This window comes from Reyranella humidisoli (genome assembly GCF_019039055.1).
Classification (GTDB): Bacteria; Pseudomonadota; Alphaproteobacteria; order Reyranellales; family Reyranellaceae; genus Reyranella; species Reyranella humidisoli.
Map to the genome: position 1 here is coordinate 837,600 of NZ_JAHOPB010000001.1, position 55,998 is coordinate 893,597.

The following is a 55,998-nucleotide window of genomic DNA, read 5'->3' on the forward strand; positions in this document are numbered from 1 at the left end:
CACGCAGCTGCTGTCCACGCGGCTGGAGGTGCTGCGCATCAGCAGCGAGATCGGCAACAAGACCAAGAACTCGCTCGACGCGCGCCAGCGCGAGATGGTGCTGCGCGAGCAGATGGCCGCGATCCAGCGCGAGCTGGGCGAGGACGATTCGAACAAGCAGGCGATCGCCGATCTCGACAAGGCGATCACCGAGGCGAAGATGCCGCCGGAGGCCGAGACCGCCGCCCGCAAGGAGCTGCGGCGCCTGCAGCGCACGCCCGAGGCGTCGGCCGAGCACGGCATGATCCGCACCTACCTCGACACCTTGGTCGAGCTGCCTTGGGCATTGCCCGAGACGCAGCCGATCGACATCGCCGAGGCGCGGCGCGTGCTCGACGCCGATCATTTCGGCCTGGAGAAGATCAAGAAGCGCATCGTCGAGTATCTCGCCGTGCGCAAGCTGGCGCCCGAAGGCAAGGCGCCGATCCTGTGCTTCGCGGGGCCGCCGGGCGTCGGCAAGACGTCGCTCGGCCAGTCGATCGCCCGGGCGATGGGCCGCAAGTTCGCGCGCGTGAGCTTGGGCGGCGTGCATGACGAGGCCGAGATCCGCGGCCATCGGCGGACCTATATCGGCGCCCTGCCGGGCACCATCATCCAGGCGATCCGCAAGGCGGGCTCGCGCGACTGCGTGATGATGCTCGACGAGATCGACAAGATGGGCAGCGGCGTACACGGCGACCCGTCGGCGGCGATGCTCGAAGTGCTCGACCCAGAGCAGAACGGGACGTTCCGCGACAACTATCTCGACGTGCCGTTCGACCTCAGCCGCGTGGTGTTCATCGCCACGGCCAATATGCTCGACACGATCCCGGGCCCGTTGCGCGACCGCATGGAGATCATCTCGCTCACCGGCTACACCGCCGGCGAGAAGCTGCAGATCGCCCGGCGCTACCTGGTGCGCCGCCAGCTCGAGGCCAACGGCCTCACGGCGGACCAGGCGGGCATCGACGACGCGGCGCTGAAGCTGATCATCGAAGGCTACACGCGCGAGGCCGGCGTCCGCTGGCTCGAACGCGAGATCGGCCGCGCGCTGCGCCATGTCGCCGTGCAGGTGGCCGAGGGCTCGGCAACCAAGGTGCAGATCGGCACCGCCGACATCGAGGAGCTGCTGGGGCCGGTCCGCTTCGAGAACGACGTGGCGATGCGCACCAGCGTGCCCGGCGTGGCCACGGGCCTCGCCTGGACGCCGGTGGGCGGCGACATCCTGTTCATCGAGGCGACGCGCTCGCCGGGCAACGGACGGCTGATCCTCACCGGTCAGCTCGGCGACGTGATGAAAGAGAGCGCGCAGGCGGCGCTCAGCGTCATCAAGAACAAGGCGAAGTCGATCGGCATCGACGCCGCCCTGTTCGAGAAGAACGACATCCATGTGCACGTGCCGGCCGGCGCCACGCCCAAGGACGGGCCGAGCGCGGGCGTGGCGATGTTCATGGCGCTGGCCTCGCTGATGACCGGCCGCACGATCCGCAGCGACACCGCCATGACGGGCGAGATCAGCCTGCGCGGGCTGGTGCTGCCGGTCGGCGGGATCAAGGAGAAGGTCGTGGCCGCCGCCGCCGCGGGCATCACGCGGGTCATGCTGCCAGCGCGCAACAAGCGCGACTTTGACGACATCCCGGAAGAAGTGCGCAACACGCTCGAGTTCATCTGGCTCGAGAAGGTCGACGACGCCGTCGCTCAGGCGCTGACGCCGGATGCCACGGACGAGAACGAAGAGGGCTGAACCTCTTCATGTTCCTCTCCCCCGTTAGGGGGAGAGGCTAGGTGAGGGGGTTACAGAGGTGCGTCGCCCCCTCACCCAACCTCTCCCCCTGACGGGGGAGAGGAGTATGACTATGTAATCCGCAGCGACAGCGGTGAGATCTCGTCGCCGGGACGGTTCGCGTAGTCGAGCTTGACCGAATCGCGCAGCATGCGGGCCTGCGCCTCGGCGACGCGTTCCATGGCGGCGACCGGATCGAGATGGACCGGATTTCCGTCCTTCAGTACCACTTCGCCGTCGACCAGCACGGTCTTCACTGCGCGATCGGCGGCGTGGAAGACGAAGGAGCGCAGCGGGTCGCGGGCCGGCTGCATGAGCGGATGGTTGAGGTCGACCAGCACGATGTCGGCCGACATGCCCGGCGCCAGCGCGCCGATATCGTCACGCCCCAGCGCGGCCGCGCCGCCGAAGGTCGCGGCCTCGAAGGCGCCGGCGGTGTCGAGGCTGCGGATATCCTCGCTCATCAGGCGGCCGGCGACGATGGCCAGCCGCATCTCCTCGATCAGATTGTGCGGTGCGCAATCGGTGCCAAGGCCGACATTCACGCCCTTTTCGCGATAGCGGCCGACATGATCCATCGCCAGGCCGTAGCGCGCGAAAGGCTGCGGACAATGCGCCACCGAGGCGCCGGCCTCGGCGATCAGGTCGAGGTCCTTGCGCGTGTGCCAGTTTATCTGCGGGTGATCGTCGAGCAGGATGCAGTGGGCCATGATCGTGTCGGATTTCATCAAGCCGTTCTGCGCCGCCCACTGGATGGGCGTCATGTTGTGGCGGCGGATCATCTCGCGCACCTCGACGACCGACTGGCCGACATGGGTCGAGAAACGACGGCCCGTGTCGTCGGCATGCTTGCGGCCGGCCGCGAACAGCTCCGGGGTCACCGTGTCGATCTGGGCGGGGAAGACCACGGCCGAGAGACGACCCGAATTGTGCGCCTCCGCTTCGTCCATGACGCGCTTGGCCTTCTCGAACTGGGCGAAGCCCGCCGCCTCGTCCCATTTCCACGTCACGGTCTGCGGCGAGGCCATGCCCCAGCGCGCCGATGCGAAGGTGGGCGCCGCATGGAAGCGCATGCCGCTCCGCGCCATCGTCTCCAGCCAGCCTTCGAACGGCACGGTGACGTCGCAGGCGGTCGTCGTTCCGGCGCGCAGCATCTCCGAATAGGCCATCGTCGCGGCACCCTGGCGGCCGTCGTCGCTCAGGCGAAACGCCTGCAGCCGCTCCATCAGGCCCGTCATCTGCTGTTCGGGCACGCCATGATCCTCGCGGACGCCGCGATAGCCCGGCTCGGTCGAGGGATGGGAATGGATGTTGACCAGGCCCGGCAGCGCCAGCATCCCGCGACCGTCGATCACGATCTCCGCCGGTCCCGTGGGACGGGCGCCAGCGGGCGTGACCTCGACGATGCGGCCGTCCTTCAGATGAAGATCGACTTCGCGGCGATAGACGTGGCGTTTCTCGGCGCCGTCCCGGACGACGGCCCAGGAGACGTTTCTGATCGAATCAGGCCGGTTATCCATGATTTTGCACTCCCGCAAGGCATGCCTGTTGCATAGGCACCGCAACAGGACGATAGAATCGGGATAACGAGAGAACAAGGAGGCAGGTCATGCGAAAGATGAAGTGGGCGGCCCTCGCGGCTGCGACGGCGGCGCTGGTCTCAGGGGCGGCAGAGGCACAGACGCTGAAGGTGGTGATGCATTCGGACGTCAAGATCGTCGACCCGATCTGGACCACCGCCTACATCGTCCGCAATCACGGCTACATGGTCTACGACACGCTGCTGGCGGTCGACGACAAGCTCGAGGTCAAGCCGCAGATGCTGGAAGGCTGGAAGGTGAGCGACGACAAACTCACCTACACCTTCACGCTGCGCGACGGACTCAAGTTCCACGACGGGGCGCCCGTGACCGCCGAGGACTGCATCGCCTCCATCAAGCGCTGGGCCTCGCGCGACGCGATGGGCCAGAAGCTCATGAGCTTCACCAAGGGACTGGCCGCGGTCGACGACAAGACCTTCACCCTCACCCTCAACGAGCCCTACGGGCTGGTGATCGATTCGCTGGGCAAGCCCAGCTCGAACGTGCCGTTCATCATGCCCAAGCGGGTCGCGGAAACGCCGGGCAACACGCAGATCAAGGAGTTCATCGGCTCCGGCCCGTTCGTGTTCCGCGCCGACCTGTGGCGGCCGGGCGAGAAGGCGATCTACGACAAGTTCAAGGACTACAAGCCGCGCGCCGAGCCGCCCTCGGCCCTGTCCGGCGGCAAGGTCGTCCATGTCGATCGGGTGGAGTGGGTGAACATTCCCGACCCGCAGACCGCGGCCAACGCGCTGATGACCGGCGAGATCGACATCCTCGAGCAGCCGCTGATCGAGATGCTGCCGCTGATCGAGAAGGACAAGAACATCGAGGTCAAGGACCTCAACCCCCTCGGCAGCCAGTACAGCCTGCGCTTCAACGTACTGCACAAGCCGTTCGACAACGCGAAGATCCGCCAGGCCGCGCTCTATGCGCTGAACCAGAAGGACTTCCTGCTGGCCGGCATCAACGACCCGCGATACTTCAAGGAGTGCAAGGCGCTCTTCATCTGCGGCACGCCCTACGCGACCGACGCGGGCTTCGAGGACAAGCTCGAATCGAACTTCGCCAAATCGAAGGAGATCCTGAAGCAGGAAGGCTATGACGGCACTCCCGTCGTGCTGCTGTTCGCCACCGACACCAACACCGGCCGCCTGACGCCGATCGCCAAGTCGCTGCTGGAACGCGGCGGGTTCGTCGTCGACATGCAGGCGATGGATTGGCAGACGGTGCTGTCGCGCCGCTCGCGCAAGGAGCCGCTGAACGCCGGCGGCTGGAGCGGCTTCATGACGTCCTGGGTGTCGGCCGACCTGCTCAACCCGATCGTGTCGGCCTTCGTCGGCGCCGCCTGCGACAAGGCCGCGATCGGCTGGCCGTGCGATGCCAAGATCGAGGAACTGCGCGACGCCTTTGCCAAGACGACCGATCCGGCCAAGCGCAAGGAGCTGGCAACCGCCGTCCAGGTGCGCGAATCGGAGTATCCGACCTTCGCGCAACTCGGCCAGTTCAACATCCCGATGGCGATCCGCAAGAACATCACGGGCAGCCTGACCTCGCCGGCGCCGGTCTTCTGGAACATCAAGAAGGCGCAGTAACTAGCGAAAACATGACCCCTCCGCCCCTGCGGGGCACCTCCCCATTTGAATGGGGAGGAACGAAGATTCATTTGCCTCCCCATTCAGATGGGGAGGTGTCGGCGTCTTACGCCGACGGAGGGGTCATGTCGTTGGCAAGAGAAGTTCAGCCAAGCTCCAGGCTGGTCACGCCGAACAGGCCGGCATAGTCCACGTCGGGATCCGCGCCCGTGTACATGCGCGCGGTCTCGAAGGAGGGCTTGAGGCCGATCTGCTGGGCGAGCGTCACGGCCGGCTTGTTGCGATCGGGCACGTCGATAGCAACGGCGCTTGCCCCGAGCTTCGTTGCGAGGGCGCCGACCAGCGCGGAGGCTATTTCCGGCGTCTCACCATAGAGAGGTCCGACGCGCGAGGCCGCCGCGCAGGCGCGCATCACCGCAAAGCCCACGATCTCGCCATTCCGCAACGCCACCAGCGCCGCGCGTTCGGGCAGGGAGATCCACGTCGCGAGGAAGGAATCCCGCGCCTCGGGGAAGAAGCGGCGATCGTAGGCGGCGAGCCGGTCGAAGCCGATGCGACGCGCATCGACCAGGGTGACGCCGGCCGGCGGCTTGGGCGACGGCGGCGCGCCTTCGTGGCGGATGTTGTTCCAGGCGAGCCGGAAGCCCGACTTCTTGTAGTTGCCCTGCTGCGCCACGACGCCGTCGAGCCCGACATTGCGTCCCTGCAGCCGCGCCATGCCGGCGCGCCAGACCTGGATGCCGTAGCCCTTTCCGCGCACCGGCGGGCGCGCGATGTAGAAGCCCAGGAAGCCGAAGCCCGCACCGTATTTCACGACGGAGATGCAGGCCTGCGGCTCGCCGTCGAGACGGCCGATCAGGAAGGCGGACGGATCGGCGGCGAAGAAGGCATGGGCATCCGTATTGCCCGGGTTCCAGCCTTCATCGTTGGCCCAGGCGGCCATCCGTTGGACGTCGTCGGCGCTGCCGACCGTGATTTCGAAGCTCATGGGCGCGGAGTTTACTCCGCAGCCGTCGCCTTTTCCGCGAAAAAGCGGTTCTCGGGACGCGGCAGGCCGAGATTCTCGCGCAAGGTCGTGCCCTCGTACTCTGTGCGGAAGAGGCCGCGCCGCTGCAATTCCGGCACGACCTTGTCGACGAAGTCGTCGAGGCCGCCCGGCAGGTAGGGGAACATGACGTTGAAACCGTCGCAGGCTTCCGTCACCAGCCACTCCTCCATCTGGTCGGCGATCATCGACGGCGTGCCCAGCATGCCGAGCCCGCCATAGCCGCCCAGGCGCCCGGCGATCTGGCGCACCGTCAGGTTCTCGCGTTTGCCGAGCTCGATGACCCGGTCGCGGCCGCTCTTGCTGGCTTCGGTCTCGGGAATGTCGTCGGGCAGCGGCTTGTCGGGATCGAACTGGCGGGCATCCACGCCCAGCGCCATCGAGACGGCGGCGATCGAGCTGTCGTAGTTCACGAGGCTGTCGAGCCGCGCCCGCTTCTCCTTCGCCTCGTCGAGCGAATCACCCACCACCACGAAGGCACCGGGCAGGATCTTTATGTGATCGGGGTTGCGACCGACCTTCGCCGCGCGGCCCTTCACATCGGCATAGAATTCGCGCGCGCCCTGGATTGGACCGCCCGCAGCGAACACCATCTCGGCGGTCTCGGCCGCGAGCTGGCGGCCGGCATCGGATGCGCCGGCCTGCACGATGACGGGCCAGCCCTGCACCGGCCGGGCGATGTTCAATGGTCCACGCACCTTCAGGTACTTGCCCTTGTGATCGAGCACATGCAGCCGCGACGGATCGAAGTAGAGGCCGTTCTCGACGTCGCGCACGAAGGCGTCGTCGGCCCACGAATCCCACAGCCCCGTCACCACGTCGAAGAACTCGCGGGCGCGCGCGTAGCGCTCGGCATGGGGCATCTGGTCGTCCATGCCGAAGTTCAGCGCGGCATCGGGATTGGACGTCGTCACGAGGTTCCAGCCGGCGCGGCCCTCGCTGATATGGTCGAGCGAGGCGAAGCGGCGGGCAATGGTATAGGCCGGCTCGAAGGTGCTGGAAGCCGTGGCGATCAGGCCGAGATGCTTCGTCGCCATGGCGAGCGCCGGCAGCAGGGTCAGCGGATCGAACGAGGTCACGGTGGCGCTGCGCTTCAGCGCGTCCATCGGCATGTTCAGCACGGCCAGGTGGTCGGCCATGAAAAAGGCGTCGAACTTGCCGCGCTCCAGCGTCTGCGCGTACTTCACCAGCGCCTTGAGATTGAAGTTCGCGTCCGGCGTGCCGCCGGGATAGCGCCACGCGGCGGTGTGGATGCTGACGGGGCGCATGAAGGCGCCGAGGCGAAGCTTCTTCTGGGTCATGGCGGATATGTTGCGCCCGCCGAGCGGACCGGCAAGGCCCGCTCGGACGACAAGAACTAATTCAACGAATTATTTCCCCGCTCACCCGATCGCGGGGTGCTTTTTGTCCGTGCCCGCCGCGCGTTCCCAGGCACGCGCGACCTGGAAGACGGTCGCCTCGTCGAAGTAGCGGCCGACGAACTGGACCGAGACCGGGAGGCCGCCCTTCGACAGGCCGGCCATCATCGCCAGCGCGGGATGGCCGGTGACGTTGAACGGCGTGCGGGCCTGGCGCGGATAGGTGCGCGCGACCTCCGCCGTATCCTCGATGCGGCAGGCCGGATCCATCGAGCTGGCGCAGAGCAGCACGTCGACCTCGCGCAACGCCGCCTCGACCTCGGCAATCATCTGCAGACGGCGGCGGCTTGCCAACATGTAGTCGCCCGCGCTCATGAAGGCGCCCGCCATCAGCCGCTGACGCGAAAGCTGGCCGTAGTCGCCGGGACGTTCGCTCAGCCATGGGCCGTGAATGGACCAGGCCTCGCTCTGCAGGATCACGCGATTCACCGCGCCGAACTCGACGAGCGTCGGCAACTTGATGTCGCGCAGGTCCGCGCCTTCGAGCTGAAGGCTGCGCGCGACATGCTCCAGCGCCGCGGTGACTTCCGGATCGGCCGGCGTGTCGATCTCGTGGAAGTGACGCACGAAGCCCACCCGCAAGCCGCGCAGGCTGCGGTCGAGCGCGGCGCCATAGTGGCCCTGCGACGCGGTCGCGCTGCCGGGATCGAGCGGATCGTGGCCGGCAATCGTCTCCAGCATCAGCGCATTGTCGGCGACGGTGCGCGTCATGGGCCCGACATGGTCGAGCGTGAAAGAGAGCGGAAAGACGCCGCGGCGCGAGACCAGCCCGTAGGTCGGCTTCAGGCCGACGATGCCGCAGCAGCTCGCGGGATTGCGCACGCTGCCACCGGTATCGGTGCCCAGCGCCATCGGGAACAGGCCGGCGGCGACGCCCGAGCCCGAGCCGGAGGAAGAGCCGCCGGGATGATGGTCGGGGTTCCAGGGATTGCGCGCCGGCGGCCACGGCAGGTCGAAGCTCGGCCCACCGATGGCGAATTCGTGCGTCGAGAGCTTGCCCAGCACGATGGCGCCCGCGCCGCGCAGCTTCTCGACGCAGACGGCGTCGGCGGTCGCCATGTTGTCCTGCAGCACTTTCGAATGGCAGGTCGTCGGCAGGCCCGCGACGTTGATGATGTCCTTGATGCCGACGGGCACGCCGTGCAGCGGACCGCGCAGCCGGCCCGACCGGGCCTCGGATTCGGCAGCCTTCGCCGCCGTCATCGCGGCCTCGCCGTCGACGCGAATGAAGGCGTTGAGCGTCGGGTCGAGCTTCTCGATGCGGTCGAGCAGCGCCTTGGTGAGATCGACGGGCGAAAGCTCCCGGGTCGCGATGGCGCGCGCGGCAGCCGCCGCCGTCATCCAGTGGAGGTCGCTCATAGCGTGGTCCCCGCCTTCATCGGCGGCCATGGTTCGGCCGTCGGATCGGCAGGGCGCTTGATCTTCTGCGCCACGTCGGCCGCCTGCTTCGCGGCAGCCGTCACGTCCTCGGGATAGTCCGCCAGCGCCCTGGCAAGCCCGGCGCGCTTCGCCAGGGCTTCAATCGTTTCCTTGTCCACGCGATCTCTCCTCAAGCCGAGGACAGGTCAGCACGAGTCGTGCCAGCCGTCCATCGGTCCGGAGTCAGCGCGCGGGCACGCCGGCGGGCGAGCCGAGGCCCGGCGGGTGCTTGTGCCAGGCGCGGCCCTCCACGATCTCGCGTACGCCGTATTCGTAGAGCGCGTTCATATAGGCCTGGTCGAACTCACCCTTCTTGGGCGCATCGAAGTCGCGTCCGATATAGGCAAGGTTGTAGTCGACCTTGTCGCGCTGCGAGACGAAGTAAGTCCTGAGCACGTCGTTGACGCCGCTGGCCGCCAGCATCGTGCTGATGGCCCGGCCGGCGATGGTGATGGTCCGGCGTTCCGCCATCGCATAGTCGGGATCGAGGCGGGCATTGCGGATGATGTAGGCGTAGCGCTCGCGTTTGACGTTGGCCGCGGACATGTCGATGGATGGAGGATAGAGGAAGAGCTGGGCAATGGCGCCGCCATCGACATGCAGCTCCTGGTATTTCTTGCCGTCGAGTTCGACGTCGATCAGGACCGGCTGGAAGGCGCCCGGAATGGCAGCCGAGGCGCGCAGGATCTTGCGGAAGAGATCGAGCGATCCCGGATGGCCGCTGGCGGCGATGGCGCCGATGTTCCAGATCACCGGCCGCTGGGCGTCGAGATCGGTCGTACCGATCATCAGCAGCCGGCCCTTGTTGTATTCCTCGGCGATCGCCTTCAGCAGCTTCTCGTCGGCATACCGGGCGATGATCTCGGCGAGAGGCCCGGTGTCGGCCATGGCGTCGTCGAACAGCGCCGCGGTGAGGCCGCGCACGCGATACACCTTATCCGGCGTCATGGTCGTGTAGACCTCGCGCAGCTGGGCATCGTAGTCGGAGCCCAGGAAGGCGAACGGGGCGATCAGCGCGCCGGTGCTGACACCGGTGACCATCTTGAACGTCGGCCGCGTACCCACCGCCGTCCATCCGTTCAGCAGGCCGGCGCCGAAGGCCCCGTTGTCGCCACCGCCGGATACGGCGAGGAAATAAGCGGGCGGCGCTTTCGTCGGCAGGGGTCCCTGCGCGCGCAGGGCGGCCGCCTCGCGCCGGCCGGACAGCAGGCCCTCCTCGACCATCGGCTTGGGATCGCCGTCGGCATAGAAGCGTGCATTGGGAATACCGAGCGGCAGGGCCCGCACCGTGTCGACGCGAGGCACCGCGTCTCCGCGGTCGGGAATTGAGCAGCCCGTGCCGACCAGGCACATCAAGGCCACCGCGAGCAGCAAGCGATTTATCGACATGTTCCCCTCCCCCGAGGTCTCCGATCAGTCGAGTTGAAGCACCATGGCTTTCAGATAGGCAGTTTCCGGCAGGCTCGGATGGACCGGATGGTCGAGCGCCGCACCGCTGCTCAGCAGGATGCGTCCGTTACGCTGCGCGTCGCGCAGGCCGCGGCGGACCTGCTCGGCGAACAGCGGCGGATCGACGAGATGCGAGCACGAGGCCACGAAGAAGAAGCCGCCGCGCGTGACGAGCGGCGCCGCCAGGCGCACCAGCTTGCGATAGCCCTGTGCGCCAGTCTTCAAGTCCTTGCGGCTCTTCACGAAGGCCGGCGGATCGCAGATCACGACCTCGTAGCTGCGCGGCTTCTCCTTCTCCAGCGTCTCGAATACCTCGCCCTTCTGGAAGGACACGATCTTGTCGACCTCGTTCAGGGCGGCCGCCCGCTGGGCCGCGTTGAGCGCGGGCTGCGAGCGGTCGAGACACACGACCGACTTCGCGCCGCGCTTCGCGGCCAGCACGCCGAAGCCGCCGCTGTAGCAGTAGGCATCGAGAACGCGCGCGTCCTTGGCCAGCCCCGCCATGAAGCGCCGGTTGTCGCGCTGGTCGTAGAACCAGCCGGTCTTCTGGCCTTCCGCCAGATCGGCCACGAAGCGCGCATCGTTCTCGATCAGCTCGATGCTGCCGGCCTCGCCCTTGGCCACCACCACCTCGCGCTTCAGCCCCTCGAGCTCGCGCACCGGCGAGTCGTTCTTGAGGATGATCGTGGTCGGCGAGAATTCCGCCTCCAGCGCCTCGAGCAGCACCGGCGTCAGCGCATCCATGCCGGCGGTATTTACCTGGACCACGAAGGCATCGCCGAACCGGTCGATGATCACGCCGGGGATTCCGTCGGCCTCGGCATGGATCAGCCGGTAATAGGGCACGCCGACCAGACGGTCGCGCAGCGCGGCCGCCCGGGTCAGAATCCGTCCGAAGAACAGGGCATCGGCCTGTGCTTCAGGGTTCGTGCTGAGAAGGCGCGCGGCAATCAGGGAATGCGGGTTGAACGTGCAGACACCCAGCGCCTCGCCGCCCGGCGCGCGCAGGGTGGCCAGGCTGCCGACCGGGATCGCCTTGGCGTCGGCATCCATCAGGATTTCATTGGAAAAGGCCCAGGGATGGCCGCCGCGGACGCGGCGATCCTCGCCGGCGCGCAGGATGACGGTGGGGAGTTTCTTCACGGCCACGTTCTACTCTCCTCGGGCGACGCCATCGCGTCGCGGGTCGGCGCCGCCTTCCCACCCGTCGCCCGTGCGCCGGATGGCCGTCAGGCCGCCTTCATGCCGGCGGACTTGTACTTCATGGCCCAGCTTGCGCAAGGCGTCCGCCTGATCGGCGATCGGCGTGCCCTCCTCCAGCTCCGTCGCGCCGTTGAGATTGGCCACCCGCGAAAGGTCGACCGCGGCCTGGGCCGAAAGGTCCCAGTCGAGCAGGCCGATCAGGGTCTGCAGCGTGTCGCCGATGATCCGGGCGCCGCCGGCCGAGCCCAGCGCCGCCACCAGCCTGCCGTCGCGGTCGAGGACGAAAGTCGGCGACATCGACGAGCGCGGTCGTTTGCCGGGCTGCACGCGGTTTGCGACCGGCTTGCCGTCCAGCTCAGGGCGCGGCGAGAAATCGGTCAGCTCGTTGTTCAGCAGGAAGCCGCGCACCATCATGTGAGCGCCGAACGGCGCCTCGATGGTGGTGGTGAAGCTGACTGCGTTGCCCCAGCGATCGACGATGCTGATATGGCTGGTGCCGCGCTCGACATAGCCCGGCGGCACGCCCGGCCCGACCTTGCCCATGCTGCGGTCCGGCGACATCAACTTCCGCCGCTCGTCGAGATAGCCGGGCGACAGAAGACCGGCCACCGGCACGTCGACGAAGGCCGGATCGGCGACGTAACGGTCGCGGTCGGCGAAAGCCAGCCGGCTCGCCTCGGCGATCAGGTGGACCGCCCGCAGGTCGTTGGGGGCGTCGCGCTGGATATCGAAGGGCTGGAGCAGTCCGAGCACCTGCAGGACCGCGATGCCGCCCGACGAGGGCGGCGGCATCCCGCACACGGTCCACACCCGGTAGGCCCCGCAGACGGCCTCGCGCTTGATCGGCTTGTAGTCCGCCAGATCGGCGGCGGAGAGCGTGCCCGGCCGGCGATGACCGCGCACGCGTCCGACGATCTCGGCCGCGATCGGGCCCTGGTAGAGGACGTTCGCGCCGCGCGAGGCGATCAGCCCCATCGTGTCGGCGAGCGCCCGATTGACGATGCGGTCGCCCCGCTCGCGCGGCGATCCATCGACATGGAAGTAGGTCTCGCGGATCGCCGCCTCATCGCGCAGCGCCGGCATCCGCTGCAGCCAGGCCGCGAGCCGAGGCGACACGGGAAAGCCATTGCGTGCAGCGGCGATAGCCGGCTGAAACAAGTCGCTCCACGCAAGCTTGCCCTGCTCCCGGTGAGCGAGTTCCAGCATGGCCATCAGGCCGGGCACGCCGACCGAAATGCCGGAGGCGACGGCCTCGCGATAGCCGAGCGGCCTGCCGTCGGGTGCGAGGAACATGCCGGGCGTCGCCCCGGCCGGCGCCGTCTCGCGGCCGTCATAGACGGTGATCGCGCGGCTTGTGCCATCGTAGTGCAGCAGGAAGCCGCCGCCGCCGATTCCCGAAGCGTGCGGCTCAACGACGCCCAGCACCATCTGCACGGCGATCGCCGCATCGACGGCAGTGCCGCCTCGACGCAGGATCTCCACCCCCGCTTCGACGGCCAGCGGATGAGCCGCGGCCACCATCGACTGAGGCGCCGCCTGCACGGCCGGCACGCGCGCGACCGCAACCAGCAGCAGCGCGACACCGAGCAGGCGGCGCAGTGTCATGCGCGGCGCGCCACAATGAAGAGGCGGCGGAAGGGAAACAGCGTGATGCCGTCGGCACGTGTCGGATAGGCCTTCGCCAGCAGCGCCGCATAGGCGTTGTAGAAATCCGTGCGCTCCGGCTCCTGCAGCAGTTCGAGATAGGGCCGCAGGCCGGTCGACGAGGTGTACTGCGCCACCGGATCCTTCCCGGTGAGCGGCTGCTGGTAGATCGTCTCCCAGACTTCGAGGTCCGAACAGAGCGGCTTCAGCGCATCGTAGTAGCGCGCCGGCTCCAGGACCGGCGCGATGGGGCGCACCCCGGCGAGCCTGTCGCGCCACGGACCGGCCTCGGCCGCCTGCTTCATCGATGCGTGCGAGGGCGCCTCATGGTTGCGCGGCATCTGGATCGCGAGCTGGCCGCCGGACGGCAGCAGCTTCAGGAGGCCCGGGAACATGTCGATATGGCCGTCGAGCCAATGATAGGCCGCGTTGCTGTAGAGGATGCCCGGCGGCAGGCTGGGCTTGAAATGCGCGAGGTCGCCCTTCTGGAACGTGACGCGCGCATCGACCGTCTGGCTGCGCGCCTTGGCCAGCATCTCTTCCGACGAGTCGATGCCGATCACCGGTGCCTCGGGGAAGCGCTCGGCGAGGATGCGCGAGATGTTACCGGCGCCGCAGCCCAGGTCGTAAACCGCGTGGCCCGGCCGCGCACCGTTCGCCGGATCGAGCCGGCCCATCAGGTCGAGCGCCGGCCGCATGCGATGATCGGCGAACTTCAGATAGAGATTGGCATCCCACGTCGTCGACTTGCCGTCACTCACGTCACTTCTCCTCGAACGCCGCGTCAACGGGAACACGATAGGCGGTCGCGATCTTGTTGCCCTTCTGCGCGGCCAGCACCACTGCCATGAACTCCCCGAACATCTCCTCGGTCATGCCCTTCTGGCGTGCCATGTATCCGTGGGAATTGATGCAGTAGTCGCACTGGTTGGCGACCGACACGGCGAGATAGATCAGCTCCTTGGTGAGGCCGTCGAGCGCGCCGGGGGCCATCACGGCCTTCATCTCGGCGGCGAACCGCTCCATCGTGTCGGGATGGCGGGCGAGCGCCTTCCACACGTTGTTGATGTTGGCCGGATCGCTGCCGCGTGCCTTGGCGATTCCCTCGACCACCGCCCTGGCCCGCGGGTTCATGTCCTTGTACTCGGTCAGCTTGGCCATGCTTGGTTTGCTCCAGGAATGAAAAGGGCCGGCAATCTGCCGGCCCCATCTTGGCGTTTTCGCGCCGTTTGGTCAGTACATATGCTGGCCGCCGTTGATCGACAGGGTCGAGCCAGTGATGAAGCCGGCATCGTCGGCGATCAGGAACATCACGCCACGGCCGATCTCCTCGGCCTTGCCGAGACGGCCGACCGGGATCTTGGCCACGATCTTCTCCAGCACGTTGGCCGGCACGGCCGCGACCATGTCGGTTTCGGTATAGCCCGGCGCGATGGCGTTCACGGTGATGCCCTTCGACGCGCCTTCCTGGGCCAGCGCCTTGGTGAAGCCGTGGATGCCCGACTTGGCGGCGGCATAGTTCACCTGGCCGTACTGGCCGCCCTGGCCGTTGATCGAGCCGATGTTGACGATGCGGCCGAAGCCGCGCGTGTTCATGCCTTCCCACACCGCCTTGCTCATGTTGAAGCAGGAGCCGAGGTTGGTGTCGATGACGGCATCCCACATGTCGCGCGTCAGGCGGCGCATCGTGGAGTCGCGGGTGATGCCGGCATTGTTCACCAGGACATCGACGGGGCCCATGTCCTTTTCGATCTGCGTGACCACCGCCTGGCAGGCGGCGAAGTCGCCCACGTCGAACTTGTAGACGTCGATGCCGGTCTCCGCCTTGAACTTGTTGGCCGCCTCGTCGTTGCCGGCATAGGTCGCGGCGACCTTGTAGCCCTTGTCCTTCAGCATCCGGGAGATGGCGGCACCGATGCCACGCGTTCCGCCCGTCACGACTGCTACCCGTCCGGCCATTTTTTCCTCCCTGATGATAACGCCCACACACTCTAGCCGGTTATCCCCCGCCCCCGGCAAGCGTCAGATGCGTGTCGGCACGATGACCGAATTGGTCGACGCCGCCGGATAGAGGCGACCGGCGGCGCGCGCCTAGAACGGCGGCATGAAACCTTTCACAGCCCTGCTCGGCGCCGCCGCCGGGACCCACGCCGCCGACCAGATGGCGCTCGCCACCCTGCCGCTGACGGCCACCCTCGTGCTGGGCGCCGGTCCGGACCTGCTCGGCCTTCTCGTCGCCGCGCAGAGTGCATCCTGGCTGCTGGTCTCGCTCCCCGCCGGCGCATGGATCGACCGGCTGCCGCGCCGCCGCATGCTGATCGTGGCCCTGACGCTGGGGCTCGCCGCATCGATCGTCGCCGTCGCGGCGGCAGCCACCGGCTACGTCTTCCTGCTGGGGCTCGCCGCCATCGCTGGCGCCTCGGGCACCGTGGTCTATGTCCTGACCTCGGTGTCGCTGCTGCCGAGCCTCGTGGCGGCGGGCGACCTGCCCCGCTCGAACGCGCGCCTCGAACTCGCACGCGCCGTCGTGAGCCTCGCCGCGCCATTCGTGGCCGGTCTCCTCGCACAGCATCTGTCACCGACCTGGGGCTATGCGCTGGCGGCCCTCGGCGCCTGCCTCGCGCTGGCCTGCGTGCTCGCCCTGCCGGAGGGAAACGCACCCGCCGTCGCGGGCGAGCGCGCATCGCTCGCCAACGCCATCCGCCTCGGCGCCTCGTTCGTGGTCCGCAACGACCTGCTGCGCGGCATCAGCCTGTGCGCGATCTTCTGGAACTTCGCCTTCTTCGCCCTGCTGGCAATCTGGGCACCTCTGGCATTGGGACCGCTCGGCCTCGACCCTGCGCAGATGGGCCTCGCCCAATCGGCCTATGGCGCCGGCCTGATCCTCGGCGCCGTGGTGGCGCCGGTCACGGCGCGCCGCCTGCCACCTCTCGTGACCCTGATCTTCGGGCCAGCCGTATCGATCGTTGCGGCGCTGATGTTCCTGGCCGCGCCCTCGGGCAAAGGCCTCGTCCTGGCAGCCGGCGGATACTTTCTGGTGGGCTTCGGGCCGATGCTCTGGCTGATCTGCCAGACGACGGTGCGCCAGCTCGTGACGCCGTCGCCGCTGATGGGCCGGGTCAACGCCACGGTCCAGACCGCGATCTACGGCATCCGGCCGCTCGGAGCGCTGGCGGGCGGGCTGGTGGCCGCGCACGCGGGCATGAACGCGGCCCTGCTGCTGATCGCCGTCTCGTTCGCGCTGTCGACCCTCGTCATTGTCCTGTCGCCGCTGGCGCGGCTGCGCGCCATGCCGGCGCCGGTGCAGATTCCCTCACGGGCTTGACCCGCACGCCCGTCCGTCGGACTTTGCCGGCGGAGGTCGTTGCATGATGAAGTTTCTGGGCGCCGCGTTGCTGGCGCTTTCCCTGTCCGCTTGCCAGAGTTCGCCTTCGCCCTGGTACCAGGCCTACGGCACGAACTCCTTCCCGGTCGCGAAGGACGGCATGGCCGCGCTCTACATCGTGCGCGACGCGGCGCCGGCCGACGCACCGAACATCCTCGTTTCCATGAGCCGCCATCCCGTCGGCGGGCTGACGGGGTCGACCTGGATGCGGCTGGACCTGCCGCCCAATCCCTACGACCTGCGCGCCTTCGGCAGCAGCGAGAGCACCCAGCTGATCATCACTGTCGTGCCGGGCGAGACGCGATTCCTGCTGGCACAGCCCAAGGGCACCACCGACGCCGAACTCACCTGGCTTTCGCAGGAAGAAGGGCGCGAACTCGTCCGCAAGGGCACGCAGGTCGGCACCTACTACAATCCCTGAACAGCAAAACGCCCGAAGGATCTCTCCCTCGGGCGTTTGAGTTTCGAAGCGCAGGCGCAGGCTCAGTCGCGCTGGACGCACATGGCGATGCCCATGCCGCCGCCGATGCACAGCGTGGCGAGACCCTTCTTGGCGTTGCGCTTCTGCATTTCATAGAGCAGCGTCGTCAGCACGCGCGCGCCCGAGGCGCCGATCGGATGGCCGAGCGCGATCGCGCCGCCGTTGACGTTGAGCTTGCTGTCGTCGAGGCCGAGCTGCTTGCCGACGGCCAGCGCCTGGGCGGCGAAGGCTTCGTTGGCTTCAACCAGGTCGAGATCCTTGACCGTCCAGCCGGCCTTCTTCAGCGCTGCCTGCGAGGCCGTGACCGGGCCGATGCCCATGATCGACGGATCGACGCCCGTGGTCGCCCACGACACGATCTTCGCGAGCGGCGTGACGCCGCGCTTCTTGGCTTCGTCGGCGCTCATCAGCACCAGCGCCGCGGCACCGTCGTTGATGCCCGAGGCGTTGCCGGCAGTGACCGAGCCGCCTTCCTTGGCGAAGGCCGGACGCAGCTTGCCCAGCGCCTCGACCGTCGTGCCATGACGCGGGAACTCGTCGGTGTCGACGACGACGTCGCCCTTGCGGGTCTTGATCGTGACCGGGACGATCTCGTCCTTGAAGCGACCGGACTTCTGCGCCGCCTCGGCCTTGTTCTGCGACGACGCCGCGAACGTGTCCTGCTCGGCGCGCGTGATCTGGAACTTCTGCGCGACGTTCTCGGCGGTGTTGCCCATGTGATAGCCGTGGAACGCATCCCACAGGCCGTCCTTCAGCATGGTGTCGACCATCTTGAGCTCGCCCATCTTGGTGCCGTCGCGCATGTGCGCGGCGTGCGGCGCCTGGCTCATGCTCTCCTGGCCGCCGACCACCATGATGCTGGCGTCGCCGTTGCGGATTGCCTGCCAGCCGAAGGCGACGGCGCGCAGGCCCGAGCCGCAGAGCTGGTTGATGCCGAGCGCGGTCTTCTCGACCGGGATGCCGGAATTGACGGCCGCCTGGCGCGCCGGGTTCTGGCCCTGACCGCCGGTCAGGATCTGGCCCATGATGACTTCGTCGACTTCCTCGGGCTTCACCTTAGCGCGCTCGAGCGCCCCCTTGATGGCGACCTTGCCGAGATCGTGCGCCGGCACCGAGCCGAACGCACCGTTGAACGAGCCGATTGGCGTGCGCGCAGCACTCGCGATAACGATGTCCGTCATTGAAATCCTCCTTGGCAGGCCGCCCTCGCGGATATTTATAGGCCTGCCGCGCGGCGGGGCAAGGACCGCCGAGCCGCCGTGCCGATCGCCTTCATTCCGAACAGTGGCCGGATCCAGGGCCACGGACGCACTAGCCCTGCGTAAATCGCCCAGGTCCCCGCGAAGGTCGCGACGACAGCCGCCATGAAACCGGGGAGCGGCGGCGCGCCGGCCTTCAGGAGCCAGTAGACCGTCACGACGGTAACCGTCTGGTGGATCAGGTAGAACGGATAGACCGCCTCGGTCGCCTTCGCGAGGAAGGCCGGCCTCCGTGTCAGATGGCGGTGCGCGAACCCCACGATGGCGAACAGCCAGGCCATGACATTGATGCCGGACAGCAAGGCAAAGACCGGCCGCGCCGACGGCTCGATCACCGCCCGCACCGTGCCCTCGAAATAGCCGAAGTAGAGGCATGCGTAGGCCGCGATCCCGACGAGCAGCGAAACGAAACGCTGCCGCTGCAGGGCGCTTAGAAGATCGGGCGATCCGAAGAGAAAGGCGCCGTAGACCAGCAGCGCACCGTAGGAAACGAGCCCGTTCCAGTCGCCCACCAGGCCGTTGATGTTCCACGAGACCGGCACCAGCCAGAGCGTCGAGGCGGCCAGCGGCAGAACCGTCAGCCACTGCAGGCCATAACGCGCCGCGATCGCGCCGGCCTTCGTCACGGCGGCGCTGCCCCGCGCGGACCGCGCCCACAGGAAGACCGGCAGCAGCACCAGCGTCAGCACGAGGACGTAGGCCACGAACCAGAGATGGTGCCAGCTCGTGTTGCCCTTGGGGTAGACGCCGTCGAAGGCGTGCGGCAGCCACTGCAGGAACGAGCCGGTGAACTGACCCGTGTAGAGCCGCTCGAGGTAGACCTGCGGCGGCACGATCACGACCATGCCGAAAGCCAGCGGCAGCAAGAGGCGCTTCAGCCGGTCGCGCACGAAGGCGCCCGGGGTCCGATCGCCCAGCGCCAGCATGATGGCTGCACCCGACACCAGGAAGATCAGCGGCATGCGCCAGCGGTTCAGGAACCGCATGGCCTCACGCAACCCTTCGAGACTGTCGGGATTGGTGACGTGCCAGCTCCAGCCCGACCAGGCCATGCCGGCGTGATAGAAGATCAGCAGGCCGAAGGCTATGACGCGAAGCCAGTCGAGATCGGCGCGGCGGTCGGCAAAGATGGCAGGCGGCATGGCAGGGCTCCAGGGATGGACGCCGCGACTTACCCTGCAAACCCTTGATTTCTCGTCGTTTTGTGACGACCGGCGCGACGGGTGGGACGACCGGCAGGCACTACGGGACGTCCGGTCGGCCTTTGGCTACCGAATATGATCAAGGATCCCTCGCTGCGCTCGGGACGACACTTTTGGTGGGATTTGCGATGTGCGCCGATGCAGAAAAAGGTGTCATCCCGAACGAAGTGAGGGATCCTTCACTGTTGTTCCGACGGCACCCGGCTGCCGAGCCCAGGCCATAGGCGATTGCCTGCGTCAGGCCCTCACGGGCGCCAGGGCCTCGAAGCGCTGGCGGTAACGGCGGCTGAGGTTCACCTCGGCGCCGCCCTGCAGGCGGATGCGCCAGTCGCCGTTCACCCAGGGCGTCACCTCGACCACGCGGGCGATGTTGACCAGATGAGATTTGTGCACGCGCACGAAGCGTTTCGGGTCGAGTTCGCCTTCCAGCCTGGTGAGCGAGGAGCGGATCTCGAAGGTCTCGTCGCCGACATGCAGCACGGCGTAGTTGCCCGAGGCCTCGATCCAGTCGATGTCGGCGACCTCGACCATGATCTCGCGGCCCTTGCGGCGCACGGCGAAGCGTTCGGGCAGAGGAGCCTGTGCCACCTCGGCGGCCGGAGGGGCCGGCACCGGGCGCGCCAGATAGTGGCGCAGCGCGACCGACCCGGCGCTGAGCAGGCCGTAGGCGACGATATCTTTCGCGAACTCGTAGAGCATCCGGTCGGCGGTGAGCGGAAAGCTGTGCGGTTCGCCGACGATGCCGCCGAACCACAGGAGCCGGAGCGCCGCCATGCCCAGCGTATGGGCGATGCTGAACGGTATGACCGCCGCAATATGGATCAGGAGGTTGCGCGGACGAGCGGGGATCGGAAAGCGGCGATGCAGCCAGTAGATCGCCGGCAGCAGGGCCGCGACCACCAGATGGCTGGACACCTGGATCGCGAGCGCCGTGCCATAGGACATGCGGACGCCGCGCGCCGTCTCGTTCGCGATCTCGACATGGGCGTGGGCGAATACCGAGACCGTGAGCAGCGCCGCCCAGATCGCCGGCACGCGCCCGTCGAACGACCTAGCCGGTGACGACACGGGACCGCCGGGTCGGAAGATTGCCCAGCCACTCGATCAGCGGCGTCCAGCAGAGATCCCGCGCGCGGCCGCTCACCACCATGCCGATATGGCCGAGCGGCAGGTCGATCCGCGTCGCGTTCTTCAGGCCCTTCTTCGGATCCGCGAGCGCCGCGGCCGAGAGCGGCGGCACGATGCGATCGCCCGAGGGGATCATGACCAGCGACGGCACCTTGATCTTCGACGGCACGATCCGGCGGCCGCCGACGACCCACTTGCCGTTTCCGGGAATGTTGTCGCCATACCAGCCGACCAGGCATTCGCGCGCCGTTGGACCAGCCAGCGGCGCGCCGCCGTTCAGCCAGTCCTCGAGCAGCACGAATTCCCGGGCGTGGTCGCCGTTCGGATCGAGGCCCAGGAACCGGCCGAATTTCTTCACGGAAAGCCAGGGATCGAGCGACCAGAAGAGTGTCTGCAGGATGTCGACCGGCAGTTCGCCGACCTTGTCGGCGACTTCGGCCAATAGCGGCCCTGTCGAGAGCAGGAACGCCTGGCCCGTGCGGTCGGCATGGAAGTCCCAAGGCGCCGCCATCAGCGCGAGGCCGGCGACACGGCGCGGCCGGCGCGCGGCCAGTGCGACCGTGAGCGTGCCGCCCATGCAGTAGCCCAGCACCGCCGGCGCCCGGCGCGCGCGTTTGGCAACGAACGCCAGGGCCCGTTCGAGGCGCGCGACGTAGGCCGTGGTGTCGAAGCCGCGCTCCTCTTCGTTGGGCGTGCCCCAGTCGACGAGATAGGGCCGCAGTCCCTGCGCCGCCATGGCGCGCAGCAGGCTCTTCTCGGCGGTGAGGTCGAGCACTTCCCAGCGGTTGATCAGCGACGGCACGACCAGCACGGCCCGCGCCCCGCGCCGGCGCGCCGCGCGATGGGTGGCACCGTAGTCGAGCAGGCGCGTGTTGCCTTCGCGCCAGACGGCGGGCGGCTCGTCCAGCGTGCGGTGGACCTCGTTGCGCTGATAGGCGAGGACGCCGTCGGCCAGGCGCCCCATGCGCCGCAGAATCTCGCGCGTCAGCGCCTCTTCGAATTTGCCGGCGCCAGCTTGCGCCTCGAGGGCGCCGATCTCCGGCAGCAGCGCCGCCAGCGATTCAGGAGGTGCGGCTGCGGGACTCGAGTTCTGCGAGCCGCGCTTCAAGAGCTTCCACGCGCTTTCGGAGCTCGCCCAGGTCATCAGCGCCGTTCCCAGATGGAGCGGCAGCGGGCGGGGGCCTAGTCGTGCCTGCATGAGAAGCTCCTTGGACAACCTGCATCGCCGAGGCGACCTGCGTGTTCGCAGCCGCGAACAGGCGGGCAATCTGCTCGGTCACGGCCTGGTCCGATGCGAGCCCGGCAAGCTGGGCCTGCCACAGATCGAGATAGCGGCGCGCCAACCTGTCGAAATCAGCGGTGGAATCGCCCGTCGTACCGCCCGTCGCGTTGTCGTTTTCGGAGGCCATGAGCACACTATAACGCATCGCCGCGGTTACGCTGCTTTCGCATGAGCAAAGCGTGCCTTGTCGCACTGCGGCATCGGCGCTAAGGTGACCGATCCCAGTAAACGAGCGTTCACCGCGCGCGGGAGCTAGAGGAGCGAAGCGTAATGGCCGATCAGGCAGTACCCGAAGGCGGACCGAAAGCGGCGCCTGTGGTGATCAAGAAGTACGCGAACCGGCGGCTCTACAATACCGCGACATCGGCCTATGTGACGCTCGATCATCTTTCCCAGATGGTGAAGGACAAGACCGACTTCGTGGTCTACGACGCCAAGACCGGCGACGAGATCACGCGTTCCGTCCTGACGCAGATCATTTTCGAGGAAGAGAGCAAGGGCGGCCAGACGCTGCTGCCGATCCCGTTCCTGCGCCAGCTCATCTCCTTCTACGGCGACAGCCTGCAGGGCGTGGTGCCGCAGTATCTCGAAATGTCGATGACGCAGTTCGCGCGCAATCAGGACCAGATGCGCCGCTACATGCAGAATGCCTTCGGCTTCAACCCGTTCCAGCAGTTCGAGTCGATGGGCAAGCAGAACATGGCGATGTTCGAGAACGCCATGCGCATGTTCAATCCGTTCGGCACGGCGCCCGGCGGGCAGGCCCCCGGCGGACCGGCATCGGGTGGACAGGCAACAGGTGGACAGGCAACGGGCGGGGCGCCGTCCGCGGCCAACGGCCACGAGCCGCCGAAGGGAGCCGAGCCGGGAGCGCCGGCCAACGACACCGCGATCGACGACCTGAAGCGCAAGCTCGACGAGTTGCAGAACCAGCTCGCGGAACTCGGCAAGAAGTCCTGAAGCCTCCATGACCACGTCGGCATCGTCGATGACCCGCCGGGTCATGTCGCCCTGCATCGGCATCTGCAAGCTCGACCAGAAGAGCGGCCTCTGCATCGGCTGCAAGCGCACGATCGAGGAGATCGGCCGCTGGGCCATGCTCGACGACCCCGCGCGTCAGGCGATCGTGGACCAGCTGCCGACGCGGAAGCTCTGAAGCCTGCCGACGAAGGCGGTCGCTCCTCAACTCAGCCATCCTGAGCGAAGCGAACGATCTCGCGTCAGCCATGTAGTACTTTGGTCGTTCCGCCAGGTCCTTCGCTGCGCTCAGGACGACAGACGATTAGCTACTTCCCCTTGAAGGACGGCTTGCGCTTCTCGCGGAAGGCCGAGGTGCCCTCCTTGTAGTCTTCGGTCAGGCCGGTCAGCACGTTCTGGTCGGCGTCCATGTGACTGCCGAGATCGTCGAGCGCATGGGTCAGGCGATTGACCGTGCTCTTGGTCATGCGCACGGGGATCGGCGGCTGGCGCGCGATGCGCTCGGCGAATGCCATCGACGCGGCCAGCGCCTGTCCATCGTCGACGACGTTCTCGACGAGACCCCAGTCCAGCGCTTCCGCCGCACCGATCCGGTCCGACGCCAGGATCACCGCCTGCTTGGTGCGTGCCGGGCCCATCAGCGCCAGCATGCGCGGGATCGAGCCCCAGCTCATGTTCATGCCGAGCTCGACCTCGGGAATGCGGAAATGCGCCGAGCGGCCACAGGTGCGGAAGTCGAGCGACACGACCAGCGCCGCACCGCCGCCGACGCAATGGCCCTCGATCGCCGCGATGGTGATCTGGTCCATGTCCTGCCAGGCCTTGCACATCTTCGGGCCCATGCGCTGCTTCTGGATGCGCTCGCCGACCGGCAGGGTCGCACGCGCCCATCCTTCCGGATCCTTCAGGTCGAAGCCGGCCGAAAAGGCCTTCGCCGAACCGGTCAGGATCACCACCGTCGTCTCGATGTCGTCCTCGAAATCGCGCGGCACGTCGCGCAGCTCGCGCATCGCCTGCTGGCTCAGCGCATTGATGTTGTCGCCGCGATCGAAGCGCACGACGGCGATGCGCCCCTGCGGACCCAGACCCTTCTCGACCTTCACGAACCGACGATCCATCGCGCGCTCCTCCGTCATTTTCTCGAAACTACCGGCTCGCCTTTACAAGCGCGAGCCGCTTCGATTGACTGGCCTGCATGTCGAAAGCCATTGAATCTGCCGTCTTCGAGCGTCGCGTCGCCGCGTTGTTCTCTCCCTACTCCAAGCCCGGTTCGCCGGGCGCCGTCGTCGGCGTCATGCGCGGTGGCGAGATCGCTTACTGCCGGGGCTTCGGGCTCGCCAGCATCGAACTCGGCGTGCCGATCCGGCCCGACACGCGCTTCCGCATCGCCTCGGTGAGCAAGCAGTTCACGGTGACGGCGGCGCTGATGCTGGCGGCCGAAGGCAAGCTCAAGCTCTCCGATCCGCCGCACAAGTACCTGCCCGAGCTGGCGCCGCTGCCGGTGACGATCGACCAGATGATGCGCAATTCGAGCGGGCTGCCCGACTTCCTCGAACTGCTGCGGCTGGGCGGACACGGTCTCGACAGGCCGGCCCGGCCCGAGGACCTGTTCGACGCCTGCACGCGCAACCGCCATCTCAACTTCTCAGCCGGCAGCCGCTTCCTCTACAGCAATACCAACTTCCTGCTGCTCGGCCTGATAATCGAGAAGCTGGCGAAGAAGAAGCTGGGCGACGTGCTCGCCGAGCGCATCTTCAAGCCGCTCGGCATGACGCACACCTCGCTGGTGGCCGAGATCGACGCGATGATCCCGAACCTCGCCACCGGCTATCTCGGCGACCGCGAGCAGGGCTTCCGCCGCGCCGCGCACGCCTACCCTCAGGGCGGCGAAGGCGGCCTCACCTCGACCGTCGAGGACCTGCTGATCTGGAGTCGGCATTTCGACAAGCCGACGCTCGGAAAGACGATCCCCGCGCAGCTCACCGCCATCGCACCGCTGACCGGCGGCAAGGCCAACAACTATCGCCGCGGTGTCGCCGTCGAGGAACTGCGCGGCTTGCAAACCGTCGGCCATGGCGGCCTGTGGCCGGGCTTCCGCACCGAGTTTCTGCGCGTGCCGAAGGCCGACCTCACCGTCGTGGTGATCGCCAACCTGGGCAGCATCGATCCGTGGCGGCGCGCCCGCGCCATTGCCGCGCTCGCTCTCGACGGAAACAGCAGGATGAAGCCTGCCCTGCCACCGGTTACGCAGGCCGAGATCAAGCCGATCGGCGGGACCTGGTTCAACGCGGCCGAGCCGTCTCTCTTTGACCTGGCCTGGCGCAACGGCGAGGCCATCGTAACGCAGAACGGCATGCCCTTCGCGCTGGGCCGCCGCGCGGGCGGCTGGCTGGCGGCCGAGCGCGGATCCTACGAGTTCGCGCTGAAGCCCGGCCCCAAGGGCACGCTGAAGGTCGATCTCGGCGCCGGTCGCATCCTCACCTTCTCCAGGCTGTCGAGGCGCGCCGCCGTGCCGGCCGACCTCGCCGGCACCTACGTCTCGTCCGACTGCGCCGCCGTCTGGCGCATCAGCCGCGACGGCAAGGACTGGAAGATGGAGGTCGGCGGCCCGTTGATCTCGGGCGGCGCACCATGGATCGTGCGCGGCATCGACGCCGACACGGTCGAGATCGAGTCGCCGGGCAGCTGGATCAAGGCGACCCAGCTCGCCCATCTCGTCCGCGACCGCGCGGGCAAAATCGTCGCGCTCGAAGTCTCGACCGGCCGCATCAAGAAGATGCGATTCGATCGCGAGGATTGAGCTTTCGGACTCTTCCCCTTTGCGGACTCCGCAAAGGGGAAGTGCCCTCGTCTTACGAGGGCGATGGGGTCATGCCCCCTCCGCCCCTTCGGGGCACCTCCCCATTTGAATGGGGAGGAAAAAACATCAGCGGAATGGGATCGCGTACATCAGGCCGCCGTTGGTCCACAGCGCGTTCTGGCCGCGCTCGAGCTTGAGCGGCGTGGCCGGGCCGACATGGCGGTCGTAGCTCTCGCCGTAGTTACCGACCTGCTTGATGACGTTGTACATCCACTTCTCGTCGACGCCGACGGCCTTGCCGAAGCCCGGCGTGACGCCGAGGAAGCGCTTCACGGCGGGATCCTCGCTCTTCAGCTTCTCGTCGACGTTCTTCGACGTGATGCCCATCTCCTCGGCCTCGATCATGCCCATCAGGGTCCACTTCACGAGGTCGAACCACTGGTCGTCGCCGTGGCGCACGATCGGGCCCAGCGGCTCCTTGGAGATGCGCTCGGGCAGGATCACATGCTCGCCCTTGCCGGCGAGCTGGCCGGCGCGCACCGCGGCGAGGCCGGACGCATCGGTCGTGTAGGCGTCGCAGCGACCGGCGGCATAGGCCTGCAGCAGCTCGTCGAGCTTCTCGATCAGCACCGGCTTGAAGGTCATCTTGTTGGCGCGGAAATAGTCCGCGAGGTTGAGCTCGGTCGTGGTGCCCGGCTGGACGCAGATCGTGGCGCCGTTCAGCTCCTTGGCGCCCTTGATGTTGCTCTTGGCCGGCACGATGAAGCCCTGGCCGTCGTAGAAGTTGACGCCGGCGATGTTGAAGCCAAGCGAGGTGTCGCGCAGCAGCGTCTGGGTGGCGTTGCGGGTGATGACGTCGACCTCGCCGGACTGCAGGGCGACGAAGCGCTGCTGGGCGGTGGTCGGGGTGAACTTCACCTTCTCGGCGTCGCCGAACATCGCGACGGCGATGGCCTTGCAGAGATCGACGTCGAGCCCGGTCCACTTGCCCTGGCTGTCGGCGAACGAGAAACCCGCCAGGCCGGTGTTCACGGCGCACTGGACGAAGCCCTTGGCCTTGACCGCGTCGAAGGTCTGGCCGGCCGAAGCCGGGCCAGCGGCCAGCGCCGCGCCCGACAATGCGGCGGCGGCGACGATTGATTTGAGTGTCATTGCTGAAGCCCCTGTTTGTCCCAGTAGGCCTCAGCATAGCAAATTACGAGCCGCTCAGATGGTGCGTTCGACCATCAGCTTCTTGATCTCGGCGATCGCCTTGGCCGGGTTCAGGCTCTTGGGGCAGGTCTTGGTGCAGTTCATGATCGTGTGGCAGCGATAGAGCCGGAACGGGTCCTCGAGATTGTCGAGGCGCTCGCCCTTGGCTTCGTCGCGGCTGTCGGCGATCCAGCGATAGGCCTGCAGCAGGATGGCCGGTCCCAGGTAGCGCTCGCCGTTCCACCAGTAGCTGGGGCACGAGGTCGAGCAGCAGAAGCACAGAATGCACTCCCACAGGCCGTCGAGCTTGGCGCGCTCCTCCGGCGACTGCAGGCGCTCGCGCGTCGGCGGCTGGGTCGAGGACTTCAGCCACGGCTCGATCGAGGTGAGCTGGGCGTAGGGCACGTTGAGGTCGGGCACCAGGTCGCGCACCACCGGCATGTGCGGCAGCGGGTAGATCTTGATGTCGCCCTTCACCTCGTCGATGAACTTGGTGCAGGCGAGCGTATTGGTGCCGTCGATGTTCATCGCGCACGAGCCGCACACGCCTTCGCGGCAGGACCGGCGGAAGGTCAGCGAACTGTCGATCTCGTTCTTGATCTTGATCAGCGCGTCGAGAACCATCGGACCGCAGGTGTCCATGTCGACTTCATAGGTGTCGACCGACGGGTTCTTCCCGTCTTCCGGGGTCCAGCGGTAGACCTTGAACTTCTTGATGTTCTTGGCGCCCGCGGGTGCCTTGTAGGTCTCGCCGACTCCGATCTTGGAATTGGCGGGGAGAGCGAACTCGGCCATGTCTTCCTCTCGAACTCAGTACACGCGGGCCTTGGGCGGGAACGACTGAACGTCGTTGCTCATCGGCTGCAGGTTGACCGGGCGGTAGTCGATCCTGGTCTTGCCGGTCTGCTCGTCGACCCAGACGACCGTGTGCTTCAGCCATTCCTTGTCGTTGCGGTCCGGGAAGTCCTCCTGCGCATGCGCGCCGCGGCTTTCCTTGCGGTTGGCGGCCGAGCGGATCGTGCCCTGCGCCTGGAGGATCAGGTTCTCGAACTCCAGCGTCTCCATGAGGTCGGAGTTCCAGATCATCGAGCGATCCTTGACCTTGATGTCGTCCTTGCCGGCGAACACCTTGTCCATGTTCTCGCAACCCTCGTTCAGGGTCTTGGTCGTGCGGAACACCGCGCAGTCGTTCTGCATGGTCTTCTGCATGGTGGCGCGAAGCTGCGCGGTCGGCGTGCCGCCGTTGGCGTGCCGCGCCTTGTCGAGGCGGGCGATCGCCTCCTCGCCGGCGCGCGGCATGTCCTTGTGCGGCTGGCCGGGCGTCATCTGCTCGGCGACGCGGTTGGCGGCGGAGCGGCCGAACACGACCAGTTCGAGCAGGGAGTTGGAGCCGAGACGGTTGGCGCCGTGGACGCCGATCGATGCGGCCTCGCCCAGCGCCATCAGGCCCGGAACGACGGTGTTGGGATCGCCGTTCTTCACCGTCATGACTTCGCAGTGATAGTTCGCCGGGATGCCGCCCATGTTGTAGTGGCAGGTCGGCAGGATGGGGATCGGCTGGCGGGTCACGTCGACGCCGGCGAAGATGCGCGCGGTCTCGGCGATGCCCGGCAGGCGCTCGTGGATGATCTTGGGATCGAGATGCTCGACGTGCAGCTCGATGTAATCCTTGTTCGGGCCGCAGCCGCGGCCTTCACGGATCTCGACGGTCATCGAACGGCTGACGACGTCGCGCGAGGCGAGGTCCTTGGCCGACGGGGCATAGCGCTCCATGAAGCGCTCGCCTTCCGAGTTGGTGACGTAGCCGCCTTCGCCGCGCACGCCCTCGGTGATGAGGCAACCCGCGCCGTAGACGCCGGTCGGATGGAACTGCACGAACTCGAGGTCCTGCAGCGGCAGGCCGGCGCGCAGCGCCATGGCGCCGCCGTCACCGGTGCAGGTGTGGGCCGAGGTCGCGGTCTGATAGACGCGGCCGTAACCGCCGGTCGCCAGCACCACCTTGTGGGCGCGGAAGCGATGGATGGTGCCGTCGTCGAGGTTCCAGGCCATGACGCCGCGGCAGACGCCTTCGTCCATGATCAGGTCGAGGGCGAAATACTCGATGAAGAACTCGGCGTGGTTCCGCAGCGACTGCTGGTAGAGCGTGTGCAGGATCGCGTGGCCGGTACGGTCGGCCGCCGCGCAGGTGCGCTGGGCGATGCCCTTGCCGTATTCCGTGGTCATGCCGCCGAACGGGCGCTGGTAGATCTTGCCCTCGGGCGTGCGGCTGAACGGCACGCCGTAATGCTCGAGCTCGATGATCGCGCCGATGCCGTCGCGGCACATGTATTCGATCGCGTCCTGATCGCCGAGCCAGTCGGAGCCCTTGACCGTGTCGTACATGTGCCAGCGCCAGTCGTCCGGACCCATGTTGCCCAGCGCCGCCGAGATGCCGCCCTGCGCCGCCACGGTGTGGCTGCGGGTCGGGAACACCTTGGTGATGCAGGCGGTCTTGAAGCCCTTGTTGGCCATGCCGAAGGTCGCGCGCAGGCCCGCGCCGCCGGCGCCGACGATGACCACGTCGTATTCGTGATCGATCACCTTGTAGGCGGTGTTGCCGATGTTGATGATTCCAGCGACGGGCGGGTTGCCCTTGCCGTTGCTCGCCTCGGCCATGACTTAGCCTCCGAATCCGATACGCAGGATGGCGACCGCTGCAGCCAACCCGAAGAACACTGCAATGAACTTGACCCCGACGATCATCGCCAGCTTGGCGCCGTCGCCGTGGACGTAGTCCTCGATCACGACCTGGATGCCGAGCTGTGCGTGATGAAGGCCGATGACGATGGTGAGGATCAGCAGCACCATCACGAACGGCGAGCCCATCCAGGCCCGGACCATGCTGTAGTCGGCGCCGCTCAGCATCACCAGCGAGACGGCGAACCAGACGACCAGCGGGATCAGCGCGACGGCGGTGAGGCGCTGCACCCAAAAGTGATGAACGCCGCTCTTGGCAGAGCCGAGCCCGCGCGCGCGGCTGAGATGACTTCTGAGATCGCTGTTCATGGGATGCTCCTCAGATCAGCCGCAGGCCGACGATCCACGAGGCGGCCGTCGCCACGAGGGACACCGCCACCACGATCCATCCGCTGCGATAGGCGTCCTTGATCTCGAAGCCGTAGCCCATGTCCCAGAAAAGATGCCGGATGCCGTTGAACAGGTGGAAGAACAGGCAGAACAGCCAACCTCCCAGCACGAAGCGGCCGACGATCGATCCGTTGAAGCTCTGGAACATCGCGTAGGTTGGAGCGCTCGCCGCAGCGAACACGACCCAGGTCGCGAGGTAGAGCGCGCCCACCGACAAAGCAATGCCGGTCGCGCGGTGCAGGATCGAAAGAACCGAGGTGAGCTGCGGGCGATAGACCTGCAGATGCGGAGAAAGCGGCCGATGCACCGGCCGGTTGGCAACGCTCATCCGTAAAGACCTCAAAATGCCGATATCGGCTGGTGCTGTATGTAGCGTGCAGCCGCATCAAGTCAACGAATGTCGGCGTCGCACGTCCGGTAAGCCCCGGATTTGCAAGCGGAAATCCGCCTGCCGAGCGGTATCTCTATGCAAGGCGCCTGGGCATGAGCACCCAGTAGTCGAGATCGAGCACGACCGCGGGATGATACTTGCCGTCCGCACCCTTGCCCGGCCACTCGCCGCACGGGCAGTCCTTCGCGGCAATGCTTCTCATTCGCAAAGCACCAACATCCCGGCGACCCGGCAGCGGCGCGGTCTCGAGCACCTCCGACCAGGCATAGATGGTGTCACCGCCGAAGGTCGGGCCGACATGGCTGCCGGCGTTGAAGGCGGCGACCCGGAAGCCGTTGGCCAACCCATTGAACGACAGCGCCCGCATCAGCGAAATCACGTGGCCGCCATAGGCCAGGCGCCGGCCGAAGCGCGTGTTCTTCCCGGCGAAGGCGTCGAAATGGACGCGCGCGGTATTCTGGTAGAGCCGCGTCGAGAACATGTGGTCGGAGTCTTCGAGCGTGATGCCGCTCACATGATCGATCCGCTCGCCCGGCGCATAGTCCTCCCAACGATGCGACGAACCGGCGGCGCCATCGTCGTAGCCGGCAATGGAGAGACCGGCCGGCACGACGAGATCCTCCGGCTTCACCGCCGGCGCGGTCGTCGGCACGACAGTGGGCTGGACCGGTGCCTGCGGATCGCGCTTGTGCACCATCACCCAGCGCACATAGTCGAGCACCATCTCGCCGCGTTGGTTGACGCCGGTGGAGCGCACCCAGACGACGCCGCTCGCCTTGTTGGAATTCTCGCGCAGGCCCAGCACCGTCGAATGCGCCGACAGCGTGTCGCCGGGATAGACCGGCACCCCCCAGCGGAATTCGGCATAGCCGAGATTGGCGACGGCGTTCAGCGAGATGTCCGGCACCGTCTTGCCGATGACGACATGGAAGACGAGAAGGTCGTCGAGCGGGGCGCGCGGCAGGCCGATCCCCTGCGCGAATACGTCCGACGAATTGATGGCGAAGCGCGATCCGTAGAGCGCGATGTTCAGTGCCGCATCGGCCTCCGTCAGCGTGCGCGGGGTGGCATGGCGGAATTCCTGCCCGACCCGGAAATCCTCGAAGAAATTGCCGTTGCTGGTCTTGTTCATGTGCCCGCCTGCAGTTCCTTGATCGCAGAGGCCAGCGCCAAGGCACGCTCGGCCTGCTCGACGTGAAGGTTCTCGATCATGCGTCCGTCGACGGTGACGACACCCTTGCCCTCGGCCTGCGCGGCCTTGAAGGCGGTGACGATCTTCGCCGCCATGTCGAGTTCGGCGTTCGAGGGCGCAAACACCTCGTTGCAGGGCTCGACCTGGCTGGGATGGATCAGCGTCTTGCCGTCGAAGCCCATCTCCAGCCCCTGCTGGCAGACAGCGCGGAAACCTTCGGCGTCCTGGATGTCGTTGTAGACGCCATCCAGTATGGTGAGGCCGTGCGCACGGGCCGCAAGCATGCCAAGGCCCAGCGCCGTCAGCATCGGCAGGCGCATCGGCGTGTGGCGCGCGCGCATGTCCTTCACCAGATCGTTGGTGCCCATGATGAACAAAGTGAGCCGCGGATGCGAACCCGCGACTTCTTCGGCGCGCAGGATGCCCCTGGGCGTCTCCATCATCGCCCAGACCGCCATCGACGCGGGCGCGCCGGCCGCATCGAGCAGGCCGACGACGCTCGCCACCTCGGCCGCGCTCTCGACCTTCGGGACCACCACGGCGTCCGCGCCCGATTTTGCGATCGCGGCAATGTCGGCCTTGCCCCAGGGCGTGCCGAGACCGTTGCAGCGGATCGCGATCTCGCGCTTGCCGTAACCCTTGCTCTGCGCCGCCGCAACGACGTTGGCGCGGGCGGCTTCCTTGGCATCGGGCGCGACCGCGTCCTCGAGATCGAAGATCAGCGCGTCGGCCGGCAGGGTCCGCGCCTTCTCCAGCGCGCGCGTGTTGGCACCCGGCATGTAGAGAACGCTGCGGCGCGGACGGACGGTCATCGACATCTGAAGGTCTCCCCGAAAACGCGGCGGACTATAATGACGGTCCTCCTTGTGGCAAGGTGGGGGCGGCCATGCGCTTCCTGTCCCTCCAGAGCCATGTCGCCTACGGCTACGTCGGCAATCGTGCGGCAACTTTTCCCCTGCAACGATTGGGCCACGAGGTCTGGGCGGTGAACACGGTCGAATTCTCGAACCACACAGGCTATGGCGCCTGGCGCGGCCGCGCCGCCTCGGCCGAACAGGTGGGCGAGATCGTCCAGGGCATCGAGGCGCTGGGCCTGTTCTCGCGCTGCGACGGGCTGCTGACCGGCTATGTCGGCGACGCGGCACTGGCCGACGTCGTCCTCGATACCGCAGGCCGCGTGCGAGCCGCCAACCCGCGCGCCGTCTGGTGCTGCGATCCCGTGCTGGGCGACATCGACACCGGCGTCTACGTGAAGCCGGGCATCGAGGCCTTCTTTCGCGAACGCGCCATCCCGGCGGCGGACCTCGTCACGCCGAATCATTTCGAGCTGGAGCTGTTGACCGGCCGCAAGGTGTCGACCCTCGACGAGGCGCTGGCGGCGGCGCGCCTGCTGCTCCAGGGACCGCGGCTTGCCCTGATCACCAGCCTGCGCCGCGCCGATGCGCCTGGCGACACGATCGAAATGGTCGCCGTGACCCACGAGGCAGCCTGGCGCATTGAGACACCGATGATCGGTTTCCCCATCGCACCCAACGGCACCGGCGACGCCGTCGCCGCCCTGTTCACCGCCCACTGGATCTCGGGCGACGAGATCCCCGAGGCGCTGGGCAAGGCCGCCTCGTCGATCTTTGCGGTTCTCGAAGCCACGCAGGCGATGGGCGAGCGCGAACTGCAGCTCGTGGCAGCGCAGGACCGGCTGGTCGCGCCGCCGCGCGTCTTCAGGGCCGAGAGGCTATAGGCGCGCGATGACCGTGCCCCCATGAACGTGCCCGGCTTCGCCTTCAATCCCATCGCGCTCGCCATCGAGGGCGCGGCCATCGGCTTCCTCATCGCCGTTCCCGTGGGACCGGCCGCCGCGCTCTGCATCCGCCGCTCGATCACCGTCGGCGCCATGGCGGGCTACATGACGGGCATCGGTGCGGCGCTGGGCGACGCGGTGTTCGGCGCCGTGGCCGCGTTCGGCCTCTCGTTCGTGCAGAAGTTCGTGATCGAACGCGAAGCCTGGCTGCTCGGCATCGGCGGGCTCGTGCTGGTGATCATGGGCTGGACCACGATGCGTCATCGCCCGCGCAACGTCGGCGATCCCGTCGCCGACGATCGCGAGCACACGTTCTCGACGCACTTCCACTATGCCAGTTCGAGCTTCTTCATCACGGTGTTCAATCCGCTCACCGTGATGGCCTTCGGCGCGGCCTTCGCCGGCCGCAACCTGGCCGGTGTCGGCGCCAGCCTCCCCGACGCCACCCTGCTGGTCGCGTCGGTGTTCTGCGGCGCGCTCGCCTGGTGGACGATCATCTGCACCGCGTCGGTGTCGCTGCGCGCGCGCTTCACCGGCACCGGCCTGCTGTGGCTGAACCGCGGCTCGGGCGCCGTCATCCTGGGCTTCGGGCTGGCGGCCCTGATCTCGCTGCTGCCGCTGCCCTGGAAGAAGATCGGCGCTTTCTTCGGGCTCTGAACGCGCTCAGGCGAGCGCGCAGACCTCGTCGAACCCGAAGCGCGGGCTGCGCGCGAACACCTTGCCGTGATCGCCGTAGCCGATGTTGCACAGGAAGTTCGTCTTGAACTTGCCGTCGGGGAAGAAGGCCGCGTCGACCTTGGCGTTGTCGAAGCCGCTCATGGCGCCGCAATCGAGGCCGAGCGCCCGCGCGGCGACGATCAGGTAGGCGCCCTGCAAGGTGCCGTTGCGGAAGGCGGTCGGCTCGGCCGACGGCTTGCCCTTGAACCAGTGGATCGCTGTCTGGTCGTGCGGGAACATCCGCGGCAGGTGCTCGAAGAATTCCGGGTCGTAGGCGAGGATCGCCGTCACAGGCGCCGTCATAGTCTTCTCGGTATTGCCTGCGCTCAGCGCCGGCTTGAGCTTCTCCTTGCCCTCCTTGGTGCGCACGAAGACGATTCGCGCGGGCTGGCAGTTGGCCGAGGTCGGACCCCATTTCATGAGGTCGTAGATTTCGTGGAGCTGCTTGTCGGTCACCGGCTTGTCCAGCCAGCCATTGTGCGTGCGGGCCTCGCGGAAGATGGTGGCAAGCGCCTTGTCGTCGAGCATTCGATTCCCCTTGTGTTGAGCGACCGTAGCGAAGCTTCACCGCACGGTCGAGACGCGCACATGTGATCGAGTTACCGCCCGGAACCCGCCTTCCATTGCACGAACTGTGCTAGGCTTCGCCGTCAACGTGCGTACAGGCTTCAATCGATGCTGCCGGTCCTGCTCGACCCCGCGAAATTCAAGGATGCCTGGATCACGGCCAAGGGCGAGACGCGGGCGCATGTCGAGTTGAAGGCGCTGGAGACGCTGTGGTTCAACACGGGCACGCTGTGCAACCTCACCTGCCGGAACTGCTACATCGAATCCTCGCCGCGCAACGACCGGCTGGTCTACCTGGAGGCGGCGGAGGTCGCCGGCTATCTCGACGAGATCGAGCGCGACGGCCACGCCACGAAGCTGATCGGCTTCACGGGGGGCGAGCCCTTCATGAATCCCGACCTGCCGGCGATGCTCGACGACGTGTTGGGGCGCGGCCTGAAAGCCATGGTGCTGACCAACGCCATGCAGCCGATGCACAAAATGAAGCCTGCCCTGCTCGACCTGCTGGTGCGCCACGGAAGGGACAATCTCACGATCCGCGTCTCGGTCGACCACCATGAGAGAGACCTGCACGAAGAAGAGCGCGGCCTCCGAAGCTGGAAGCCGACGATCGACGGGCTGGTCTGGCTCGCCGAGGCGGGCTTCGACGTCCACGTCGCCGGCCGCCACTTCTCGAATGAGACCGACGAGGAGGTTCGAGCGGGCTATGCGCGCCTGTTTGCGCGGCTGGGCGTTCCCATCGATGCGCTCGATCCCGCGACCCTGGTCCTGTTCCCGGAGATGGACCCGACCGTCGACGTGCCCGAGATCACGACGGCCTGCTGGGGCATCCTGAAGAAGTCGCCCGACAGCGTGATGTGCGCCTCGGCGCGCATGGTGATGAAGCGCAAGGGCGCCGAACGTCCCGCTGTCGTCGCCTGCACCTTGCTGCCCTACGATCCGCAGTTCGAGATGGGCGAGACGCTGGCGGAGAGTGTCGGTGCGGTGCGCCTGAACCATCCCCATTGCGCCAAGTTCTGCGTGCTGGGCGGAGCTGCCTGCAGCGCGTGACGACGACACTCGACATCGTCATCCCGACACTGAACGCTGGTCGCACGCTCGGCCGGACCCTAGCGGCGCTTCCCGCTCCTCCCGGCTTCGCGATCTCGACGACCGTCTGCGACGGCGGTTCCGGCGACGATACGGTGGCGATCGCGCGCGAAGCCGGCGCCCGGATCGTGACCGCACCACCGGGGCGCGGCGGACAACTGGGCGTCGGCGCCGCGGCGGGCGATGCGCCGTGGCTTCTGTTTCTCCATGCCGACACGCGACTGGGGCCCAGCGCCGGCGCGACCATCGCGCGCTTCGTTTCTTCCGGCGCCAACGACGACAAGGCCGGTTACTTCCGGCTGCGCTTCGACAGTGCCGACCCGCGCGCGCGACGGGTCGAGCGCCTCGCCACCTGGCGCTGTCGGATATTCGGCCTGCCCTACGGCGACCAGGGCTTGCTGATCGCGCGTGCTCGCTACGAACGTCTTGGAGGATTCCGCCCCCTGCCGCTGATGGAAGACGTCGACCTCATGCGCCGCATCGGCCGCGGCGATCTGGTGGCTCTCGACGCCGACGCGCTCACTTCCGCCGCACGTTACCAGCGCGACGGCTGGGTCGCTCGCCCGCTGCGGAACCTGAGCTGCCTCGCACTCTACTTTGCCGGCGCCTCGCCCCACTTCCTGCGGAGACTGTACGGGTGACGAAGCGCCACCTCGTCATCTTCGCGCGCGCGCCTCAGACCGGTCGCGTGAAGCGCCGCCTCGGGGCGGAGATCGGCCTGGGGGAAGCGGCCCGTTTCTATCGCCGGATTCTCTCTGCGCAGATCGAGCGTATGGCGCGCGACCCGCGCTGGACGGTCTGGCTGTTCGTCACGCCCAACAGCGGACTCACCCACCCCGCCTGGCGCCTCGTGCCGATGTCGCGCCGACGGCCGCAGCGCGAGGGCGATCTCGGCCGGCGCATGAAACGGCCTTTCGAGACCTTGCCGCCGGGCCCCGTCGTGCTGGTCGGCAGCGATATCCCGGCGATGCGCCCATATCACATCGCACGCGCCTTCGATCTGTTGGGCCGGCACGATCTCGTCTTCGGGCCGGCACGCGACGGTGGCTTCTGGCTGGTCGGCGCGAAGCGCTTGCGGCCCCTGCCCTGCACGCTATTCGACACGGTGCTCTGGTCGACGCCAACGGTGCTGGCCGACACGCTGGCCAGCATTCCCTCGCACGTCACGACGGCATTGGCCGACACGCTCGACGATGTCGACGATGCCGAAGCGCTGCGGCGGCTAACGCTCTAAGCGACCACCTTCTTCAAGCCGTCGAGTTCGCGCCGCACATGGGCGAAGACATCGTTCCAGCTTCCGCCGACCGTCTGCTTGAAGAGGCGCGCCGAGGGATACCAGGGGGCGTCGGCGCCGCCGAGCTGCCAGCGCCAGTCGGCGGTCGCGGGAAGCAGCACCCAGGTCTTCACACCCATCGCCGCGGCGAGGTGCGCGACCGGCGCGTCGATCGAGATCAGCAGGTCGAGTTGGGAGAGCGCCGTGGCGGCCTCGGCGAAATCGAAGATGCCGCGGCCGACATCGTGCACCAGCCCGTTCGCGCCGAAGGTCTGGATGTCCTTCTGATGGACGCCGCCCTGCAGGCTGAAGATCAGCAATTCCGGATCGCCCGAAAGCGCCAGGAACTGCTCGAACGGGACCGAGCGCTGCCGGTCCTGTGCCTGGCCGGGCATCGCCGCCCAGTAGATGCCGATGCGCAGTTTCGCCGCGTCGAGGTGGCCGAGCTTGATGCGGCTTTCCTCCGGCGCACGAAGATAGGGCGGCGCGCCCGGCAAGGTCGCGAAATCGGGCCTGCAGAGATGCGGCAGCGACACCATCGAGGCATGGACGTCGAACGCCGGCAGCTTCTCGCCCTCGGCCACGACCTCGTCGACATAGTCGACGGCGCGCAGCAATTCCTTCAGCAGCGCCTGGCAGAGCACGACGACCGTGGCGCCGCGCCGCTTCAGGTCGCGGGCGAAGCGGACGAACAGCAGCGCGTCGCTCAGGCCCTGCTCGGGATAGAGCAGGATGCGCTTGCCCTCGAGCGGCCCGCCGTCCCAGGCCGGCTGCGCGAACTCGGGCGCCGGCGTCTCGGGCAGGCGCTTGCGCGTCTCGTATGCCGCGAACCCCTCCGCCAGGTCGCCGCGCATCAGCAGCGCGAGGGCGAATTCGACCCTCATCCGGCGGCCGTCGGGATTGAGGGTCAGCGCACGGCTGAAGCAGCCGACGGCCTCGTCGAGGCGGCCGAGATCGCGCAGGCAAAGCGCCAGATTGAAGAAACCTTCGGCGTAGTCGCGGCTGAGCGCGATCGACTGGTAGTGATGCTTCACCGCCTCGTCGAACTGGTGCGCGGCGCGAAGCGCATTGCCGAGGTTGGAATGCAGGGCGGGGTTGGCGGGATCGGCCGCCAGCGAAAGGCGATGATGCGACACCGAGGCTTCGAGCTTGCCCGCGAGGCGCAGCGCGACGCCGAGATTGTTGTGCAGCTCGGCGTGATCAGGGCGCACCGAGAGCAGGCGCAGGTAGGATGCGATCGCCTCGTCGAGCCGGCCGGCGCGATGGGCCTGCGACGCCAGGCGCAGCTGCTGCACGAAGCTGTCGGCCGCACTGCCGAACAACGGCGTCGGCGCGCTGGAAGCCGCCGATTCCCGCTTCGTCGGGTGGAAGTTGGGCGTGTCGTTCACGGAACTCGCTCGGGACAATGCGGTGCAGGCAGTCTAGCCCAGCCGCGCGTCACAAGCATCCGTCCTCGCATGAAAATGGCGCGGACCGGGAGGTCCACGCCATTCGTTTCACCGCGCGTCGATGGCGCGTGGCTTCAGACGTAGCCCTTGATGAGCTCTTCGGCGATCTGCACGGCGTTCAGCGCCGCGCCCTTGCGAAGATTGTCGCTGACGACCCACATCGCCAGGCCGTTCTCGACCGTGGGATCGGAGCGGATGCGGCTCACGAAAACGCCGTCCTGGCCGGTGACCTCCTTCGGCGTCACGTAGCCGCCGGGCTCGCGCTGGTCGACCACCAGCACGCCGGGCGCCGCCGAGAGGATGCGCCGCGCCTCGTCGTCCTCGAGCGGCCGCTCGAGTTCGAGATTGATCGATTCGGCGTGACCGACGAAGGTCGGCACGCGCACGCAGGTCGCGTGGACCTTGATCTTCGGGTCGAGGATCTTCTTGGTCTCGACCACCATCTTCCACTCTTCCTTGGTCGAACCGTCATCCATGAAGACGTCGATCTGGGGAATGACGTTGAAGGCGATGTTCTTGGTGAACTTCACCGGGTCGAGCGTCTGGTTGACGAAGAAGCTCTTGGTCTGGCTGACCAGCTCGTCCATCGCTTCCTTGCCGGCGCCGGACGTCGACTGATAGGTCGACACGACGACGCGCTTGATGCCGGCCGCGTCGTGGATGGGCTTCAGGGCGACAACCATCTGGATGGTCGAGCAGTTCGGGTTGGCGATGATGCCGCGGCCCTTGTAGCCGGCGATCGCCTGCGGATTGACCTCGGGAACGACCAGCGGCACGTCCGGATCCATGCGCCAGTACGAGGTGTTGTCGATCACCACGGCGCCGGCCTTGGCCGCGCGTGGGCTGTGCTCGGCCGACACCTTGGCGCCGGGCGAGCTCAGCACGATGTCGATGCCCTTGAAGTCGAACTTGGCGAGGTCCTGGACCTTCAGGATCGACTTGTCGCCGAACGAAGCCTTCAGGCCGACCGAACGGGAGGAGGCCAGCGCGACGACCTCATCGACCGGGAAATTCCTCTCGGCCAGGATCTGCAACATTTCGCGACCGACGTTCCCGGTCGCGCCGACGACGGCGACTCTGTAGCCCATGACAATATGCGCCTAACGTGCGCGCACCCCTGATTGAATGACAGGGGGAGATACGCGCACCGCTCCGCTTTGGCAAGAATGGGGCCGGGTGGCGCCTATTCGGCCGACGCGCCCGAGGCCTTGATGATGGGGAGCCAAACTGCGAGGTCGTCGCGAACCAGCTTCTGCGCCGCTGCCGGCGAGCCTGGCGGCAGCATCTCGATGCCCTGGCCCATCATCTTCTCGCGCACCTGCGGCAACTGGCCGATGCGGTTGATCTCGGCATTGAGACGCGTGATCACCGGCTCGGGCACGCCGGCCGGGACCGCGAAGCCCATCCAGGTGTTCACGACGTATTCCTTGACCCCGGCCTCGATCATCGTCGGCGCGTCTGGCAGGAGGGTGGAGCGCGACTCGCTGGTCACGGCCAGCGCCTTGAGCTTGCCGCCCTTGATCAGGCCGATGACCGTCGGCGTGTTGAACAAGCCCATCGCCACCTCGCCGTTGGCGACGGCCTGGATGCCGGCCGGCGTCGCGCGATAGGGCACGTGCTGCAGCTTCACGCCGGTCCGCAACTCCAGCAGCACGCCGGACATGTGGTGGCTGGTGCCGACGCCGCCCGACGAGTAGGTGAGCTCGCCAGGCTTGGCGCGGGCCTGCGCCAGCAGGTCGGCCACGGTTCTGGCAGGATTGTCGGGTGAAACGATCAGGACGTTGGAGACCCCGCCGGTCACCGCGACCATCGAGAGGTCCTTCAGCGGATCGTAGCCCGGAGTCTTGTAGAGGCCGATGTTGAACACCATCGTGCCCTGCGAGACCAGGCCCATCGTGTAGCCGTCGGCCGGGGCGCGGGCCAGCTCGGCGGTGGCGATCGTCCCGCCCGCGCCGGTCTTGTTGTCGACCACGATGGTCTGGCCAAGCGCCTTGCCGAGTTCATCGGCGAACAGGCGCGCGACGATGTCGGCCGTGGCGCCGGGGGCCAGCGGCACGATCATGCGGATCGGCTTGGCCGGCCAGGACTGGGCCATCGCCCTCGTCGAAGCGGCGGCCAGCGCGGCCGCGAGCAGGGTTCTCTTCGTAAGGATCATGCATGCCTCCTCAAAGCCCGACAGACCTGGCGACCAAAGCGGCGAGTTGCTTGCGCAAGCGCGCGACCAGCCCCTGCTCCGATCGCTTGCCGATCAGATTGCGCATTTCGTAGGGATCGCTCTTGAGGTCGTAGAGTTCGTCGCATGCGACGCCGTCGAGCGACTTCTGCGTCCAGTGGATGTACTTGTGACGCTTCGTGCGGATCGCCTTGTAGCTCATGCCCACGAGCCACGGCATGGCGTTCTCGCTGAAGTATTCGCACATGAAGGAGGTGCGCCAACCCTTGGGCTTGGCCCCTTTGGCGAGCGGCTTGAGCGACTGGCCCTGCATCGTCTTGAAGTCAGCCGCCTTGCCGCCTGCCAAATCGACGAGCGTCGGCGCGATATCGAGCGCCAGCACAAGCTCGTCGTTCATTGTGCCCGGCTTGAACCAGGCGGGATAGCGGATGAGGAACGGCGACTTGATGCCTTCCTCGTAGGCGAAGCGCCGCTCCGGCCCGAGACCGTGCTCGCCGAAGAAGTAGCCATTGTCTCCAAAGAACAGGATGAAGGTATTGTCGAGTTCGCCGTTCTGCTCGAGCACCTTGAAAATGTCGCCCATGCCCTCGTCGACCGAGGCCATCATGGCGGCGCGAAGCCGGATTTCCTCGTCCGTGCCGGCGAGGATCCCGTCCAGTACCTTGCGCGACGCCTCGTTGACGCGCATCGCGTGGGCTTCCGTCCAGGCCGGCTTGTCCTTCACCACGTCGGCCGCAGGAAGCGCATTGGGCCGGCGCGGGAAGTGTTCGCCCTTGTAGAGGTCGGCGTGGCGCGGCGCCGGACGGTAGCCGCCGTCGGTGAAGTCGATCGTGCCGTCGGCCGCCTGGAAGGCGTCGGGATGCACGGCCTTGTGCGCGAAGAACAGCGCGAAAGGCTTGTCGCGCTTCTTCTTCAGGAAATCGACGGCGTGACCGTTCAGCAGGTCGGTGATGTAGCCTTCGTACTTCTTCTCCTTGCCGTCGATGTTCAGCACCGGATCGATGATCGACCCATGGCCGGGAAAGCTCACCCACTTGTCGTAGCCCGGTCGCGGCCCGCCGGAGTTGCCCATGTGCCACTTGCCGATATGGGCGGTCTCGTAGCCCAGACGCTGCAGAATCACGTGGTAGTTCGGCAGGCGATGGCTGTGCGCGTCGCGCGCGACGTTGTCGATGATGCCGTGGCGGCTCGCATACTGGCCGGTCAGGATCGAGGCGCGGTTGGGCGAGCAGAGCGGCGTGGTGTGGAACGCCGAGGTGAACATCGCGCCTTCGTGGCCGATCCGGTCGATATGCGGCGTCTTCATGTAGGGATGGCCGCAGATCCCCAGCTCGTCGAACCGGAGGTCGTCGATCAGCACGACCAGGAAATTGGGTTTACGCTTCTTTGCCACGATGAGGTCCCCGCACTTAATTTCCGGCAAGCACACCGCGTGCCGAAATCAGGCTAGCGAGCCCTGTTGACGGAGACCAGAGCCCCGCGCCCATATCGGCCGCGAAAGGGAAAAATCCATGACCGAGACTGCCCTGCCTCTGGCGGGATTGCGCGTACTGGACATCAGCTCGTTCATCGCCGCACCGGCCGCAGCCGTCGTGCTGGGCGACTGGGGCGCCGACGTGATCAAGGTCGAAGGACCGGAGGGCGATCCCAACCGCCGGATCATGCACGATTCGTCGAACTATCCGAAAAGCGAGGTCAACTATCCCTGGCAGATGGATTCGCGCAACAAGCGCTCCATCGTGCTCGATCTGAAGCAGGCGGACGCGCGCGCGGCGCTGGACCGGCTGATCGCGGTCTCCGACATCCTGATCTGCAACTTCCCGCCGCCGGTGCGCGACAAGCTCAAGCTCGCCTACGAGGATGTGAAGCAGGTCAACCCGAAGCTGATCTACGCGTCCCTCACCGGCTATGGCGAGAGCGGCCCCGATCGCGACCGGCCCGGCTTCGATGCCACTGCTTATTTCGCCCGCTCAGGCCTCCTCGATGCGCAGCGCTACGAAGGCGGGCCGCCGGGCGTGCCCGGTCCCGCGCAAGGCGACCGCGCCACGGCGATGTCGCTCGTGTCGGCGATCCTGATGGCACTGATGCACCGCATGAAGACCGGCGAAGGCTCGTGGGTCGGCACGTCGCTGCTGGGCAACGGTCTGTGGTCGTGCGGCGTGATCGCGCAAGCAGCACTGGTCGGCGCCTTCCTGCCGCACCGGCCGCCCCCCGACCGTCCGCGGTCGGCGCTGGGCAACATCTACCGCACCGCCGACGACCGGTGGCTCCAGCTCACCATCGTGCGCGCCGACAAGCTGTGGGCGCCGCTCTGCCGGGCGATGGGGCTGGAATCGCTGATCGACGATCCGCGCTTCGCCACCGAACCCGAGCGTCGCGCCCGCGCCGGCGAACTCGCCGGCCTCCTCAGCGACACCTTCGCCACGCAGCCCTACGAGCACTGGCGCGAGGCGCTGGCGGCGCACAGCGTCACCTTCGGCGTCATCAGCCGGCCGCAGGACGTGCCGGACGATGCGCAGGCCGTGGCCTGCGGGGCGGTGGTCGACACGGCCATCCCCGACATGCCGCGCACCCTGGCCGATCCCATTCGCCTGGGCTTCGCCAGCCCGCGCGTGGCGCACCCAGCCCCGGCGCTTGGCGAGCATGGCGAGGAAGTGCTGCGCGAGGTCGGCGTCAGCCCGCAGGAAGTGGCGGCGCTCAAGGCAAGCGGTGCGCTGCGATGATACCGGAAGAGCCGTTGCCGCTTGCCGGCCTCACCGTCCTCGACATCAGCTCCTTCATCGCAGCCCCGGCCGCGGCGGCGGCGCTCGGCGACTACGGCGCCGACGTCATCAAGATCGAACCACCGGTCGACGGCGACCCGCATCGCAACAGCTTCCGCAACGCCGGCTACCCGCAGAGCGACCGGAACTTCCCGTGGCAGCTCGACGGCCGCCACAAGCGCTCGCTGGCGCTCGACCTGAAGACCGACGGCGCCCGCACGATTCTCGAACGGCTGCTGAAGCGGGCCGACGTGATGATCGTGAACTTCCCGCCGCCGGCGCGCGAACGGCTGCGGCTGCGCTGGGAAGACATCGAGCCGATCAACCCGCGCCTCGTCTACTGCTCGCTCACCGGCTACGGCGAGAGCGGCCCCGACCGCGACCGGCCGGGCTTCGACATCACCGCCTACTTCGGCCGCTCCGGCATCCTCGACGCGGCGCGCTACGACGGCGGGCCGCCTGGCGTCTCGCTGCCGGCGCAGGGCGACCGCGCGACCGCGATGACGCTCGTCGCCGCGATCCTGATGGGCCTGCGGCGGCGCGACCAGACCGGCAAGGGCGGCTGGGTCGGCACGTCGCTCTACGCCAACGGCGTCTGGGCCAATGGCACGACGGCCGCCGGCGCGCTGGTCGGCGCGGAACTCCCGGTGCGTCCGCCCCCCGACAAGCCGCGCAACGCGCTGACCAATCTCTACCGCACGCGCGACGATCGCTGGCTGCAGCTCCTGATGGTCCGCGACGACCGGCTGTGGGACACGTTCTGCGGCATCGTGGAGCGCCCCGACCTGATGGCCGATCCGCGCTTCAGCGGACGGCCGGAACGGCGCGCCCATGCCCAGGAATTGCACGACTTGCTGGCGCCGGTATTCGCCAGCCGCCCCTATGCGGACTGGGAGAAGCTCCTGTCGGGGACCGGCATCCCCTTCGGCGTGATCGGCCGGCTGGCCGACGTGGTCGACGACGAGCAGGCCGAGCATGCCGGAATCTTCGCGGATACAGACAACCCCGCGATCCCGCGGACCGTGAACACACCGATCCGCCTGGGCTTCGCCGTGCCGCGCAAGGCCGGGCCGCCGCCCGAGGTCGGCCAGCACAATGACGAGGTGCTGCGCGAGACCGGGTTCAGCGAAAGCGAGATCGAGGCCCTCAAAAAGGCCGGCGCTTTGGGGTAGGCTCCCCGGATGGCCTCCCGCTTCCGGACCTATGCCGAGTTCTGGCCGTTCTACCTGCGTGAGCACGCGAAGCCCTCGACGCGCGCCGTGCACTATGTCGGCACCATCGCTTCGGCCGCGCTGCTCGTCTGGGCGATCGTCACCCAGAACTGGTGGTGGCTGCTGGGCGTTCCCGTGTTCGGCTACGGACCGGCCTGGTTCGGGCACTTCTTCATCGAAAAGAACAAGCCCGCCACCTTCGAGGCGCCCTTCTGGTCGCTGATCAGCGACTACAGGATGTGCGGCCTGTTCCTGACTGGCCGGCTGGGTGACGAGCTGATGAAACATCAGGTCCGCGCGCCCTGAAACAGGGGTCGGACTGGCCCTTGCTTCCCCGGGGGGCCGACGCCACATTGCAGGCGAACCCCAATTCCGCTTGAGGACCTATGGAAACGATGCTGCAGGGCGCCGCGCCGCAGGCTGCCCCCGCCGACCTGATCAAGGACAGCGACCAGACGAAGTTCGCCAAGGACGTGCTCGAAGCCTCGCGTACCGTACCGGTCATCGTCGACTTCTGGGCGCCGTGGTGCGGGCCGTGCAAGACGCTCCAGCCGATGATCGAAAAGGTCGTCAAGGAGGCCAAGGGCGCGGTCAAGCTGGTCAAGATCGACATCGACAAGAACCAGATGCTGGCCCAGCAGCTGCGCATCCAGTCGATTCCGGCCGTCTATGCCTTCTTCGGCGGCCGTCCGGTCGACGGCTTCATGGGCGCGGTGCCCGAGAGCCAGCTGAAGGAATTCGTGGCCCGCCTCATCCAGGTGTCCGGCGGCGCCACCGGCGACCCGGCGGCCGCGGAGCTTGCCGAACTGCTCGAACAGGCCAAGGCCGCGGTCGCGCAGAACGACATGGACACCGCCGCGCAGCTCTACAGCGAGATCCTGGGCGTCGAGCCGACCAACGTCGTCGCCCTGGCCGGCCTCGCGCGCTACCAGGTCTCGCTGGGCGACGTCGAGCAGGCTAGGGAGCTGCTCGAGCAGATTCCGGCCAAGGAGCGCACCGGCGCCGACGTCGTGGCCGCCCAGGCCGCGATCGATCTGGCCGAGAAGGCCAAGGACGCCGGCCCGATCGGCGACCTCAAGGCCAAGGCCGAGGCCGACCCCAAGGACTTCCAGACCCGTCTCGATCTCGCGATGGCCTACTGGGCCGGCAACCAGAAGCAGGAAGCCGTCGACGAGCTCCTCGCGATGATCAAGGCCGACCGCAACTGGAACGAGGCGGCCGCGCGCCAGCAGCTCCTCAAGTTCTTCGAGGCCTTGGGCTTCACCGATCCCATCTCGGTCGACGGCCGCAAGCGCCTGTCGACGATCCTGTTCTCGTGAGTGGCGCCTCGTGAGTGACAAGGCGCCCTCTTCCCTAAGTCCGGGGCGCAATCCGTTCGAGCCGAGCTTCGAGCAGCTGCCCGAGACGCTGCCGATCTTCCCGTTGTCGGGCGTGCTGCTGCTGCCGGGCGGCAAGCTGCCGCTCAACATCTTCGAGCCGCGCTACCTCGCCATGATCTCCGACGCGCTGGCCGGGCACCGCATGATCGGCATGGTGCAGCCGGTCCAGCCCGGCGGCTTCGCCGGTGACGGGATGCCGACCGACGACGGCCGGCCCAAGGTCCACCGGGTCGGCTGCGCGGGCCGTATCACCAATTTCAACGAGACCGAGGACGGCCGGCTGATGCTCGTGTTGAGCGGCGTCTGCCGCTTCGACATCGTGCGCGAGCTCGATCTCGCCCAGGGCGGCTACCGCCGCGTCTCCTCGGTCTTCTCGCCCTACCGCGCCGACCTCGACCATGCCGACGACGTCGTCGAACTCGACCGCGACCGGCTGATGGCCGCGCTGGCCGCCTTCTTCCGTGGCCGCCAGCTCTCGACCGACTGGGATGCGGTGAACAAGGCGGCCGACGCCAACCTCGTCACGTCGCTGTCGATGGTGCTGCCGTTCGGCCCGGCCGAGAAGCAGGCGCTGCTGGAAGCCGCCGACAGCACCGCCCGTGCCAAGCTGCTGATCGCGTTCCTGGAGATGAACGCCTTCGGCGATCCGTCCGACACACCGCCCAGCCGCAAGAACTAAGGGCGTTCGGCCTCAAATTGAAGACGACCTCATCCTGAGGAGGCTGCGCAGCAGCCGTCTCGAAGGATGGGCAACGGGCCTGGTGCTGATGCCCATGCTTCGAGACGCGCTCCTGTGGAGCGCTCCTCAGCATGAGGTTGGTGTGGGCGGTACCAGCATGCTTGGAGAGACCCTTGGCGTCAGTCGGCGTAGGGCACGGGCGTCGAAAGTGCCGGCTCCTCGTGGCGCGCCCAATAGAGTTCCTCGATACGGCGCGTCAGCGGGCCGGGCCGGCCGTCACCGACGGGACGGCCTTCGTAGTTCACGACCGGCATGATGCCGCCGGCCGTGCTGCTGATGAAGATCTCGTCCGCCTCGGCCACCTCGCGCGCCTGCACGCCCCGCACCTCGACGCGCATCTGCAGCGCGTCGGCGATCTCCATCACCGTTCGGCGCGTGATGCCCTCGAACATGCCGCGTGCCGGCGTCGCGAGCGCGCCGTTGCGGACGACGAAGACGTTGAAGCCCGGCCCCTCCGTCACCGTACCGTCGGCAGCCGGCAGCAGCGCAATGGTCGCATCGCGGTCGTAGGCCTCGAAGATTCCCATGGTCAGGTCGAGCCAGTGAAAATTCTTGATCCTCTGGTCGAGCGACTCCGGCGGAATACGCTGTGTGTGCGACAGGATCATGCGCAGGCCATCGCGCCGCTGGGCCTCGTCGGCGATCCAGACGAAGGGCTGCGCGAAAGCATAGAGCCGATTGCGGCACAGGCGCGGGTCGCGCGTACCGGCGGGCGGCAGCCCACGGGTACACGTCACCTGCACGTAGGCATCGCGCAGGCCCGAACGGCTGGCACACTCGATCATGATGTCCGCGATCTGTTGGCCCGTCAGCGGCAGCGACATGCGGAGGCCGGCCATCGACGCCTGGAAGCGTTCGACATGGTCCATGAGCCGGAAGAAGCGTCCCTTCCAGACGTGCGCGACATCGTAGGTCGCATCGGAACGGACGAAGCCGCGATCGAGAATCGGGACCGCAGCCTCCGACAGCTTCATCCAGCGCCCGTCCATGTAGGCCACGCCTCTGATGGCGGCTGTCTCGCTGTCGACGTCCATCGCCAGATCCTCGGTCGATTTGGGCTCTTTAGGATCGACCATTAGCAACGGACCGACAACCGAAGAAGTCCGGGTCGCCACGGGCTAGGGCGGGTATCGGGCTCCATGCTATAAGGAGCGCAAAGGAATTCAGGGAAACCCCGCACGATGAGCCCTCCATCGGACGACGCCGCCGTCCCCCGCCGCGCGGGCGTCGACCCCAAGCTGCTCGAAATCCTCGTCTGCCCGGCGACGCATGGCACGCTGGAATATGACGCGGCGGCCGGCGAACTGATCAGCCGCAAGGCCGGTCTTGCCTACCCGATCCGCGACGGCATTCCGATCATGCTGGTGAGCGAGGCGCGTCCGCTTCGCGACGTGCCATGACCGCCGAGTTCGCCAAGGCCGTGCCCGACGAGGGCAACTACGAATCGACCACCGCGCCGTGGCCGACCGAGCTGCGCGTGTTCAAGGAAGAAGGCCGGCTGGAAGTCGATTTCTCCGACGGCCACGCCTGCGCGCTCTCCGCCGAGTATCTGCGCGTCGAGAGTCCTTCCGCCGAAGTGCAGGGGCACGGGCCGAACCAGAAGAAGATCGTGGCCGGCCGGCGTCACGTGAAGATCGTCTCTGTCGAGCCGGTGGGACACTACGCGATCCGCATCGTGTTCGACGACCGCCACGACAGCGGCATCTACAGCTGGGCCTACCTGCGCGAGCTCAGCGAGACCCACACCACGCGCTGGGCGGATTACGAGGCGGCGCTCGCGAAGCGCGGCCTCAATCGCGACACCTGAGGCCACACCATGAAGATCGTCATTGCCGGCGCCGGGATCGGCGGATTGACCGCCGCGATGTGCCTGCATCGCGCAGGTCACGACGTGCATGTGTTCGAGGCCGTGTCGGAGATGCGGCCGCTGGGCGTGGGAATCAACATCCAGGCTGGTGCCGTCCGCATCCTGTGTAACCTGGGGCTCGAACCGGCGCTCGCCGCCACGGCCATCGAGACGCGGGAGCTGCGCTACGCCAACCGCCATGGGCAGACGATCTGGGCCGACCCGCGAGGTCGTCATGCCGGCCTGCCCTGGCCGCAATTCTCGATCCATCGCGGCGAGCTGCAGATGATCCTGCTGGACGCCGCGAAGGCGATGCTGGGCGCGGACCGCATCCGCCTCGGCCGGCGCATCGCACGTTTCGCGCAGCATCACGGCAAGGTCTCCGCACACTTCGTCGATCGCGACGGCATGCCTGTCGAAAACGCCGAGGCCGACCTCCTGATCGGCGCCGACGGCATCCACTCCGCGGTGCGTGCGCATTTCTATCCCGACGAAGGCCCGCCCAAGTGGCAGGGCATCCTGATGTGGCGCGGCGTCACCGTGGGCAAGCCCTATTTGGGCGGCAACACGATGGTCCAGGCGGGCCATCACAATCAGAAATTCGTCTGCTACCCGATCAGCCGTGCCCATGCCGAGCGTGGCGAGGCGCTGATCAACTGGATCTGCGACCTCCACATGGGCGACGGCGCGTTGCCGTCCCGCGAGGACTGGAACAAGCCGGGACGGCTGGAAGACTTCCTGCCGCGCTTCGCCGACTGGAACTTCGGCTGGCTCGACGTGCCCGAGGTAATCCGCACCGCGCACACGATCCTCGAATTCCCCATGATCGACCGCGATCCGCTGCCGCGCTGGAGCCACGGGCGGATCACGCTGCTGGGCGATGCGGCGCACCCCATGTATCCGATCGGCTCGAACGGCGCCTCGCAGGCGATCCTCGACGGCGAGGCGATCACGCAAGAGCTTGCCGTGGGCGACGATCCCGAGAAGGCGCTGCGCCGCTACGAGGAGCGGCGCCTGCCGCCGACCGCGCGGATCGTCGAGAGCAACCGGCGCAAGGGCATCGACGTGATGCTCGACATCGTCGAGCAGCGCGCGCCCCAGGGCTTCACCGACCTCGAAAGCGTGCTGCCGGCGGATGAACTCGAAAAGATCGTCGGCGACTACAAGAAGCTCGTGACCCAGGATCGCGAGACGCTTCTGAAACTGGCTGCCGCCCCGCCGTGAGGGGCACAAAAGAAAACCGGCCCCTCTCGGGACCGGCCGTGGCAGCGGTTTAAACCGACCATCACATCGCCGGCCGCTACCGAGGAAGAATATGCCCGAGTGCGATGACAGAATTATGGCTTTCCCATCAACTCTTCCATTCCTCTCCCCCGTTGGGGGAAGAGGTCGGGCGAGGGGGAATCGACGTGCGTAACCCCCTCACCCATCCTCTTCCCCCAGCGGGGGAGAGGAGAAAGAGGAAAACGGCATGAGTCTCGCGCGGGCCATCGCGACGGTCGGCGGCTTCACGCTGCTCAGCCGCGTCGTGGGCTTCGTGCGCGATATCGTGCTGTCGGCGGTGCTGGGTTCCGGGGCGGTGGCGGACGCTTTCTTCGTCGCGTTCAAGCTGCCGAACTTCTTCCGCCGCCTGTTCGCCGAGGGCGCTTTCTCCGCCGCCTTCGTGCCACTGTTCGCGCGCGAGCTGCAGGGCGGCGGCCGCGCGGAGGCGATGGCCTTTGCGCGGCAGGCGCAGGCCGCGCTGCTGCTGGTACTGATCCCCTTCACCGCGATCCTGATCGTGGCGATGCCCTGGGTGATGGCACTGCTGGCGCCGGGCATGCGCGACGACCTGCCGACCTTCGCCATGGCCGTCGAGTTCGGCCGCATCACCTTTCCCTATCTCCTCTTCATCTCGCTCGCCTCGCTCTATGGCGGCGTGCTGAACAGCATCGATCGCTTCGCGCATGTCGCCGCGACGCCGGTGCTGCTGAACCTCACTCTGATCGCCGCCGTGCTGGGGCTGACGCCTCTGCTGCCCAACGCGGGCTATGCCGCCTCGATCGGCGTGGCGATCGCGGGCGTCCTGCAATGGGTCTGGCTGCTGGTCGCCTGCGCGCGCGACGAGGTCGGCATGGCGCTGGTGCGGCCGCGCTGGACACCGCGGGTGGCGCGCCTGGTGAAGCTCGCGACGCCGGTGGCGATCGGCGGCGGCGTGCAACAGATCAGCGTCGTACTCGACGTGGTCTGGGCGTCGCTGCTCCCCGTCGGCACGATCTCGGCGCTCTACTATGCCGACCGAATCGCGCAATTGCCGCTGGGCGTCGTCGGCATCGCCATCGGCACGGCGCTGCTGCCACTGCTGGCGCGCGAGCTGCGCGACGGCAACACGCAGTCGGCCATGACCAATCAGAACCGCGCCCTCGAATTCGGCCTGCTGTTCAGCCTGCCGGCCGCGGTCGCCTTGTGGTTTCTGGCCGATCCGATCATCCGCGTGCTGTTCGAGCGCGGTCGCTTCACCTCCGAGGACACCTGGCGCACGGCCGGTGCGCTGGCCGCCTTCGCGGTCGGCCTGCCGGCCTTCGTGCTGGTGAAGGCGCTGGCCCCCGGCTTCTTCGCCCGCGAGGACACGCGGACGCCGCTCTACATCGCGCTGGCGGCGATCACGGCCAATATCCTGCTCAACGTCTATTTCCTGTTCGCCACGACACTGGCCCATGTCGGCATCGCGCTCGCTTCCTCGCTCTCGGGCTGGCTGAACGCGGCGCTGCTGGCGATCGTGCTGGGACGGCGGGAGCAGTGGATACCGGACGGACGTCTGGTCTCGCGGGCGGTCCGCATTGCCGGCGCGACGGCGGGCATGGGTGTCGCGCTGTGGCTCGGCCTCCTCTGGCTGGCCAAACCACTGTCGCGCGCCGACGTCGAGGGTGGCATCGCGCTCGCGGGAATCTGCCTGATCGGCATGGTCGTCTATGCCGTGCTCGGCGCGGCGCTCGGCGTCGTGAGGATCTCGGAACTGCGCTATGTGATGCGCCGCCCGCCGGGCGTCAGGTCAGCCGACCCAGGCGAACAACCGTAACGCCGGGCCGCAGCGGGCGGCTCGACGAGGGCATTACCAGCACGCAATCGTCGTAGGGCGTGGTCACCGGCTCGTCGTCGTCGTGGCCCAGCACGGTGCCCGCCTTGGCGATCACGTCCTGGCCCTCGAAGCGTTGCGCCGGCGTGAAGTTGCCGCGCTTGGTCGCCACGGCATGAGTCACCTCGACGACGCGCTGGCTCGAAGGCGTCGGCTGGCGCCAGCCGGCGGGCAGGTCGCCCTCCTCCAGAACACCCGTCTCGACGAGGAAGCGGGCCGTCACGTCCTTGGCCACGACGACCGAGGAGGCCCGCCAGTGCTGACCGGTCTCGATCAGCAGCGCGTTCTTCGGGCTCTCCGGGTCGCCGAACCCACCATAGTCGCGCATGCGCATGCCCGCGGCGTGGCCGGCATCGCGCACGATGTCGACCGGCGTGCCGATCTTCTTTGCAAAGGCGACGCCCTTGTCGAGCGGGCCCGACAGCATCAGCGGCACGCAATCGTCATGCATGGAATGAAGGTCGAGCAGCAGGTCGGCGCGCTCGACGAACGGCTTCAGCACCTGCGCCCGCTTCGTCTCGACCGTCGTCGCGGGCTCGTCGACGCGGCCCCAGACGCGGTTGAAGTCCTCGTCGACAAGGCGCGACTTGAACGGCGTCCGGCGATCGAACGAGTGATAGGCCTCGATGTTGTTGAAGGAGAGGATCAGCGTCCCCTTGCGCGGCTTCACGCCGGCGGTCAGCAGCGCATCGACCACGATGGCGCCCGAGACTTCGTTGCCATGCGTCAGCGAGGCGACCATCACCGTCGGCCCGGGCTTGCCGCTCTCCAGGACGTGAATGTAGGGCGCGGCGCCCTTCTCCCATTTGCGCAGGTCGGGGAAGGCGAATTCGATCGGCGGGGTATCGGACATGTTCTTGACCATCAGCAGTTTGTGCCGATCCTTCGCATGCTAGTTTGTCGCGGACAAGGAGAAGCCAATGGCGCGCAGCCGGTATCGCTGGTTCATCGTCTTCCTGCTGTTCGCGATCACCGTCGTGAACTACATCGACCGGGCGGCCCTCTCCTACGCCATCCCCCTGATCCAGCGGGACCTCGGCCTCTCGCCGGAGGCAACGGGCGCCATCCTCGGCGCGTTCGGCCTGGGTTATGCCGTGACGACCCTGATCGGCGGCTTCGCCGTGGATCGCTACGGCGCGCGGCTGGTTCTCACCGTTGCAGCCGTGCTGTGGAGTCTGTCCATCGGCGCAACCGCGCTCGCGACCAGCGTTACCATCCTCTATGCCGCCCGTGTGCTGCTGGGCGTCTCGGAAGGCCCCAACTTCCCGGCGCTCACCGGGGCGGTCAGCCACTGGCTGTCGCCGCACGAGCGGGCGACGGCACTGGCCAACGCCCTGCTGGCGGTGCCGCTGGCGCTGGCCATTGGCGGTCCCCTGGTGACTCAGCTTCTCGGGTGGCTGGACTGGCGGCTCACCTTCGGCGTGCTGTTCGTCCTGTCTGCCGCCTGGATTCCCCTCTGGTACTTCTGCTTCCGGGACGACCCGTCGCAATCGCGCTTCGTGAACGCGGACGAACTCGCGCATATCCGCAAGGTCGATCCCGGCGTCACCGCGGCGCCGCACGCGGTGCTGAAATCCTGGCCGGAGCCCGGCGTCCTCAAGGCGCTGCTGACCAATCGCACGCTGCTCGCCAACACCTGGGCCTTCTTCGTCTTCGGCTATTTCCTGTTCTTCTTCATGAGCTGGCTGCCGAGCTATCTCGAGCGCAAGTACGGGCTGAACCTGGCGGCCGTCGGGCTTTTCTCGGTGCTGCCCTGGCTGTCCGCCGCCTTCCTGCTGTGGGCCATGGGCCGCTGGTCGGACCATCTGCTCAAGACCACCGGCAGCATGCGGATCTCGCGGTCCTGGCTGATCGCCGGGAGCCAGTTCGTGGCCGCTCTTGCCGTCATCCCGGTTGCCCTCACCGACAATCTCACCGTGGCGATCGCCGGCATCACCGTAGCCGTCGCATCGTCGATGGGCGCCAACGCCGCCTACTATGCAGTGAACGTGGACATCGTGCCCGAGCGTGCCGCCACGGCGCTGGGCATCATGGATTTCGCCTTCGCCATCGCGGGCTTCCTCGCGCCGGCGATCACCGGCTGGGTGCTGAACCTCCGCGGCTCGTTCGCCGACGGCTTCCTGCTGATGACGGTGCTTGCCCTCTCCTCGGTGCTGGTGGTCCTGCTGTTCCACCATCCCGACCGGGATCGCGAAAAGGCCGCCTGACGATCAGCCGTCGAGGTACCAGTTCGCGATATCCCAGGTGTTGTTGTCCCAGCCGCTGATCTCGGCGACCAGCCTGTTGTTCATGGCGACGGCGCTGGGTCGCATCACCAGCGGAATGGTGACCTGGTTGTTGACGACCAGCTCGTTGCATTTGATCAGCATCGCCGCGCGCTTCACCGGGTCGAGTTCGACCTGGGCCGCCTTGTGGGTGTCGTCGTACTCCTGGTTCTGCCAGCGCGTGACGTTGCGGCCCTGCCACTTGTTCTCCTTGGTGGCAACCTCCCACGAGCAGAACTGACGCAGGAAGGTCTCGGGGTCGGGCGCTTCCATGCCGTTGCTGTATTCCTGAAGGTCGGCATAAAACTTGGTGTAGGTGTCGGGATTGGCGACATCGGACGAAAAGAACACCGACGATGTCACCGACTTCAGGTCCATCTCGATGCCCGCCTTCTGGGCCGCCTGCTTGATGATCGCCTGCGTCTTCTGCCGCGGCTGGTTGATCGAGGTCTGGTAGACGAACTTCAGCCGCTTGCCGTCCTTGGCGCGAATGCCATCCGCTCCACGGACCCAGCCGGCCTTGTCGAGAAGCGCGTTGGCCTTGTCGACGTTGAACTCGAATGTTGTGGTCTTCGAGCGGAAACGCTCGGGATTATTGATGTAGTTGGCCGTGGCGATGCCGATGCGGCCGTAGATGTGATCCTGGATCGACTTCTTGTCGACCAGCAGCGAGATCGCCTGGCGCACGGCGGGGTCGGACAGGCTCGGATGCTTCGTCTTCAGGCTGGAGCGCTCGCCGTCGACTTCCGTCCACGGGTCGGTGTTGTTGAGCTGCATGTGCTCGATGCCGCCGCCCGGCGTGATGACGATCTTTCCCTTGCCGCCCTTCTCCATGCGCACGAGGATCTCGTCCTCGACCTGCATGTTCCAGGCGAAGTGGAACTCGCCGGTCTGCAGCACCGCGCGCGCCGCCGAGACCGCGTCGCCGCCGCCCTTCATCTCGACGGCGTCGAAGTAGGGCCGGTTGGGCACATGGTAGTCGAGGTTGATCTCGCCGGTGACGAGATCGCCTGGCTTGAAGTCCTTGAACTTGTAGGGGCCGGTGCCGATCGGCTTGAGGTTGGTGGGTGCGTCGCGCGATTTCGCGCCGACATACTCGCCGAACAGATGCTTCGGAATGATGCAGCCCATCCACCCGACGAAGGTGTCCGCCCAAAAGGGTGTGGCCTGCTTGAACTTCACGACCACGGTGAAGTCGTCGATCTTCTCGACCACGACATCCTTGTACGAGCCGCTGGTCACGGTCGCCGTCGCGGGGTCGTTGGAATAAGCCCATGTGAAGACGACATCGTCGGCGGTGAAGGGCTTGCCATCGTGCCACTTCACGCCCTGCTTGATCTTCCAGATCACCGATTTGCCGTCGGCGGCGAGCGAGCCGTCCTCGCGGTTCGGGATCGAAGCGGCCAGCTTGGGTCGCAGGTTGCCGTCACGGTCCCAGGCCGCCAGCGGTTCGTAGAACAGGCGCGAACCGTCCCGATCCTTGGTACCGACGGCAAAATGCGGATTGAGCAGGGTCGGGCCCTGCCACCACAGGACCTTCAGCAGGCCGCCGCCGCCGCGTTTGGTGGGTTTGTAGACCGGCGTCGACTGGGCCATCGCCACGCCGGAGACCGCGAGGAGCTGGGTCGCCATCGGTGCGGTCAGCCCCACCGTCGCCAGCCGTTGCACGAAGCGCCGGCGGGACAGGTCGCCCGCCTTCACCCGGTCGATCAAACCACGCAAGCCACGCTCGTCCATCGGATGCCTCCATCCAGAGTGTCGAAGCCGGTCCCTGACGCTCCCGCTATGTTGCAAGATGCGTGCAATTCGATCGGAGCAGCCGCGCCGGCCGCCGTCAATGCCACCGCCTTGATTATCGCGGCGGCCTGCGCGATACCCGCCCGCCCCCAGCCTTCCACCGGCGGGGTGCGCGGAGGTCCAAACCCCGCGCCATCGACCGCATACGGAGTCCACATCCATGACCGACACGACCACCGGCGCCGCCCAGGCGCCCAACCCGCACCTCGCCGCCTACAACACGCGCGGCCTCAAGGGTCGGATCCTTTCCG

General features: G+C 67.2%; 54 protein-coding genes and 1 pseudogene (2 of these 55 running past the window's edge). 24 read left to right on the plus strand and 31 right to left on the minus strand.

Features of this window, described 5'->3' with window-relative positions:
* Nucleotides 1–1,762: the 3' portion of an endopeptidase La gene (gene lon / locus KQ910_RS04145; RefSeq protein ID WP_216963583.1), read on the plus strand. 614 nt of this gene lie to the left of the window's left edge; the window shows 1,762 of its 2,376 coding nt (coding positions 615–2,376); its start codon lies beyond the left edge, outside the window; the stop codon is at nt 1,760–1,762.
* A 110-nt stretch (nt 1,763–1,872) separates the two neighbouring features.
* Here the strand turns inward: lon and KQ910_RS04150 are convergent, their stop codons facing one another.
* Nucleotides 1,873–3,321 (minus strand): amidohydrolase family protein, encoded by a 1,449-nt coding sequence (locus KQ910_RS04150; RefSeq protein ID WP_216957212.1) that lies wholly within the window; start codon nt 3,319–3,321, stop codon nt 1,873–1,875.
* Nucleotides 3,322–3,410: 89 nt separating this feature from the next.
* Here KQ910_RS04150 and KQ910_RS04155 point away from each other — a divergent pair, with 89 nt between their 5' ends.
* The gene (locus KQ910_RS04155) at nt 3,411–4,976 is read left to right on the plus strand and encodes an ABC transporter substrate-binding protein (protein ID WP_216957213.1); all 1,566 of its coding nucleotides are present in this window, start codon (nt 3,411–3,413) and stop codon (nt 4,974–4,976) included.
* Between the two features lie 145 nt (nt 4,977–5,121).
* On the opposite strand, the gene KQ910_RS04160 is transcribed toward KQ910_RS04155, so the two are convergent.
* From KQ910_RS04160 to phbB, 10 genes are all read right to left on the minus strand, one after another.
* Nucleotides 5,122–5,964 (minus strand): GNAT family N-acetyltransferase, encoded by an 843-nt coding sequence (locus tag KQ910_RS04160; protein ID WP_216957214.1) that lies wholly within the window; start codon nt 5,962–5,964, stop codon nt 5,122–5,124.
* A gap of 11 nt (nt 5,965–5,975) precedes the next feature.
* Nucleotides 5,976–7,322, minus strand: a complete 1,347-nt coding sequence (locus KQ910_RS04165) for an LLM class flavin-dependent oxidoreductase (protein WP_216957215.1) — start codon at nt 7,320–7,322, stop codon at nt 5,976–5,978.
* 81 nt (nt 7,323–7,403) lie between these two features.
* Nucleotides 7,404–8,798, minus strand: coding sequence for an amidase (locus tag KQ910_RS04170; protein ID WP_216957216.1), 1,395 nt, complete (start codon nt 8,796–8,798; stop codon nt 7,404–7,406).
* Nucleotides 8,795–8,977 (minus strand): hypothetical protein, encoded by a 183-nt coding sequence (locus KQ910_RS04175; protein ID WP_216957217.1) that lies wholly within the window; start codon nt 8,975–8,977, stop codon nt 8,795–8,797. Before KQ910_RS04175 ends, KQ910_RS04170 begins: the two co-directional genes overlap by 4 nt.
* Nucleotides 8,978–9,041: 64 nt before the next feature.
* Nucleotides 9,042–10,247 (minus strand): patatin-like phospholipase family protein, encoded by a 1,206-nt coding sequence (locus tag KQ910_RS04180; RefSeq protein WP_216957218.1) that lies wholly within the window; start codon nt 10,245–10,247, stop codon nt 9,042–9,044.
* 24 nt (nt 10,248–10,271) lie between these two features.
* Entirely contained in the window at nt 10,272–11,456 is a 1,185-nt protein-coding gene (locus KQ910_RS04185) for a class I SAM-dependent rRNA methyltransferase (RefSeq protein WP_216957219.1), read from the minus strand.
* A 3-nt stretch (nt 11,457–11,459) separates the two neighbouring features.
* Entirely contained in the window at nt 11,460–13,115 is a 1,656-nt protein-coding gene (gene ggt / locus KQ910_RS04190) for a gamma-glutamyltransferase (RefSeq protein ID WP_216957220.1), read from the minus strand.
* Nucleotides 13,112–13,915, minus strand: coding sequence for a methyltransferase domain-containing protein (locus KQ910_RS04195; protein WP_216957221.1), 804 nt, complete (start codon nt 13,913–13,915; stop codon nt 13,112–13,114). The genes ggt and KQ910_RS04195 overlap by 4 nt, the downstream gene beginning before the upstream one ends.
* 1 nt (nt 13,916) lies before the next feature.
* The gene (locus tag KQ910_RS04200) at nt 13,917–14,315 is read right to left on the minus strand and encodes a carboxymuconolactone decarboxylase family protein (RefSeq protein WP_216957222.1); all 399 of its coding nucleotides are present in this window, start codon (nt 14,313–14,315) and stop codon (nt 13,917–13,919) included.
* Between the two features lie 72 nt (nt 14,316–14,387).
* Complete coding sequence (gene phbB, locus KQ910_RS04205) at nt 14,388–15,113, minus strand: acetoacetyl-CoA reductase (protein WP_216957223.1); 726 nt, start codon at nt 15,111–15,113, stop codon at nt 14,388–14,390.
* A gap of 145 nt (nt 15,114–15,258) precedes the next feature.
* Here phbB and KQ910_RS04210 point away from each other — a divergent pair, with 145 nt between their 5' ends.
* Nucleotides 15,259–16,479 carry an MFS transporter gene (locus tag KQ910_RS04210; protein ID WP_216957224.1) on the plus strand — a complete coding sequence of 407 codons (1,221 nt, stop codon included), beginning with the start codon at nt 15,259–15,261 and terminating at the stop codon, nt 16,477–16,479.
* 43 nt (nt 16,480–16,522) lie between these two features.
* Nucleotides 16,523–16,960, plus strand: a complete 438-nt coding sequence (locus tag KQ910_RS04215) for a hypothetical protein (protein WP_216957225.1) — start codon at nt 16,523–16,525, stop codon at nt 16,958–16,960.
* Nucleotides 16,961–17,022: 62 nt separating this feature from the next.
* Here KQ910_RS04215 and KQ910_RS04220 read toward each other — a convergent pair whose 3' ends face one another.
* From KQ910_RS04220 to KQ910_RS04235, 4 genes are all read right to left on the minus strand, one after another.
* A complete protein-coding gene (locus KQ910_RS04220; RefSeq protein WP_216957226.1) occupies nt 17,023–18,201 on the minus strand; it encodes an acetyl-CoA C-acetyltransferase in 1,179 nt (392 codons plus the stop codon).
* Between the two features lie 35 nt (nt 18,202–18,236).
* Nucleotides 18,237–19,421 (minus strand): acyltransferase family protein, encoded by a 1,185-nt coding sequence (locus KQ910_RS04225; protein ID WP_216957227.1) that lies wholly within the window; start codon nt 19,419–19,421, stop codon nt 18,237–18,239.
* Between the two features lie 297 nt (nt 19,422–19,718).
* Nucleotides 19,719–20,549, minus strand: coding sequence for a LytTR family DNA-binding domain-containing protein (locus tag KQ910_RS27125; RefSeq protein WP_216957228.1), 831 nt, complete (start codon nt 20,547–20,549; stop codon nt 19,719–19,721).
* Complete coding sequence (locus tag KQ910_RS04235; RefSeq protein WP_216957229.1) at nt 20,533–21,807, minus strand: alpha/beta fold hydrolase; 1,275 nt, start codon at nt 21,805–21,807, stop codon at nt 20,533–20,535. The genes KQ910_RS27125 and KQ910_RS04235 overlap by 17 nt, the downstream gene beginning before the upstream one ends.
* 10 nt (nt 21,808–21,817) lie before the next feature.
* Between KQ910_RS04235 and KQ910_RS04240 the strand changes: the two genes are divergently transcribed.
* The 3 genes from KQ910_RS04240 to KQ910_RS04250 all read left to right on the plus strand — a co-directional run bounded on the left by KQ910_RS04240 (nt 21,818) and on the right by KQ910_RS04250 (nt 23,047).
* Nucleotides 21,818–22,063 (plus strand): hypothetical protein, encoded by a 246-nt coding sequence (locus KQ910_RS04240; protein WP_216957230.1) that lies wholly within the window; start codon nt 21,818–21,820, stop codon nt 22,061–22,063.
* 98 nt (nt 22,064–22,161) lie between these two features.
* A complete protein-coding gene (gene phaR, locus KQ910_RS04245; RefSeq protein WP_216957231.1) occupies nt 22,162–22,851 on the plus strand; it encodes a polyhydroxyalkanoate synthesis repressor PhaR in 690 nt (229 codons plus the stop codon).
* A gap of 7 nt (nt 22,852–22,858) precedes the next feature.
* Nucleotides 22,859–23,047 (plus strand): DUF1289 domain-containing protein, encoded by a 189-nt coding sequence (locus KQ910_RS04250; RefSeq protein ID WP_229600321.1) that lies wholly within the window; start codon nt 22,859–22,861, stop codon nt 23,045–23,047.
* Nucleotides 23,048–23,177: 130 nt separating this feature from the next.
* Here the strand turns inward: KQ910_RS04250 and KQ910_RS04255 are convergent, their stop codons facing one another.
* On the minus strand, nt 23,178–23,987 hold the full coding sequence (locus KQ910_RS04255) for an enoyl-CoA hydratase/isomerase family protein (protein ID WP_216957232.1): 810 nt from the start codon (nt 23,985–23,987) through the stop codon (nt 23,178–23,180).
* Nucleotides 23,988–24,064: 77 nt separating this feature from the next.
* Here KQ910_RS04255 and KQ910_RS04260 point away from each other — a divergent pair, with 77 nt between their 5' ends.
* Complete coding sequence (locus tag KQ910_RS04260) at nt 24,065–25,669, plus strand: serine hydrolase domain-containing protein (protein ID WP_216957233.1); 1,605 nt, start codon at nt 24,065–24,067, stop codon at nt 25,667–25,669.
* A 126-nt stretch (nt 25,670–25,795) separates the two neighbouring features.
* Here KQ910_RS04260 and KQ910_RS04265 read toward each other — a convergent pair whose 3' ends face one another.
* From KQ910_RS04265 to KQ910_RS04295, 7 genes are all read right to left on the minus strand, one after another.
* Nucleotides 25,796–26,821 (minus strand): amino acid ABC transporter substrate-binding protein, encoded by a 1,026-nt coding sequence (locus KQ910_RS04265; RefSeq protein WP_216957234.1) that lies wholly within the window; start codon nt 26,819–26,821, stop codon nt 25,796–25,798.
* Nucleotides 26,822–26,875: 54 nt separating this feature from the next.
* Nucleotides 26,876–27,655, minus strand: a complete 780-nt coding sequence (locus KQ910_RS04270) for a succinate dehydrogenase iron-sulfur subunit (RefSeq protein WP_216957235.1) — start codon at nt 27,653–27,655, stop codon at nt 26,876–26,878.
* Between the two features lie 15 nt (nt 27,656–27,670).
* The gene (gene sdhA / locus KQ910_RS04275; RefSeq protein WP_216957236.1) at nt 27,671–29,515 is read right to left on the minus strand and encodes a succinate dehydrogenase flavoprotein subunit; all 1,845 of its coding nucleotides are present in this window, start codon (nt 29,513–29,515) and stop codon (nt 27,671–27,673) included.
* A gap of 3 nt (nt 29,516–29,518) precedes the next feature.
* Entirely contained in the window at nt 29,519–29,905 is a 387-nt protein-coding gene (gene sdhD / locus KQ910_RS04280) for a succinate dehydrogenase, hydrophobic membrane anchor protein (RefSeq protein WP_216957237.1), read from the minus strand.
* Between the two features lie 10 nt (nt 29,906–29,915).
* Nucleotides 29,916–30,314, minus strand: a complete 399-nt coding sequence (gene sdhC / locus KQ910_RS04285; RefSeq protein WP_216957238.1) for a succinate dehydrogenase, cytochrome b556 subunit — start codon at nt 30,312–30,314, stop codon at nt 29,916–29,918.
* A 136-nt stretch (nt 30,315–30,450) separates the two neighbouring features.
* Nucleotides 30,451–31,509: a MaoC family dehydratase gene (locus tag KQ910_RS04290; protein WP_216957239.1), complete on the minus strand. Its 1,059-nt coding sequence runs from the start codon at nt 31,507–31,509 to the stop codon at nt 30,451–30,453.
* The gene (locus tag KQ910_RS04295; RefSeq protein ID WP_216957240.1) at nt 31,506–32,387 is read right to left on the minus strand and encodes an HpcH/HpaI aldolase/citrate lyase family protein; all 882 of its coding nucleotides are present in this window, start codon (nt 32,385–32,387) and stop codon (nt 31,506–31,508) included. Before KQ910_RS04295 ends, KQ910_RS04290 begins: the two co-directional genes overlap by 4 nt.
* Before the next feature lie 68 nt (nt 32,388–32,455).
* On the opposite strand from KQ910_RS04295, the gene pdxY reads away from it, so the two are divergent.
* Nucleotides 32,456–33,307 (plus strand): pyridoxal kinase PdxY, encoded by an 852-nt coding sequence (gene pdxY, locus KQ910_RS04300; protein ID WP_216957241.1) that lies wholly within the window; start codon nt 32,456–32,458, stop codon nt 33,305–33,307.
* A gap of 21 nt (nt 33,308–33,328) precedes the next feature.
* Nucleotides 33,329–34,024, plus strand: coding sequence for a LysE family translocator (locus KQ910_RS04305; RefSeq protein ID WP_216957242.1), 696 nt, complete (start codon nt 33,329–33,331; stop codon nt 34,022–34,024).
* Nucleotides 34,025–34,030: 6 nt separating this feature from the next.
* Here KQ910_RS04305 and KQ910_RS04310 read toward each other — a convergent pair.
* Nucleotides 34,031–34,615 (minus strand): annotated as a pseudogene (locus KQ910_RS04310) (malonic semialdehyde reductase); the annotation flags it as partial.
* 144 nt (nt 34,616–34,759) lie between these two features.
* Here KQ910_RS04310 and KQ910_RS04315 point away from each other — a divergent pair.
* Genes KQ910_RS04315 through KQ910_RS04325 form a run of 3 tightly spaced genes read left to right on the plus strand, consistent with a single transcriptional unit; the run spans nt 34,760 to nt 36,974 of the window.
* Nucleotides 34,760–35,701 carry a radical SAM protein gene (locus KQ910_RS04315; protein WP_216957244.1) on the plus strand — a complete coding sequence of 314 codons (942 nt, stop codon included), beginning with the start codon at nt 34,760–34,762 and terminating at the stop codon, nt 35,699–35,701.
* Complete coding sequence (locus tag KQ910_RS04320; RefSeq protein ID WP_216957245.1) at nt 35,698–36,381, plus strand: TIGR04283 family arsenosugar biosynthesis glycosyltransferase; 684 nt, start codon at nt 35,698–35,700, stop codon at nt 36,379–36,381. The genes KQ910_RS04315 and KQ910_RS04320 overlap by 4 nt, the downstream gene beginning before the upstream one ends.
* On the plus strand, nt 36,378–36,974 hold the full coding sequence (locus KQ910_RS04325) for a TIGR04282 family arsenosugar biosynthesis glycosyltransferase (protein ID WP_216957246.1): 597 nt from the start codon (nt 36,378–36,380) through the stop codon (nt 36,972–36,974). The genes KQ910_RS04320 and KQ910_RS04325 overlap by 4 nt, the downstream gene beginning before the upstream one ends.
* Here KQ910_RS04325 and KQ910_RS04330 read toward each other — a convergent pair.
* From KQ910_RS04330 to KQ910_RS04345, 4 genes are all read right to left on the minus strand, one after another.
* Entirely contained in the window at nt 36,971–38,401 is a 1,431-nt protein-coding gene (locus KQ910_RS04330; protein ID WP_216957247.1) for a tetratricopeptide repeat protein, read from the minus strand. The genes KQ910_RS04325 and KQ910_RS04330 overlap by 4 nt on opposite strands.
* A 134-nt stretch (nt 38,402–38,535) precedes the next feature.
* Nucleotides 38,536–39,549 carry an aspartate-semialdehyde dehydrogenase gene (locus KQ910_RS04335; protein ID WP_216957248.1) on the minus strand — a complete coding sequence of 338 codons (1,014 nt, stop codon included), beginning with the start codon at nt 39,547–39,549 and terminating at the stop codon, nt 38,536–38,538.
* 95 nt (nt 39,550–39,644) lie between these two features.
* On the minus strand, nt 39,645–40,616 hold the full coding sequence (locus KQ910_RS04340) for a Bug family tripartite tricarboxylate transporter substrate binding protein (protein WP_216957249.1): 972 nt from the start codon (nt 40,614–40,616) through the stop codon (nt 39,645–39,647).
* A 10-nt stretch (nt 40,617–40,626) separates the two neighbouring features.
* Entirely contained in the window at nt 40,627–42,027 is a 1,401-nt protein-coding gene (locus KQ910_RS04345; protein ID WP_216957250.1) for a sulfatase-like hydrolase/transferase, read from the minus strand.
* A 118-nt stretch (nt 42,028–42,145) separates the two neighbouring features.
* Here KQ910_RS04345 and KQ910_RS04350 point away from each other — a divergent pair, with 118 nt between their 5' ends.
* From KQ910_RS04350 to KQ910_RS04370, 5 genes are all read left to right on the plus strand, one after another.
* Nucleotides 42,146–43,357 carry a CaiB/BaiF CoA transferase family protein gene (locus KQ910_RS04350; RefSeq protein WP_216957251.1) on the plus strand — a complete coding sequence of 404 codons (1,212 nt, stop codon included), beginning with the start codon at nt 42,146–42,148 and terminating at the stop codon, nt 43,355–43,357.
* Between the two features lie 14 nt (nt 43,358–43,371).
* On the plus strand, nt 43,372–44,568 hold the full coding sequence (locus tag KQ910_RS04355) for a CaiB/BaiF CoA transferase family protein (protein WP_216957252.1): 1,197 nt from the start codon (nt 43,372–43,374) through the stop codon (nt 44,566–44,568).
* 9 nt (nt 44,569–44,577) lie between these two features.
* On the plus strand, nt 44,578–44,913 hold the full coding sequence (locus KQ910_RS04360) for an Mpo1-like protein (RefSeq protein WP_216957253.1): 336 nt from the start codon (nt 44,578–44,580) through the stop codon (nt 44,911–44,913).
* Nucleotides 44,914–44,993: 80 nt separating this feature from the next.
* Nucleotides 44,994–45,926, plus strand: a complete 933-nt coding sequence (gene trxA / locus KQ910_RS04365) for a thioredoxin (RefSeq protein ID WP_216957254.1) — start codon at nt 44,994–44,996, stop codon at nt 45,924–45,926.
* Between the two features lie 76 nt (nt 45,927–46,002).
* Nucleotides 46,003–46,665, plus strand: coding sequence for an LON peptidase substrate-binding domain-containing protein (locus KQ910_RS04370; RefSeq protein ID WP_216963586.1), 663 nt, complete (start codon nt 46,003–46,005; stop codon nt 46,663–46,665).
* Nucleotides 46,666–46,844: 179 nt separating this feature from the next.
* Here the strand turns inward: KQ910_RS04370 and KQ910_RS04375 are convergent, their stop codons facing one another.
* Complete coding sequence (locus KQ910_RS04375) at nt 46,845–47,759, minus strand: aminotransferase class IV (protein WP_229600323.1); 915 nt, start codon at nt 47,757–47,759, stop codon at nt 46,845–46,847.
* A 147-nt stretch (nt 47,760–47,906) separates the two neighbouring features.
* Here KQ910_RS04375 and KQ910_RS04380 point away from each other — a divergent pair, with 147 nt between their 5' ends.
* From KQ910_RS04380 to murJ, 4 genes are all read left to right on the plus strand, one after another.
* Nucleotides 47,907–48,125 (plus strand): Trm112 family protein, encoded by a 219-nt coding sequence (locus tag KQ910_RS04380; RefSeq protein ID WP_216957255.1) that lies wholly within the window; start codon nt 47,907–47,909, stop codon nt 48,123–48,125.
* A complete protein-coding gene (locus tag KQ910_RS04385; RefSeq protein ID WP_216957256.1) occupies nt 48,122–48,532 on the plus strand; it encodes a gamma-butyrobetaine hydroxylase family protein in 411 nt (136 codons plus the stop codon). The genes KQ910_RS04380 and KQ910_RS04385 overlap by 4 nt, the downstream gene beginning before the upstream one ends.
* Nucleotides 48,533–48,541: 9 nt before the next feature.
* Nucleotides 48,542–49,795, plus strand: coding sequence for a flavin-dependent oxidoreductase (locus KQ910_RS04390; protein WP_216957257.1), 1,254 nt, complete (start codon nt 48,542–48,544; stop codon nt 49,793–49,795).
* A gap of 247 nt (nt 49,796–50,042) precedes the next feature.
* On the plus strand, nt 50,043–51,629 hold the full coding sequence (gene murJ / locus KQ910_RS04395; RefSeq protein WP_216957258.1) for a murein biosynthesis integral membrane protein MurJ: 1,587 nt from the start codon (nt 50,043–50,045) through the stop codon (nt 51,627–51,629).
* Here murJ and KQ910_RS04400 read toward each other — a convergent pair.
* Nucleotides 51,598–52,539: a M14 family metallopeptidase gene (locus KQ910_RS04400; RefSeq protein ID WP_216957259.1), complete on the minus strand. Its 942-nt coding sequence runs from the start codon at nt 52,537–52,539 to the stop codon at nt 51,598–51,600. The genes murJ and KQ910_RS04400 overlap by 32 nt on opposite strands.
* Before the next feature lie 67 nt (nt 52,540–52,606).
* Between KQ910_RS04400 and KQ910_RS04405 the strand changes: the two genes are divergently transcribed.
* Nucleotides 52,607–53,893: an MFS transporter gene (locus KQ910_RS04405; RefSeq protein ID WP_216957260.1), complete on the plus strand. Its 1,287-nt coding sequence runs from the start codon at nt 52,607–52,609 to the stop codon at nt 53,891–53,893.
* Nucleotides 53,894–53,896: 3 nt separating this feature from the next.
* Here the strand turns inward: KQ910_RS04405 and KQ910_RS04410 are convergent, their stop codons facing one another.
* A complete protein-coding gene (locus KQ910_RS04410) occupies nt 53,897–55,687 on the minus strand; it encodes a peptide ABC transporter substrate-binding protein (protein ID WP_216957261.1) in 1,791 nt (596 codons plus the stop codon).
* 220 nt (nt 55,688–55,907) lie between these two features.
* Between KQ910_RS04410 and trpS the strand changes: the two genes are divergently transcribed.
* Nucleotides 55,908–55,998, plus strand: the 5' end (the start) of a protein-coding gene (gene trpS, locus KQ910_RS04415; protein WP_216957262.1) for a tryptophan--tRNA ligase. 983 nt of this gene lie beyond the right edge of the window; only the first 91 of its 1,074 coding nucleotides appear in the window; the start codon lies at nt 55,908–55,910; its stop codon lies off the right edge, out of view.

Excerpts from the sequence above, each read along its gene's own strand:
- KQ910_RS04150 (WP_216957212.1), bottom strand. The coding sequence starts at position 3,321 with ATGGATAACCGGCCTGATTCGATCAGAAACGTCTCCTGGGCCGTCGTC.
- KQ910_RS04155 (WP_216957213.1), top strand. The coding sequence starts at position 3,411 with ATGCGAAAGATGAAGTGGGCGGCCCTCGCGGCTGCGACGGCGGCGCTG.
- KQ910_RS04160 (WP_216957214.1), bottom strand. The coding sequence starts at position 5,964 with ATGAGCTTCGAAATCACGGTCGGCAGCGCCGACGACGTCCAACGGATG.
- KQ910_RS04165 (WP_216957215.1), bottom strand. The coding sequence starts at position 7,322 with ATGACCCAGAAGAAGCTTCGCCTCGGCGCCTTCATGCGCCCCGTCAGC.
- KQ910_RS04170 (WP_216957216.1), bottom strand. The coding sequence starts at position 8,798 with ATGAGCGACCTCCACTGGATGACGGCGGCGGCTGCCGCGCGCGCCATC.
- KQ910_RS04180 (WP_216957218.1), bottom strand. The coding sequence starts at position 10,247 with ATGTCGATAAATCGCTTGCTGCTCGCGGTGGCCTTGATGTGCCTGGTC.
- ggt (WP_216957220.1), bottom strand. The coding sequence starts at position 13,115 with ATGACACTGCGCCGCCTGCTCGGTGTCGCGCTGCTGCTGGTTGCGGTC.
- KQ910_RS04200 (WP_216957222.1), bottom strand. The coding sequence starts at position 14,315 with ATGGCCAAGCTGACCGAGTACAAGGACATGAACCCGCGGGCCAGGGCG.
- phbB (WP_216957223.1), bottom strand. The coding sequence starts at position 15,113 with ATGGCCGGACGGGTAGCAGTCGTGACGGGCGGAACGCGTGGCATCGGT.
- KQ910_RS04210 (WP_216957224.1), top strand. The coding sequence starts at position 15,259 with ATGAAACCTTTCACAGCCCTGCTCGGCGCCGCCGCCGGGACCCACGCC.
- KQ910_RS04215 (WP_216957225.1), top strand. The coding sequence starts at position 16,523 with ATGATGAAGTTTCTGGGCGCCGCGTTGCTGGCGCTTTCCCTGTCCGCT.
- KQ910_RS04220 (WP_216957226.1), bottom strand. The coding sequence starts at position 18,201 with ATGACGGACATCGTTATCGCGAGTGCTGCGCGCACGCCAATCGGCTCG.
- KQ910_RS04225 (WP_216957227.1), bottom strand. The coding sequence starts at position 19,421 with ATGCCGCCTGCCATCTTTGCCGACCGCCGCGCCGATCTCGACTGGCTT.
- KQ910_RS04235 (WP_216957229.1), bottom strand. The coding sequence starts at position 21,807 with ATGCAGGCACGACTAGGCCCCCGCCCGCTGCCGCTCCATCTGGGAACG.
- phaR (WP_216957231.1), top strand. The coding sequence starts at position 22,162 with ATGGCCGATCAGGCAGTACCCGAAGGCGGACCGAAAGCGGCGCCTGTG.
- KQ910_RS04250 (WP_229600321.1), top strand. The coding sequence starts at position 22,859 with ATGACCACGTCGGCATCGTCGATGACCCGCCGGGTCATGTCGCCCTGC.
- KQ910_RS04255 (WP_216957232.1), bottom strand. The coding sequence starts at position 23,987 with ATGGATCGTCGGTTCGTGAAGGTCGAGAAGGGTCTGGGTCCGCAGGGG.
- KQ910_RS04260 (WP_216957233.1), top strand. The coding sequence starts at position 24,065 with ATGTCGAAAGCCATTGAATCTGCCGTCTTCGAGCGTCGCGTCGCCGCG.
- KQ910_RS04265 (WP_216957234.1), bottom strand. The coding sequence starts at position 26,821 with ATGACACTCAAATCAATCGTCGCCGCCGCCGCATTGTCGGGCGCGGCG.
- KQ910_RS04270 (WP_216957235.1), bottom strand. The coding sequence starts at position 27,655 with ATGGCCGAGTTCGCTCTCCCCGCCAATTCCAAGATCGGAGTCGGCGAG.
- sdhA (WP_216957236.1), bottom strand. The coding sequence starts at position 29,515 with ATGGCCGAGGCGAGCAACGGCAAGGGCAACCCGCCCGTCGCTGGAATC.
- sdhD (WP_216957237.1), bottom strand. The coding sequence starts at position 29,905 with ATGAACAGCGATCTCAGAAGTCATCTCAGCCGCGCGCGCGGGCTCGGC.
- sdhC (WP_216957238.1), bottom strand. The coding sequence starts at position 30,314 with ATGAGCGTTGCCAACCGGCCGGTGCATCGGCCGCTTTCTCCGCATCTG.
- KQ910_RS04290 (WP_216957239.1), bottom strand. The coding sequence starts at position 31,509 with ATGAACAAGACCAGCAACGGCAATTTCTTCGAGGATTTCCGGGTCGGG.
- KQ910_RS04295 (WP_216957240.1), bottom strand. The coding sequence starts at position 32,387 with ATGTCGATGACCGTCCGTCCGCGCCGCAGCGTTCTCTACATGCCGGGT.
- pdxY (WP_216957241.1), top strand. The coding sequence starts at position 32,456 with ATGCGCTTCCTGTCCCTCCAGAGCCATGTCGCCTACGGCTACGTCGGC.
- KQ910_RS04305 (WP_216957242.1), top strand. The coding sequence starts at position 33,329 with ATGAACGTGCCCGGCTTCGCCTTCAATCCCATCGCGCTCGCCATCGAG.
- KQ910_RS04315 (WP_216957244.1), top strand. The coding sequence starts at position 34,760 with ATGCTGCCGGTCCTGCTCGACCCCGCGAAATTCAAGGATGCCTGGATC.
- KQ910_RS04335 (WP_216957248.1), bottom strand. The coding sequence starts at position 39,549 with ATGGGCTACAGAGTCGCCGTCGTCGGCGCGACCGGGAACGTCGGTCGC.
- KQ910_RS04340 (WP_216957249.1), bottom strand. The coding sequence starts at position 40,616 with ATGATCCTTACGAAGAGAACCCTGCTCGCGGCCGCGCTGGCCGCCGCT.
- KQ910_RS04350 (WP_216957251.1), top strand. The coding sequence starts at position 42,146 with ATGACCGAGACTGCCCTGCCTCTGGCGGGATTGCGCGTACTGGACATC.
- KQ910_RS04360 (WP_216957253.1), top strand. The coding sequence starts at position 44,578 with ATGGCCTCCCGCTTCCGGACCTATGCCGAGTTCTGGCCGTTCTACCTG.
- trxA (WP_216957254.1), top strand. The coding sequence starts at position 44,994 with ATGGAAACGATGCTGCAGGGCGCCGCGCCGCAGGCTGCCCCCGCCGAC.
- KQ910_RS04375 (WP_229600323.1), bottom strand. The coding sequence starts at position 47,759 with ATGGACGTCGACAGCGAGACAGCCGCCATCAGAGGCGTGGCCTACATG.
- KQ910_RS04380 (WP_216957255.1), top strand. The coding sequence starts at position 47,907 with ATGAGCCCTCCATCGGACGACGCCGCCGTCCCCCGCCGCGCGGGCGTC.
- KQ910_RS04385 (WP_216957256.1), top strand. The coding sequence starts at position 48,122 with ATGACCGCCGAGTTCGCCAAGGCCGTGCCCGACGAGGGCAACTACGAA.
- KQ910_RS04390 (WP_216957257.1), top strand. The coding sequence starts at position 48,542 with ATGAAGATCGTCATTGCCGGCGCCGGGATCGGCGGATTGACCGCCGCG.
- murJ (WP_216957258.1), top strand. The coding sequence starts at position 50,043 with ATGAGTCTCGCGCGGGCCATCGCGACGGTCGGCGGCTTCACGCTGCTC.
- KQ910_RS04400 (WP_216957259.1), bottom strand. The coding sequence starts at position 52,539 with ATGTCCGATACCCCGCCGATCGAATTCGCCTTCCCCGACCTGCGCAAA.
- KQ910_RS04405 (WP_216957260.1), top strand. The coding sequence starts at position 52,607 with ATGGCGCGCAGCCGGTATCGCTGGTTCATCGTCTTCCTGCTGTTCGCG.
- KQ910_RS04410 (WP_216957261.1), bottom strand. The coding sequence starts at position 55,687 with ATGGACGAGCGTGGCTTGCGTGGTTTGATCGACCGGGTGAAGGCGGGC.